The organism is Streptomyces viridochromogenes DSM 40736, from assembly GCF_000158955.1.
GTDB lineage: Bacteria > Actinomycetota > Actinomycetes > Streptomycetales > Streptomycetaceae > Streptomyces > Streptomyces venetus.
In genome coordinates this window covers 1,681,559-1,730,291 of sequence record NZ_GG657757.1, presented here as the reverse complement: position 1 = coordinate 1,730,291, position 48,733 = coordinate 1,681,559, and the positions used below count along the sequence as shown (strand labels likewise).

Sequence of the window (48,733 nt, the reverse complement as noted above, 5' to 3'; positions counted from 1 at the left end):
AGGGGCCCGCCCCCCAGCGCCCCGAGCCGCGTGGCGGACTGCTCATGGGGCGGCCCTTCGGCGTTCCCGTCTACGTCGCGCCCAGCTGGTTCCTCGTCGCCGCGCTGATCACCTGGGTGTTCGGCGGGCAGCTGGAGCGTGTGCTGCCCGAGCTCGGCGCCGCCCGCTACCTGGTCTCCCTGTTCTTCGCGGTCGCCTTCTACGCCTCCGTCCTCGTCCACGAGCTGGCCCACACGGTCGCCGCCCTCCGCTTCAAGCTCCCGGTCCGCCGCATCCAGCTCCAGTTCTTCGGCGGCGTCTCCGAGATCGAGAAGGAGGCCGAGACCCCCGGCCGGGAGTTCGTGCTCGCCTTCGTCGGCCCGCTGCTCTCCCTCGTCCTGGCCGGCGTCTTCTACGCCGCCCTGCAGATCGTGGAACCCGGCACCGTCCCCGGCGTCCTGCTCGCCGGCCTGATGATCTCCAACCTCATCGTGGCCGCGTTCAACCTCCTGCCCGGCCTGCCCCTGGACGGCGGCCGCATGCTCCGCGCCGTCGTCTGGAAGCTCACCGGCAAGCCGATGAGCGGCACCGTCGCCGCCGCCTGGGTCGGCCGCGCCCTCGCCGTCTCCGTCCTGATCGGCCTGCCCCTGCTGACCCAGTCCGGCGCGCTCGGCACCGACGCCGTGGACAACGTCGGCATGGACACCGTCCTGGACGCCCTGCTCGCCGCCATCCTCGCCGCGATCATCTGGACCGGCGCCGGCAACAGCCTGCGCATGGCCCGCCTGCGTGAGCACCTCCCCGAACTGCGCGCCCGCGCGCTCACCCGCCGCGCGGTCCCCGTCGAGAGCGACACCCCCCTCTCGGAGGCCCTGCGCCGCGCCAACGCCGCCGGAGCCCGCGCCCTGGTCGTCGTCGACGCCGACGGCCACCCCCTCTCCCTCGTCCGCGAGGCCGCCATCGTCGGCGTACCCGAGCACCGCCGCCCCTGGGTGGCCGTCAGCGGCCTCGCCCAGGAACTCACCGACGGCATGCGCGTCTCCGCGGAGCTGTCGGGCGAGGAACTCCTCGACGCCCTGCGTGCCACTCCCGCCACCGAGTACCTGGTGGTGGAGGAGACCGGTGAGATCTACGGAGTACTGTCGGCGGCCGACGTCGAGCGGGCCTTCGTCAAGGCGATGGCGCGGCCCCAGTGAGCACGGGTCTGCCGGGAAGCCCTCACGCGCAGGAGTGGTCGGCGGCCGCCGTAAACGCCGGTAGGCTGGTCACATGTCCGAACCGACCGGTGCCGCCCGCAGGCGCGGGCCCTTCAAGGTCGGGGACCAGGTACAGCTGACCGACCCCAAGGGCCGCCACTACACGTTCACGCTCGAGGCCGGGAAGAACTTCCACACCCACAAGGGTTCCTTCCCGCACGACGAACTGATCGGTGCTCCCGAGGGCAGCGTTGTCCGCACCACGGGAAACGTCGCCTACCTCGCGCTGCGCCCCCTGCTCCCCGACTACGTCCTGTCCATGCCCCGCGGCGCCGCCGTGGTCTACCCCAAGGACGCGGGGCAGATCCTCGCCTTCGCCGACATCTTCCCCGGCGCCCGCGTCGTGGAGGCCGGCGTCGGCTCCGGCTCGCTCAGCAGCTTCCTGCTGCGGGCCATCGGCGACCAGGGCATGCTGCACAGTTACGAGCGCCGCGCCTTTCCGTTGCCGCCGCGGGTGAGCCACGGAGCTGTGCCGTTGACCCGCCGCAAACCCCCGAGGCCCGTGTCGCCCGGCAGCGGCGGCCCACGCAGGCACGGGCTTGCTGACACAGCGGCAGGAACCGTAACTCTCCTGACTTCCCCGGCACAGGACGTGCACACCCCGCCGTTCCCTCGCGGTGTGACGTGTGGCACCATGCTGGCCACCCCACCTCACCGGCACAGCCTCAGGAGACTCTCCTAGTGCAGCCTTCCGCCGTCCCGGAGCTCGCCCACACCCACACCCGACCGATCCACTGGCTCGCCACCGCGACGGCCGTCGCCGGCGTCGTCGCCTTCTCCTCGTTCCTGCAGCCGGACGCCGCGACGGCGGCCCAGGCGGCAAGCCCCCGGACCAAAAGCGCTCCGGCGCACTTCGCTCCGCCCGACCCGGCCGCGGCGACGTTCCCGATCGAGTGCGGCCCGGTGCAGGCCGTGGTGAAGAAGAAGGCATCCGGAGACCTCGACGGCGACGGCAGCCCGGAGACCGTGGCCGTGGTCCACTGCGACTCCCCGATGGGCACCCCGCCCGACGGCGTGTACGTCCTCACCCGGGACGGCGACACCGGCAAGCCGCGTGTGGTGGCCACCCTGCTCGACCCCCGCAAGCGCACCAACGTGAGTGACTTCGCCGTGCGGGACGGGGCCGTCAGGGCCACGCTCCTCGGCTACTCGTCGGCCGACGTGCCGCGTTGCTGCCCCGACGTGAAGAGCGACGTGAAATGGCGTTGGCAGGACGGCGCGTTCGTCCGCTCGACGCCGTCCGGGGCGCGCAGCGTGTGAAGGCCGTGCGGCTGCGGTGTGTGAGATATCAGACAGTAGTGACGCAACGTGGAGAACTGGTCACTCCGCGTCCGGTCCGTAGACCTCGGCCCTGTCCGAAACGCGACGCACGTGGATGCACTCGCCCGGACACTCCTTCGCGGAGTCGACCACGTCCGTGAGGAGCGGCAGCGGAACGGGCGTTGTCGCGCCCTTGTCCTGGAGCAACTCGTCGTCGGCGCTCTTCACATAGGCCAGACCGTCGATGTCCAGCTCGAACACCTCGGGCGCGTACTGGGCGCAGATGCCGTCACCGGTACAGAGGTCCTGGTCGATCCAGACCTCCAGCGCCTCGCCCTCGACTCCGGCCTCCTGCTGCACGCTCATGTCTCCTGCCGTTTCATGCGTCGAGCCATGTCGGGAATCCGGCCAGCTCTGACGGGTGTTGAACACTTCGACCCTACCTCCGGCTGGGTTCCAATCATGTTCGCTGGGTATTCCCCTGGCGTGAGGGAGAGCGCAAGGGTGAAGATCGGACACACCCCGACCGTCTTTGTGATCTAGGGGTTTCAATCGACACCCGCCCAGGTAGGGTCTGGAAGCGTCCAGCTCCCCTTGGAGGAGGTGAGGACCGTGGCAGCCCACGACGACGACATGAACCGCGGCATCCGCCCGGGACGCGGGTCCGACGACCCGGCCGGGCAGATCGCCTACCTTGAGCAGGAGATCGCCGTCCTGCGACGCAAGCTCGCCGACTCTCCGCGACACACGAGGATTCTCGAAGAGCGGATCGTCGAGCTGCAGACCAATCTGGCCGGCGTGTCCGCACAGAACGAGCGACTCGCCAACACGCTCCGTGAGGCCCGTGACCAGATCGTGGCCCTCAAGGAGGAGGTCGACCGGCTCGCGCAGCCGCCGGCCGGCTTCGGAGTGTTCCTGCAGGCGAACGAGGACGGCACCGCCGACATCTTCACCGGCGGCCGCAAGCTCAGAGTGAACGTCAGCCCCAGCGTCGAGCTCGAAGAGCTCCGGCGCGGCCAGGAAGTGATGCTCAACGAAGCTCTCAACGTGGTCGAGGCCATGGAGTACGAGAGCGTCGGAGACATCGTCACCCTCAAGGAGGTCCTCGAGGACGGCGAGCGGGCCCTGGTGCTCGGGCACACCGACGAGGAGCGGGTGGTGCGGCTCGCCGAGCCGCTGCTGGACGTCACCATCCGCCCCGGCGACGCCCTGCTCCTGGAGCCCCGCTCCGGATACGTCTACGAGGTCGTGCCGAAGAGCGAGGTCGAGGAGCTCGTCCTCGAAGAGGTCCCCGACATCGGCTACGAGCAGATCGGCGGCCTCGGCGGCCAGATCGAGGCCATCCGGGACGCCGTGGAGCTCCCGTATCTCTACCCGGACCTGTTCAAGGAGCACGAACTGCGGCCGCCGAAGGGTGTCCTGCTGTACGGGCCCCCCGGATGCGGTAAGACCCTCATCGCCAAGGCCGTGGCCAATTCGCTGGCCAAGAAGGTCGCCGAGGTGACCGGCCAGGCCGCCGGCAAGAGCTTCTTCCTCAACATCAAGGGCCCGGAGCTGCTGAACAAGTACGTCGGTGAGACGGAGCGGCAGATCCGCCTCGTCTTCCAGCGGGCCCGTGAGAAGGCCAGCGAGGGCACCCCCGTCATCGTCTTCTTCGACGAGATGGAGTCCCTCTTCCGCACCCGTGGCTCCGGTGTCAGCTCGGACGTGGAGAACACCATCGTCCCGCAGCTGCTCGCCGAGATCGACGGTGTGGAGGGCCTGCAGAACGTGGTCGTGATCGGTGCCTCCAACCGTGAGGACATGATCGACCCGGCCATCCTGCGGCCCGGCCGGCTGGACGTGAAGATCAAGATCGAGCGTCCGGACGCCGAGGCGGCCAAGGACATCTTCGGCAAGTACCTCACCGAGCGCCTCCCGCTCCACGGCGACGACCTCGCCGAGCACGGCGACTCCAAGGCCTCCACGGTCCAGAGCATGATCCAGACGGCCGTGGAACAGATGTACGCCGAGTCCGAGGAGAACCGCTTCCTGGAGGTCACCTACGCCAACGGTGACAAGGAAGTCCTCTACTTCAAGGACTTCAACTCCGGCGCCATGATCGAGAACATCGTGGGCCGGGCCAAGAAGATGGCGATCAAGGACTTCCTCGAGAAGAACCAGAAGGGTCTGCGCGTCTCCCACCTCCTCCAGGCCTGCGTGGACGAGTTCAAGGAGAACGAGGACCTGCCGAACACCACCAACCCGGACGACTGGGCCCGGATCTCCGGAAAGAAGGGCGAGCGGATCGTGTACATCCGTACGCTCATCACCGGAAAGCAGGGCGCGGACACCGGACGCTCCATCGACACGGTGGCGAACACCGGTCAGTACCTGTAAAAGGCAGGGTGGCTGCGGGTGCCCTCGGCGGGTACCCGCAGCCGACTGTTTTTCGGGCCACGGCTGGAGCAACGCAATGACGCAAATGATCTCCCCACCAGCGCAAAGGCGTTCTAGGCTCTTCCGTACCGCCGATTCGCGCAGTGCGGGGACGGGCACCGCACACGCAACCGAGCGCCAGCGGTATCTGAGCGGCGCCCACGACCGAGGGAGCCGCCGGGCAAGGAGGGCCGCATGACCGTACGGCGAGTAATGGGCATCGAGACGGAGTACGGGATCTCCGTCCCCGGCCACCCGAACGCCAATGCCATGCTCACCTCGTCCCAGATCGTGAACGCCTACGCGGCGGCGATGCACCGGGCCCGCCGGGCCCGCTGGGACTTCGAGGAGGAGAACCCGCTGCGGGACGCCCGAGGCTTCGACCTCGCCCGCGAGGCCGCCGACGCCAGCCAGCTCACCGACGAGGACATCGGCCTGGCCAACGTGATCCTCACCAACGGTGCACGGCTCTACGTCGACCACGCGCACCCCGAGTACAGCGCCCCCGAGGTCACCAATCCCCGGGACGCCGTCCTCTGGGACAAGGCGGGCGAGCGGATCATGGCGGAGGCCGCGGAACGGGCCGCCCAGCTGCCCGGTGCCCAGCCCATCCACCTGTACAAGAACAACACCGACAACAAGGGCGCGTCCTACGGCACGCACGAGAACTACCTGATGAAGCGGGAGACCCCCTTCTCGGACATCGTGCGCCACCTGACGCCGTTCTTCGTCTCCCGCCAGGTCTTCGCCGGAGCCGGCCGCGTCGGCATCGGCCAGGACGGGCACGAGCACGGCTTCCAGCTCAGTCAGCGGGCCGACTACTTCGAGGTGGAGGTCGGCCTCGAGACCACGCTGAAACGCCCGATCATCAACACCCGCGACGAGCCGCACGCCGACGCCGAGAAGTACCGCCGGCTGCACGTGATCATCGGCGACGCGAACCTGTCGGAGATCTCGACGTACCTGAAGCTGGGCACCACGGCTCTCGTCCTGTCCATGATCGAGGACGGCTTCATCGCGGTGGACCTCGCCGTCGACCAGCCCGTCCGCACGCTGCACCAGGTCTCCCACGACCCGTCGCTCAAGCGTCTCGTCACGCTCCGCAGCGGCCGGACACTCACCGCGGTCCAGCTGCAGATGGAGTACTACGAGCTGGCGCGCAAGTACGTGGAGGAGCGGTTCGGGGCGGACGCCGACGACCAGACCAAGGACGTGCTGTCCCGCTGGGAGGACACCCTCACCCGTCTGGAGCACGACCCGATGAGCCTGGCCGGCGAGCTGGACTGGGTCGCCAAGCGGGAGCTCATGGAGGGCTACCGGCGCCGGGACAACCTCGACTGGGACGCGGCGCGGCTGCATCTGGTCGACCTCCAGTACGCCGACGTACGGCCCGAGAAGGGCCTGTACAACCGTCTGGTGGCCCGCGGGCGCATGAAGCGCCTGCTGGGCGAGGCCGACATCGAGCGGGCCCGTACGGTGCCTCCTGAGGACACCCGCGCCTACTTCCGCGGCCGCTGCCTGGAGCAGTACGCGGACGACGTCGCGGCGGCCTCCTGGGACTCGGTGATCTTCGACCTCCCGGGCCGGGACTCGCTGCAGCGCGTCCCAACCCTGGAACCGCTTCGCGGAACGCGTAATCACGTCAAGGAGCTCCTGGACCGCTGCCGTACCGCGGAAGACCTGGTCAGGGTCCTGTCCGGGGGATGAGCACGCATCGCGGGTACTCGGGAGGGGCCCGCCGGACAGGGTGGAAAATCCCAGGTCCGGGAATCATCGAGGTGGCCCCCGTACGTTGGAGCAACTGCGGGGCCATTGTCAGACCCGGCGAGTAGGGTCTGATCTTGACCGAGCAACTGTGTCGGGCGAACCGAGCGGGGTGAGGGATATGGCGACCAAGGACACCGGCGGCGGACAGCAGAAGGCCACCCGGTCCACCGAGGAGGTCGAGGAGCAGGCGGCAGAGGCGCAGGCTTCGGAGGACCTCAAGGAGCGTCAGGAGAAGCTGAGCGACGACGTGGACTCGGTTCTGGACGAGATCGACGACGTACTCGAGGAGAATGCCGAGGATTTCGTGCGGTCCTTCGTCCAAAAGGGCGGCCAGTAAGGCTCCTGCGCCTTCGTTCCGAAGGTGAACGGGCGCATTGGTGACGGACGGGCGGAGCGCGGAGCGCTGTGCGCGGGGCGGTGAACGACGTTCTGCCCTCGTGTGCGGCGCTCCGGGCGTCGCGGCGTCCTGAGCCCGCCGGCCCGCCGGAATCCGGCGGTGGGCAAGTGCGGGGTCGCCGCGGCGGAGTTGGGGCCGCCGGGCATGTGGATCACCGCCGCAGGACGGGTAGGGTCCGTGGCATACCGTGCCCCCGGTGGCAACCGGACCGGGGTAGTTCCAAGGATCGGCCCGACGTCACAGGGCGGGCTGTCGCATACGTGGAAGGAATCGCGTGGAAGCCAACACTCGTAGCACCGGGCGTCTACCAGCTGCCTTCCTGACGCCAGGGTCTTCCTCCTTCATGGACTTCCTGTCCGAGCACCAGCCGGAGATGCTGCCCGGCAATCGGCAACTGCCGCCCACCCAGGGCGTGATCGAGGCGCCGCACGGCACCACGATCGTCGCCGTGACGTTCCCCGGCGGTGTCGTCCTCGCCGGTGACCGGCGGGCCACCATGGGCAATGTCATCGCGCAGCGGGACATCGAGAAGGTCTTTCCGGCCGACGAGTACTCGGCGGTGGGCATCGCCGGTACGGCCGGTCTGGCCGTGGAGATGGTGAAGCTGTTCCAGCTGGAGCTGGAGCACTTCGAGAAGGTCGAGGGCGCGCAGCTGTCGCTGGAGGGCAAGGCGAACCGGCTGTCGACCATGATCCGCTCCAACCTCGGCATGGCCATGCAGGGCCTGGCCGTGGTGCCGCTCTTCGCGGGGTACGACGTGGACCGTGAGAAGGGGCGGATCTTCTCGTACGACGTGACGGGCGGGCGCTCCGAGGAGCAGGGCTACGCGGCCACGGGTTCCGGCTCGATCTTCGCGCGCGGCGCGATGAAGAAGCTCTTCCGGAACGACCTGAGCGAAGCCGACGCCACGACGCTCGTCGTCCAGGCGCTCTACGACGCGGCAGACGACGACTCGGCGACCGGCGGTCCCGATGTCGCCCGCCGGATCTATCCCATCGTCACCGTGATCACCGAGGACGGCTTCCGCCGGCTCTCCGAGACCGAGGCGTCCGAGATCGCGCGCGCGGTCCTGGAGCGGCGGCTGGAGCAGCCGGACGGTCCGCGGGCCGCGCTGCTCTAGGCAGCGGGCTGTCTTGAATCAGGGTGGTCCAGTGAATCGACGGAATTCTGAAGAGAGGGACGGATAACCGGTGTCGACGCCGTTCTATGTCTCACCCCAGCAGGCGATGGCCGACCGGGCCGAGTACGCCCGCAAGGGCATCGCCCGTGGCCGCAGCCTGGTCGTGCTGCAGTATGCCGACGGCATCGTGTTCGTCGGCGAGAACCCGTCCCGTGCGCTGCACAAGTTCAGCGAGATCTACGACCGGATCGGCTTCGCGGCCGCCGGCAAGTACAACGAGTACGAGAACCTGCGGATCGGCGGTGTGCGCTACGCCGACCTGCGCGGTTACACCTACGACCGGGACGATGTGACGGCCCGGGGCCTGGCCAACGTGTACGCGCAGACGCTGGGCACGATCTTCTCCAGTGCGGCCGAGAAGCCGTACGAGGTGGAGCTGGTCGTCGCCGAGGTCGGGGAGACGCCCGAGGGCGACCAGATCTACCGGCTGCCGCACGACGGATCCATCGTGGACGAGCACGGCTCGGTCGCGGTGGGTGGCAACGCCGAGCAGATCAGCAGCTACCTGGACCAGCGTCACCAGGAGGGCATGACGCTCGCCGAGGCGCTGAAGCTCGCGGTGCAGGCGCTGTCCCGCGACACCAACGGCAGCGAGCGGGAGATTCCCGCGGAGCGGCTGGAGGTGGCGGTGCTGGACCGTACGCGTCCGCAGAAGCGCAAGTTCAAGCGGATCAGTGCGCGTCAGCTGTCCCGCCTGATGGAGGCGGACGGTTCGGGACCGGCGACGGCGGCGGAGGCCGAGGAGGCTGACTCCGAGTCCGGGGACGACGAGTAGTCGGATCGCCCGTAGTCGCGCGCCCCGGCAGTTTTCGGCCGGGGCGCGCGGGTGGTGAGTCGGGGCCGTGCCGGGGGTGTCCGTCCTCGGAACGGCGCGACCAGGTCACCTACCGGCTGACTGGCGTTACACGCGCCGCCCGCTGCGGGCGGACACCCCCCGACACGGCCCCTTGCGCACGTACCTAGCTGCGCCCACCCGTGCCGCCCCTAGCGGCACGGGTGGGCGCAGCGGCACCCCGCCACGCCGGGCTGCGCAACGCCCCGGCCCCAGCACCAACGCCGGGTACAGCTAGCGTGGGGGCGCCGTAGAGCCCCGTACGACCAGCCGCACGGGAATGTCCCCACCCTCGGGCTCACGCCCCTCCAGAACGGCCAGCAGAGCCCGCATCCCTCGTTCGCCGAACAACTCGGCATCGAGGCGGACCGTCGTCAGCTCCGGGTCGATCGCCGTGGCCAGCGCCAGATCGTCCAGGCCGGTGACGGAGACGTCGTCCGGGATGCGCAGCCCCAGCCGACGGACCGCCTTGTACGCCCCGGCGGCCAGCTTGTCGTCGTCACAGACGAGCGCGGTGGGACGAGGGCCGGTCTCCGACAGCGCCCTCACGGTCGCGGCCACCGCATCCTCGATGGAGATCGGTGAACGGGCCGTGACGACCGACGTGCCCGGCACCGCGGCCACACGCGTCGCCAGCTCCCGGGCCCGCACCTCGAAGGTCCAGGACGGAACGTCCGCCGCCAGATGGAGGAAGCGGCGGTGGCCCAGCCCCAGCAGATGCTCCGCGACCTGGCGGACACCGTCGGCGATGTCGAGGTTGACCGTCGCCGCCCCCAGGCTGCCCTCCGGGTCGCTGTCCAGCATCACCAGCGGCAGCGCCTCACCACGGATCGCCGAGAGCGCGTCCGCCGCCATGGAGGAGGCGATCACGCCGTCCAGCGCGGCCTGCGCGGAGGCGAAGGGGTCCCGGGCGGGCCCGATGCCCTCGGGGGAGGGGTAGAGGACCACGCCGAAGCCGTGCTCGGCGGCGACGCGGGCGGCGCCCGTGTAGACGCCGGCGAAGAACTCCGTGGTGAGGGCGGGGACGACCAGGAGAACCGTGCGCGTGCGGCCCAGGCGCAGGTTGCGGGCGGCCAGGTTCGGGCGGTAGCCCAGCTCGCGCGCGGCCTCGCGGACCCGCTCCGCCGTCGCCTCCGCGACCCGTCCGCGCCACTTGTCCCCGAGGACCAGGGAGACCGCCGCCTGGGAGACCCCGGCGGCCTGGGCGACGTCCCGGCTCGTGGGGCGGGTGGTGCTGCCTCGTGCCACCGTCGGCCTGCTCCTTCGTCTGGACTCCCGAACAGCCGACATGGTACGTATGAGCTCCGACGTTATACGTAAAACCTAGGGGCGGGGACATGGCCACGGGATACCTGGAGATCCTTCGGGCACGGCACGCGGCCCGGCTGCTCGTCGGCACGCTGGTCGGCCGGCTGCCCTGTGCCACGGCGCCCATCGCGATCGTGCTGTTCGTCCGGGCGGAGGGCGGCACGTACAGCCTGGCGGGGGCTCTGGCGGCCGTGTACGGCGTCGCCAACGCCGTGGGGCAGCCGGTCCTGGGCCGGCTCGTGGACCAGCGGGGACAGCCTCGCGTGCAGCTGCCGGCAGCCGTCCTCTCCGCGCTCTCCATGGCCGTATTCGCCTTCGGCGGCATCGGGTCGCTGCCGCTCGCGTACGGCGCCGTCGCCGCGGCGGGGATCTTTACGCCGCCCCTGGAGGGCGGGCTGCGGGCGCTGTGGCCCTCGGTCCTCCGGAAGGAGGACCAGGTCCACACGGCGTACGCCATGGACGCCGTGGCCCAGGAGGTGATGTTCACCGTCGGGCCGCTGCTGGTGACGCTGTGCGTGTCCCTGTGGTCGGCCCAGGCCGCGCTGCTCGTGCTGAACGTGGTGGGGGTGCTGGGGGCGCTGTCCGTGGTGGTGTCGCCGCCCTCGCGTGCGTGGCGGTCGGCGCCGCGGGAGGCGCACTGGCTGGGCGCGCTGCGCTCGACGGGGCTCCTGGCGGTGCTGGCGGCGTTCCTGTTCGTCGGGATGGCGCTCGGGTCCATCACGGTCGCCTCGGTGCCCTACGCGGACGAGCACGGCGGTGACGCGGTGTACGGCTGGCTGATGGCCGCCCTGGGGTTCGGGGCGCTGGTCGGTGGCACCGTCTACGGGGCCCGGCAGTGGGCCGGTGAGCCCGCGCGGCGACTCCAGGTGCTGGTGGCCCTTCTGGTGGTGTGTTACCTGCCGCTGATGCTGATGCCGGACGCGGTGCCCATGGTGGCGCTGACCGCGCTCGCCGGGGTCTTCCTCGCGCCCGCCATCGCCTGCGCGTTCGTCCTGGTCGACCGGCACGCCCCGCGCGGCACCGTCACCGAGGCGTTCTCCTGGCTCGTGACGACGTTCACCGTGGGCCACTCGGTGGGAACGGGCGTCGCGGGCCCCGTCGTCGAGGCCGGAGGGGCCCTGTGGGGCTTCGCCGTGCCGGGTGTCGTGGGCGGCGTGTCCCTGCTGGTTTTGACCGCCACAGGACGGGTACTCGCAGCTCCCGGCGGGGGAGCGGTTGTTGCGGCCGGTTCGGAAAATGATCCAAACCGTGCCCCCGAACCCCGTTTCAGTTCAGGGGATCGGGCGTAATGTTCCCTCATGGACCGCCGCATTTTCGGGCTGGAGAACGAGTACGGCGTCACGTGCACGTTCAGGGGACAGCGCCGCCTGTCTCCTGACGAGGTGGCGCGGTACCTCTTCCGCCGTGTCGTGTCATGGGGCCGCAGCAGCAATGTCTTTCTGCGAAACGGCGCCCGCCTCTATCTCGACGTGGGCTCACATCCGGAATACGCCACACCCGAATGTGACAACGTGATCGAACTGGTCACCCACGACAAAGCGGGCGAGCGCATTCTCGAGGGACTCCTGGTGGACGCCGAACGACGCCTGCACGAGGAGGGAATCGCGGGCGACGTCTACCTCTTCAAGAACAACACCGATTCGGCGGGCAACTCCTACGGCTGCCACGAGAACTATCTGGTCGCCCGGCACGGGGAGTTCTCCCGGCTCGCGGACATTCTCATTCCGTTCCTGGTGACGAGGCAGCTGCTGTGCGGCGCCGGCAAGGTGCTGCAGACGCCGCGCGGGGCCGTGTACTGCGTCAGCCAGCGGGCCGAGCACATCTGGGAGGGCGTCTCCTCGGCGACGACCCGCTCCCGGCCGATCATCAACACGCGCGACGAGCCGCACGCGGACGCCGAGCGCTACCGGCGACTGCACGTCATCGTGGGCGACTCCAACATGTCCGAGACGACCATGCTGCTCAAGGTCGGCGCGACCGACCTGGTGCTGCGCATGATCGAGGCGGGCACGGTGATGCGGGACCTCACGCTGGAGAACCCGATCCGGGCGATCCGCGAGGTCAGCCACGACATCACCGGGCGCCGCAAGGTGCGCCTGGCCAGCGGCCGGGAGGCCTCCGCGCTGGAGGTGCAGCGCGAGTACTACGAGAAGGCGCTGGACTTCTGCGAGCGCCGCGGCATCCGCACCGGCACCGTCGAGCGCGTGCTGGAGCTGTGGGGCCGGACGCTGGACGCGATCGAGACCGAGGACCTCGACCGCATCGGCACCGAGATCGACTGGGTCATGAAGTACAAGCTCATCGAGCGGTACCGCAGCAAGAACAACATGACCATGTCGCATCCGCGGGTCGCGCAGATAGACCTCGCCTACCACGACATCCACCGCCGTCGTGGCCTGTACTACCTGCTCGAGAAGAAGGGCCAGGCGGCCCGGGTCTGCAACGACTTGAAGATCTTCGAGGGCAAGTCCGTGCCGCCGCAGACCACTAGGGCCCGGCTGCGCGGCGACTTCATCCGGCGGGCCCAGGAGCAGCGCCGTGACTTCACGGTGGACTGGGTCCACCTCAAGCTCAATGACCAGGCTCAGCGCACCGTGTTGTGCAAGGACCCGTTCCGTTCCGTGGACGACAGGGTGGAGAAGCTGATCGCCGGAATGTGAGGAAACGCCCCGGCGGGGAAATCGCCGGAACGCCACACGGGCGCCGTACGTTACCAGTGCGGCGCCCTGCTCACGCCGTAGAGTTGCGCGCACGCCATCAGAAGATCGATTGATTACGAGGCCCCCACAGTGCGCCGACGCTCACTTCTCATCGCTGTTCCCGCAGGACTGACCACGCTCGCCGCATGCGGTGACGACAAGTCCGACTCGAGCAAGGCAAGCGACAGTCCGTCGCCCTCGGCGTCGGCCCCGTCCGCGGCCCCGCCGCCGAAGATCGTGGACGGTCCGCTGCCGGCGGTCACCGCGGGCACCAAGTTCGACGAGAAGCCGACGATCGCCAAGGGCAGCGGCGAGCCGTCGAAGCAGCTGGCGGTGAAGACCCTGATCGCGGGCAGCGGCAAGACCGTCGCGGAGAACGACTTCGTCGTGGCGAACTACCTGGGCCAGGTCTGGAGCACGGGCAAGGTCTTCGACAACTCCTACGACCGCAAGACCCGCCTGGCCATCCAGCTCTCCCAGGGCCGGATCATCGACGGCTGGCGGTACGCGCTGGCCGGCAAGAAGGCGGGCAGCCGTGTCGAGATGGCCGTCCCGCCCACCTGGGGATACGGCTCGCAGGGCAACCCGCAGGCGGGCATCAAGGGCACCGACACCCTGGTCTTCGTGGTCGACGTGCAGGACACGTTCAACGCCACGAGCTCCGCCAAGGGCGAGAAGGTCCCGCAGGACGACGCGGACCTGCCCAAGGTCGGCACCAACACCGACGGCAAGGCCCCCAGCATCGAGGTGCCCAAGGCGGCCGCCCCGACCAAGCTCGTCGCGGAGTACGTCCTGGAGGGCGACGGCGACGAGGTCGCCGCCGGCGACAGCGTGCTCGTGCAGTACAAGGGCGTGCTGTGGGACGGCGGCAAGGAGTTCGACTCCTCGTACGCCAACAAGCAGCTGGTGTCGTTCTCCCTCCAGCAGGTCGTCAAGGGCTGGGCGCAGGGCCTGACCGGCAAGAAGGTCGGCAGCCGCGTCCTCATCGTCATCCCGCCGAAGCTGGGTTACGGGGACAACCCGCCGCAGGGCAGCGGCATCAAGAAGGACTCCACGCTGGTCTTTTCGGTGGACATCCTCGCGAAGCTCTGAGGCGCGTGGGATGTAAGACTGTGCGTGTTCGCCTTTTCGCAGACAAGCAGGAGCTAGAGACGTGAGCATCGACAAGCCCGAGATCGACTTCCCGGGCGGCGAGCCCCCGGCGGACCTCGAGATCAAGGACATCTGGGAAGGCGACGGCCCGGTCGCGCAGGCGGGCCAGACCGTCACCGTGCACTACGTCGGTGTCGCCTTCAGCACGGGCGAGGAGTTCGACGCCAGCTGGAACCGCGGCACCCCCTTCCGCTTCCCGCTGGGCGGCGGCCGGGTCATCCAGGGCTGGGACCAGGGCGTGCAGGGCATGAAGGTCGGCGGCCGTCGCCAGCTGACCATCCCCGCCCACCTCGCCTACGGCAACCAGAGCCCGTCTCCTCTGATCAAGCCGGGCGAGACCCTGATCTTCGTGGTCGACCTGCTCGGGGTCTGAGCAAGGTTCGCACAGAATCGATCATGTGGGGCCCATGCCTGTCCGGGCATGGGCCCTCGGCTTTGCGGTCCCCCCGCGGGGCGGTACGGTCATCGGTCTAAGCACCATAGGGAGGCGAAAGGCGTCGATGGCCATTGCCAAGGCGGAGCGGCTGATGAACCTGGCGCTGTGTCTGCTCGGGACGCGGCGGCCGCTCAGCAAGCGTGAGCTGCGCGACTCCATCGAGGCCTACGTCGAGGCCTTCGGGCCGGGCAACGGCCCCGGCGGCAACGACGACTCCTTCAACCGCATGTTCGAGCGCGACAAGGACGACCTGCGCGAACTCGGACTGGTCATCGAGACCGTAGAGAGCCTCGACGGCGAGATCGGCTACCTGGCCCGCCGTGACAGCAACCGTCTCCCGCCCATCACCCTGGACGCCGAGGAGGCCGCCGCCCTCGGGCTCGCCGCCAAGGTGTGGCAGCAGGCCCGGCTGGCCGGCGCTGCCAGCGGCGCCCTGCAGAAACTGCGCGCGGCGGGCCTCCCCGAGGACGTCGACCCGTACGGGCCGCACGGCGCGCTGGAGCCGCGCATCCCCGTACACGAGGCGGCGTTCGAGCCGCTGATGCTCGCCTGCCGGGACCGCCGGCCGGTCGTGTTCGACTACCGCAAGGCGACCGCCGCCCGCCCCGAGCAGCGGCATGTCGAGCCGTGGGCGCTGGAGTGCTGGCGCGGCCACTGGTACCTGGCCGGCTGGGACCGCGACCGGGGTGCCGAGCGCGTCTTCCGGCTGTCCCGGATCACCGGCAAGGTCCGCTCGCGCGGCGGCCGGTACACCGCCGACGTGCCGGACGTCGTCACCGTCCGCGAGACCGTCGCGAGCTGGGCCGGGGAGATCGCGGACCGCTCGGCGCGGATCCGGCTGCGCTCGGACGCGGGGTACCCCCTTCGGGCGAAGGCGACCTCCGTGCGGGAACTCGGGGACGGCTGGGACGAGTTGGAGATTCCGTACGGCCACGGGCTGGACGCCTGGCTGGTGGAGTTCGGGCCGGACGTGGTCGTCCTGGAGCCCGCCGAGCTGCGGGCCGACGTGGTGGACCGGCTGCGGGCCGTGGCCAAGGGCTGAGGGGGAGCGGGAAGAGACAGTGGCAGGCAAACCGGTCAGGCCCGTGAACGCCATCGACCAGACCCGGCGGATGCTCTCCCTGGTGACGTATCTGAGAGAGCGTCCCGGAGCGCGGGTCGAGGACGTCGCGCGTGCCTTCGGCATCACCGAGGACGAGCTGGTCTCCGACCTCGACGTGCTGCCCATGTGCGGCACCAGCTTCCGTGGCGGCGACCTGCTCGACATCGACACCGACGGCGAGCGCATCTGGTGGCACAACCCGGCCGCCCTCGCGGCGGAGGCGGCCGAGCCGCTCCGGCTCGCCGCCGACGAGGCCACCGCGCTGCTCGTCGCCGCCCGGGCCGTGGCCACGCTGCCAGGCCTGCGCGAGAGCGACCGCCAGGCGCTGCTGCGGGCGACGGCCAAGGTGGAGACCGCGGCCGGCGAGGCGGCGGGCGCCAGCTCGCGCCTGTCGGTGACCTTCGAGTCCGAGGGCGGAGTCTTCGCGGACGTCGACCGGGCGATCGCCGAGCGCCGCCGGCTGTGGATCCGCTACTACTCGCCCGCGCGCGACGAGGTCACCGAGCGTGAGATCGACCCGATCCGCCTCGTCAGCGTCGGGCACACCTATGTCGAGGCCTGGTGCCGCCGCTCCGAGGCGCGCCGCACCTTCCGGCTCGACCGGGTCGCGGAGATCAGGATCCTGGACGAGCCGTCGGCGCCGCCGGAGGTCGAGCTGCGGGACCTGTCGGAGGGGCTGGTGCAGCCCGCCGCGGAGGACCCGGAGGTCGTCGTCGAGGTCGGCCCGGGCGGACGCTGGGTCGCCGAGTACTACCCGCACGACAGTGCGGATGAGCTCCCGGACGGCGGGCTGCGTATCACTCTGCGGACCCCCGACCCGGCGTCGCTGCGGCGCCTGGCCCTGCGGCTCGGACGTGACGGCCGCATCGTGTCGCCGCCCGAGCTCGCGGACAGCGCCCGGCTGGCGGCCCGCGAGGCGCTGGCGGGGTACGACGGGATCGAGTCGGTCCGGGCCGCCGACGTGACGGAGGCGGCCGGGGTGCCCGGGCCGCACCCGGTGAGCGCGACGCCCGCCGTCCCGGACGGGACGGACTGCGGGCGCGAGTGAGCCGACACGGCGCGCGGTGCCCCCGAGGCGAACGACCGAGGACGAGGAGCGAGGACTGTGAGCGAGTCGGTGACGTCGTCCGGTGCGCGGGGCATGACGGTGGAGTCCGCGTTCGCCGGGATGAGAGGCGTGTCCCCGGTGATGTTCCGGGCAGGCTGCCCCGACTGCCGGGAGCGTTTCGAGCTCACCGCGGGTGCGCTGCGCCTCGCCATCGGCGCCTCGAGCCGCACCACGTTCTACTCGTTCACCTGCCCGGAGTGCGGCGCGTCCGTCCGCAAGCCCGCGGGGGAGCGGATCGTGGAGCTGCTCACCGGCGGTGGCGTGCGGACCCTGCGGCTGCACTCGACCCTCTAGAGGGGCGGGCCGTCCGGCCGTCCGGGACGGTCTAGGCTCGACGTCATGTTCTGGCCGATGTTCGCGGTTGCTCTGGGGTTCGTGGGTCTCGCCGTGCTGGGGGTGCTCGCCGTACGGGTCTTCGTCGAGGCACAGCGCCTGGGCAGGCAAGTCACGGACTCGGCGCGGCGCATCAACCGGGCCGCCGAGGACCTGGACCGGGCGGCGGAGAGCGCGGCCCGGTCCGTGGACGCCCTGTGAGTCACGCAACGGGCGGCTGTGAGTTGCGTTTCGGGACAGTTCGCCCTGTCACCTCGGCGGTTCGTCCAGGTACTCTGCTGGTCGCGGCCCGGTTAACGAGGCACTGGTCGCGGACGGGAGTACGCACGGGGGATGCAGAGGGATTGCCTCACGTTTACCCCTGAGCGTTACGATCGCTGTCAACACGACCGTTCGGACACATGTCCGACCGGTCGGACAGCACCCCACCACAGCCGCCTCGGTGAGAAGGTAAAGACTTATGTTCGGAAGGCTCGGAGCCCCCGAGATCATTCTCATCCTCGTCGTCATCATCCTGCTGTTCGGCGCGAAGAAGCTTCCGGACATGGCGCGGTCGCTCGGCAAGTCCGCCCGCATCCTCAAGAGCGAGGCCAAGGCGATGAAGGACGACGGCAAGTCGTCCACGACCCCGGCCGGTCCGCCCAACCCCGACGAGCAGCCCGCGCAGCGCACCATCCAGTCCGCGCCCGGCGACGTGACCAGCTCCCGCCCGGTCAACGAACCGACGGACACGACCAAGCGCTGACGCAGGGCCGGTGACCTCCGGCCCGCCGCACGAGATGGGAACGTGGGTTGCTGAAGTCTGCCCGCAAGGAGAAGGAGAAGGACCCCGAGGGGCGGATGCCCCTCGCGGAGCACCTTCGCGAGCTCCGCAACCGGCTCGCCAAAGCGATGCTGGCGATCGTCGTCGTCACGGTCGTCGCCGCCTTCTTCTACAACGACATCATCAACTTGATCACCAAGCCGATCCTCGACTCGGTCGGCTGTGACAAGACGTTCGCGGAACTGGCGAACTCGCGGCCCGACGCGAAGCCGTGCGCGCAGATCACCATCAACGGTCTGCTCGCCCCCTTCACCCTGGCGCTGAAGGTCTCGCTGATGGCCGGTGTGGTGCTGGCCTCGCCGGTCTGGCTCTACCAGCTGTGGGCCTTCGTCGCCCCCGGTCTGCACCGGCACGAGAAGAAGTACGCGTACGCGTTCGTCGCCACGGGTGCCCCGCTGTTCATCACGGGCGCCTACTTCGCCTACACGGTGCTGCCCACCTCGGCGAAGGTGCTGCTCGACTTCACACCGGGCGGCACGTCCAACCTCCTCCCGCTGGACGACCTGCTCGACCTGGTCATGCGGATGGTGCTCGTCTTCGGCCTCTCCTTCGAGCTGCCGCTGCTGCTGGTCATGCTCAACCTCACCGGGGCGCTCAGCGGCACGCGGATGCTCGGCTGGTGGCGCGGCATGATCATGGCCATCACGGTCTTCGCGGCCATCGCCACGCCCAGCACCGACCCGCTGACCATGCTGATGCTCGCCGGGCCGATCTGGATCCTGTACTTCGGGGCAGTCGCCTTCTCCCTGCTCAACGACCGTCGCCGCAGCCGCCGCGAGGCCCTGGGCCCGGACGACGACGAGGCCTCGGAGCTGGATCTCACGCCCGAGGACATCGGCGAGATCGAGCCCGTGACCACCGGCCGCGCCGCCCTGCCCGAGCAGGCGAGCTCGGAGCGCTCGGACCGGGTCAACGGTTATGACGACGTGACCTGAAGACCGCCGGGCAGCTCATAGGGTCGGTCCCGTGACCAGCGAGATCACCCTCTTCGTCAACCCCACCGCGGGCCGCGGCCGGGGCGCCCGCGCGGCGCAGCCGGCCGCTTCCGCTTTGCGGGCGGCCGGTTTCTCGGTGCGCACGGTGCTCGGGGAGGACGCGGCCGACGCCCTCACCCGTGCGCGGGACGCCGTCGCGGGCGGGACCGGGGCGCTGATAGCCGTCGGCGGCGACGGCATGGCGGGCCTCGCCCTGCGGGCCGTCGCGGGCACGCGCACCCCGCTCGGCCTGGTCGCCGTCGGCACCGGCAACGACTTCGCCCGCGCCCTCGGCCTGCCCGTGCGCGAACCGGCCGCCGCCGGGCGCATGATCGCCGACGCCCTCAAGTGCGGTCGGCTCCGCGACATCGACCTCGGTCAGGTGGGGGGACCGCTGGTTCGGCACCGTTCTCGCCTCCGGCTTCGACTCCCGCGTCAACGACCGGGGCAACCGCATGCGGTGGCCGGTCGGCCGTTTCAGGTACGACCTCGCGATGATCGCCGAACTGGCCGAGTTCCGGCCCGTCCCGTACCGGATCCGGCTCGACGACGGCGAGGTCCGCGAGGTCGAGGCGACGCTGGTGGCCGTCGGCAACGGCTCCTCGTACGGAGGCGGCATGCGGATCTGCCCCGGGGCCGACCTGACCGACGGGCTGTTCGACGTCACGATCGTCGGGGACTGCGGCCGTTCGACGCTGCTGCGGGTGTTTCCGCAGGTGTACCGGGGCACGCACACAGAGCATCCGAAGGTGACCGTGCTGCGGGCGGCGCGGGTCGAGATCGCCGCCGACGGAATCACCGGATACGCGGACGGGGAGCCGCTCGGCCCGCTGCCGCTGAGCGCGCGCTGCGTGCGCGGGGGCGTACGGGTCGTCGGCCCCTGAGCTGCGCCGATCCCAGGTTTCACAGGATCGGATCCGGTTAATGATCGTCCTGTTGTCAGTGGGGCCCGGTACGCTCGAAAGCACGATGACAGAGGATCTCTCACCGGCCGAGCGGTACGCGGCAGCGCGCGAGCGCGCTGTCGAGCAGGCCACCGCGCTCGCCTCCTTCCGCGAGATGTACGACTTCGGCCTCGACCCCTTCCAGATCGAGGCCTGCCAGGCGCTCGAGGAGGGGAAGGGCGTGCTGGTCGCCGCGCCCACCGGCTCCGGCAAGACGATCGTCGGCGAGTTCGCCGTCCACCTCGCCCTCCTCCAGGGCAAGAAGTGCTTCTACACGACGCCCATCAAGGCGCTGTCGAACCAGAAGTACGCCGACCTGTGCCGCCGGTACGGCACCGAGAAGGTGGGCCTGCTCACCGGCGACAACAGCGTCAACTCCGACGCCCCGGTGGTCGTGATGACCACCGAGGTGCTGCGGAACATGCTGTACGCCGGTTCGCAGACCCTCCTGGGCCTCGGCTACGTGGTCATGGACGAGGTGCACTACCTCTCCGACCGGTTCCGTGGAGCCGTCTGGGAAGAGGTGATCATTCACCTGCCCGAATCGGTCACCCTGGTCTCCCTCTCGGCGACGGTGTCGAACGCCGAGGAATTCGGCGACTGGCTCGACACGGTCCGCGGCGACACCGAGGTGATCGTCTCCGAGCACCGGCCCGTGCCGCTGTTCCAGCACGTGCTGGCCGGACGGCGGATGTACGACCTGTTCGAGGAGGGCGAGGGCCGCAAGAAGGCCGTCAACCCCGACCTCACGCGCATGGCCCGCATGGAGGCGAGCCGGCCGTCGTACCAGGACCGCCGGCGTGGCCGGTCCATGCGCGAGGCCGACCGCGAGCGTGAGCGCAGACAGCGGTCCCGGATCTGGACGCCGAGCCGGCCCGAGGTCATCGAGCGGCTCGACGCCGAGGGGCTGCTGCCCGCCATCACCTTCATCTTCAGCCGCGCCGCCTGCGAGGCCGCGGTCCAGCAGTGCCTGTACGCGGGGCTCCGGCTGAACGACGAGGAGGCGCGCGAGCAGGTGCGCTCGCTGGTCGAGGAGCGCACGGCGTCCATCCCGGCCGAGGACCTGCACGTCCTCGGCTACTACGAGTGGCTGGAGGGCCTGGAGCGTGGCATCGCCGCCCATCACGCGGGCATGCTGCCGACGTTCAAGGAGGTCGTCGAGGAACTGTTCGTGCGCGGCCTGGTCAAGGCCGTGTTCGCGACCGAGACGCTCGCACTCGGCATCAACATGCCCGCCCGCTCGGTGGTGCTGGAGAAGCTCGTCAAGTGGAACGGCGAGCAGCACGCGGACATCACACCGGGCGAGTTCACGCAGCTGACGGGGCGTGCGGGGCGGCGCGGCATCGACGTCGAGGGCCACGCCGTCGTGCTGTGGCAGCGGGCCATGAACCCCGAGCACCTGGCGGGCCTCGCCGGCACGCGCACGTACCCGCTGCGGTCCAGCTTCAAGCCGTCGTACAACATGGCGGTCAACCTCGTGGAGCAGTTCGGCCGGCACCGCTCGCGGGAGCTGCTCGAGACGTCCTTCGCGCAGTTCCAGGCGGACAAGTCGGTCGTCGGGATCTCCCGGCAGGTGCAGCGCAACGAGGAGGGTCTGGAGGGCTACAAGGCCTCCATGACCTGCCACCTCGGCGACTTCGAGGAGTACGCGCGGCTGCGCCGCGAACTGAAGGACCGGGAGAACGAGATCGCCCGGCAGGGCGCGGCACACCGGCGCGCCGAGGCCGCCGTCGCGCTGGAGAAGCTGAAGCCCGGTGACGTCATCCACGTGCCCACCGGCAAGTACGCCGGCCTGGCGCTGGTACTGGACCCGGGCCTGCCGGCGGGCCGTTCGAACGGCCATCGCGGCTTCGAGCAGCACGACGGGCCGCGCCCGCTGGTGCTGACCGCCGAGCGGCAGGTGAAGCGGCTGGCGTCCATGGACTTCCCGGTGCCGGTCGAGCCGCTGGAGCGGATGCGGATCCCGAAGTCCTTCAACCCCCGTTCCCCGCAGTCCCGTCGGGACCTCGCGTCCGCGCTGCGCACCAAGGCCGGGCACATCCCGGCCGAGCGGCACCGCAAGCGGCGCTCCCAGGCGGCCGACGACCGGGAGATCGCCCGGCTGCGGACCGCGCTCCGCGCGCACCCGTGCCACGGGTGCGACGACCGTGAGGACCACGCTCGTTGGGCCGAGCGCTACCACCGGCTGCTGCGGGACACCTCGCAGCTGGAACGCCGGATCGAGGGCCGCACGAACACGATCGCCCGGACGTTCGACCGTATCGTCGCGCTGCTGACCGAGCTGGACTATCTGCGCGCGGACGAGGTCACCGAGCACGGCAAGCGGCTCGCGCGGCTGTACGGCGAGCTGGACCTGCTGGCCAGCGAGTGTCTGCGCGAGGGCGTCTGGGAGGGACTCGGCCCGGCCGAACTGGCCGCGTGCGTCTCGGCGTTGGTGTTCGAGTCCCGGGTCGCGGACGACGCGATGGCGCCGAAGCTGCCGTCCGGGAAGGCCAAGGCCGCGCTGGGCGAGATGGTGCGGATCTGGGGGCGGCTGGACGCGCTGGAGGAGGAGTTCCGGATCACCCAGACCGAGGGGGTCGGGCAGCGTGAGCCGGACCTCGGGTTCGCCTGGGCCGCGTACATGTGGGCCTCCGGGAAGGGGCTCGACGAGGTGCTGCGCGAGGCGGAGATGCCGGCGGGGGATTTCGTGCGGTGGTGCAAGCAGGTCATCGATGTGCTGGGGCAGATCGCTGCGGCGGCGCCGCAAGGGTCTTCGGTGGTGAAGAACGCGCGTAAGGGCGTGGATCTGTTGCTGCGGGGGGTCGTCGCCTACTCGTCGGTGGGGTGAGCTTGTTGCGCGGGTGACGGCTGTTGGTGGTTGTTCGCGCAGTTCCCCGCGCCCCTTAAGGGGCGTTGTTCTGAAGGTCCCTCACCCGTTGCGGTGAGGGACCTTCGTATGCCCGTTCGCCATTACCGTTCGTATTCGAACGGTGTCGCAGCGTGTAAACGACTGAGCGTACTATCCCTTCGCGTCCGGTTTCCGGTGGATGCTGAATATGACACGGCGATGATCCGGTCGGACTAAGCTCGCCCGCAGCGCACCGGCTTGAGGTGAATTCGTGCGCTTGTTCCCCCATGTGCGGAAGTGTCCGGCCGTTCCATGGCATACCCACTTTTTTCAGAAGGCCTTCATGGTGAGTGTCCAATCCCCTCCCGGTCGCGGTGGACTGCCCTACGCGCGCGTACTGTTGCTGCCGGCCATAGTGATGGCCGCGGCGACCGGAGCCGCCGTCGCCCTGGTGACGGCGCCGGCCCGGCTCGCCGTCGGCTGGTGCGGTGGTATCGCCACCGCGCTGGTGATCGCGACGGCGGCCGAGGCGGTGCGCCGCGGCCGCGCCCTGCAGAAGCAGCGGAGCGAGCACGCCCGTCACAGCGCGTCTCTGGAACAGCGGATCGCCGCCCACGAGCACGAGTTGGTCCGCTTCTCGAGGGAGATCATCCCCGCGGCGCTCGATCTGCTGCGCACCGGGGAGTCCCCGAGGGAGGTGATCCGCAAGCTCGGTCTGGCCAACCCCGCCTACCGGGACCTCCCCGCGCCGCAGCACGAGACGCTGCTGACACTGCTCAAGATCGTCGACTACGAAGTGACCATGCGCGACGCCGCGGCGCGCTCCTTCGTCAGTGTCGCCCGCCGCGTCCAGGCGATCATCCACCAGCAGGCCGAGGAACTCAGGGAGATGGAGGAGGACCCACGGCCGCAACCCCGAGGTCTTCGACGACCTGCTGCGCATCGACCACGGCAACGCGCTGATCGGACGTCTCGCCGACTCCGTCTCCGTCCTCGGCGGCGGCCGGCCCGGGCGGCAGTGGCCCGCGGCGGTCTCCCTGTACAGCACGCTGCGCGGCGCCATGTCCCGCATCCTGGAGTACCGGCGCATCCAGCTGTCCTCCATCGCCAAGGTCAGCGTCAAGGGCATCTACGTCGAGCCGGTCATCCACGCCGCCGCCGAACTCCTCGACAACGCCACCCGCTACTCGCCGCCGCAGACCAAGGTGCACGTCACCGCGACCGAGGTGCAGACCGGTGTCTGCATCGAGATCGAGGACGGCGGTGTCAACCTCAACGAGGAGGCGCGTGCCCGGATCGAGGGCATGCTGGAGGCCGCCAAGGCGGGCGTCGACCTGCAGGACATCGGTGAGCACCCGCGCCTGGGCCTGGCCGTCGTGGGCCGCCTCTGCGCGGCGTACAACATGCAGGTCTCGCTGCGCGCCTCCGCGTACGGCGGCGTCCGCGCCATCCTCATCGTGCCGAGCGAGATGATCACCCACGAGCCCGGCGTCGGACTCGCCCACGGCATCGGCGCGACCGGCATCCCCATGACGGTCGGCATCCCCGAGGGCCCGAAGCGCGCGCCCAAGAGGCGCCGCCCCACCAGCCCGAAGATCCCCGCCACGGTCTCCCTGGAGGACGACGACGTCCCCGAGGTCACCGAGTGGACGGCGAACGGCCTGCCGCAGCGCCGCAGCCGGGTGAAGACACCGCTCGCCGAGCGACTCGCCCAGCAGGCCGCCAACGAGAAGGCCGACCGGGAGGCGGCCGAACGGGGTGAGTACAACCCCTGGGCGACACCGGAGCCCGAGCCCAAGTCATGGCACGACATGTCCTCCCCCGACGCGCCCGGCAAGGGCCTCGAAGCCTTCTGGGAGGGACTCAAGCAGGGCATCGAACCCGGCACCCACCCGACCGACTTCATCCGGAACCCGACCAAGTACCTGCACCTGATCAACGACCCGGCCCCCACCGAGGCCGACGACGAGGGGGACCTCAAGTGATCCAGCAGCGAGGCAACTTCGACTGGATGCTCAAGCAGCTCGCCGACGGGGTACCGGGCATCGAGATGATCGTGGTGCTCTCGGCCGACGGCCTGCGCATCGCCCGCTACGGCGGCGAGCCGGACGCGGCCGACCGGGTCGCCGCGGCCTGTGCCGGCCTGCAGTCCCTCGCGGGCAGCATCTGCCAGGAACTCACCGTGGGCGACGGCGAGATGAAGCTCATCATGATCGAGATCGACCGCGGCTACTTCTACCTGATGGGCGCGGGCGCCAACGCCTTCCTCGCGGTGCTCTCGGACGTGCGGTGCGAACCCGGCCGGATGAGCGCGATGATGCGCGACCTGGTCGTCCGGATCGGCGGCCATCTCACCAGTCCGCCCCGGCGGAACGGGCAGATCGTATGACGCCTCCGCAACGCCAGAAGCGCGGCCCCGCACCGGAACCGCCCCCGCCGCCCGCCCAGCAGGCCGAGGGCGAGGTCAGGAACCCCGAGCGGATGTACGTGGTGGCCGGCCCGGACGGTGAACGGGCCGAGCTCGACCTGGTGACGTTAATCGTGGCGCGTGCCGCGGACCCGCCGCCCTCCGCCTCTCCCGAGCAGGCGGCGCTGCTCCGGCTCTGCGCCGCCCCCCTTTCCGTGGCCGAGCTCTCGGCCTACCTCCACCTGCCGTTCAGTGCGATGGGCGTGCTGCTCACCGAGTTGCTGACGGCGGAACTGGTGCAGGCGCGCGCCCCGATCGTCCGCCGCTCACGCACCGATCGTTCCCTCCTCGAAGCGGTGATGAATGGACTTCAACGGCTCTGACACCCTCCCGGGCCCCCGGGCCGAGGACCAGCTGCCCCACACGGCACAGTCCGCGGCCAAGATCGTGATCGTGGGTGGCTTCGGCGTCGGCAAGACCACCATGGTCGGCTCGGTCAGCGAGATCACCCCGCTGACCACCGAGGAGACCATGACGCAGGCCGGCATCGGTGTCGACGACAACTTCGGCTCCGCATCCAAGACGGCCACCACCGTGGCGATGGACTTCGGCCGGATCAGCATCACCGAACAGCTCGTGCTGTACCTCTTCGGCACGCCCGGTCAGCAGCGCTTCTGGTTCCTGTGGAACGGCCTCTTCGAGGGCGCGCTCGGCGCGGTGGTGCTGGTCGACACCCGCCGGCTGGAGGTCAGCTTCGACGTGATGGGGCGCCTGGAGGAGCGCGGTGTGCCGTTCGTGGTCGCCGTCAACTCCTTCCCCGACGCCCCCCGTTACGCCCTCGATGAGCTGCGCACGGCCCTCGACCTCACGCCGGACATCCCGATCATCGAGTGCGACGCGCGACGGCGGGCCTCCAGCCGTGACGTCCTGATGACCCTCATGCGCTTCCTGCACTCGCTCGCGATGACGGGCTCGCGCACCTGATCCCACGTTCGCGCCCGCCCCGCTTTTCCCCCATACGCATGGATCTACCTCAGTTTCGGAGCGACCACTGTGACGCCTGAATCCCACGCCCCGACCGGTACGGACGCTTCCCGGACCGGCCCGCCCCCCGGCTGCCCCGCGCACGGCCTCGGGCCCGGGGGACTGCACCGGCTGCACGAGTCGGAGGACCTGGGAGCCCTGTACGAGCAGCTGCGGGACGAGCACGGTCCCGTGGCGCCCGTGCTGCTCCACGACGACGTGCCCATGTGGATCGTGCTCGGCCACGCCGAGAACCTGCACATGGTGCGCTCGCCCTCGCAGTTCTGCCGGGACAGCCGTATCTGGAACCCGCTCAAGGAGGGCCTCGTCAAGCCCGACCACCCGCTGATGCCGCACATCGCCTGGCAGCCCATCGCCTCGCACGCCGAGGGCGACGAGCACAAGCGGCTGCGCGGCGCGGTCATGGGCGCCATCTCGACCATCGACTTCCGCAGCCTGCGCCGCTACATCAACCGCAGCACGCAGGCGATCGTCAACCGGTTCTGTGAGAAGGGCGAGGCCGACCTCGTCAGCCAGTTCACCGAGCACCTGCCGATGGCGGTGATGTGCGAGATCCTCGGCATGCCCGACGCGTACAACGACCGCCTGGTGGAGGCGGCCCGCGACGCGCTCAAGGGCACCGAGACCGCGATCGCCAGCCACTCCTACGTCATGGACGCCCTGAGCCGGCTCACCGCCCGGCGCCGGGCCCAGCCGGAGGAGGACCTGGCCAGCTATCTGATCACCCACCCGGCCCGGCTGAGCGACGACGAGGTCAGGGAACACCTGCGCCTGGTGCTCTTCGCCGCCTACGAGGCCACCACCAACCTGCTGTCCAACGTGCTGCTCACGGTGCTGATCGACCCGCGTTTCCGGGCCCAGCTCAACGGCGGCCAGATGACGGTGCCGGAGGCGGTGGAACAGTCGCTGTGGAACGAGCCGCCGTTCAGCACGGTCTTCGCCTACTTCGCCAAGCAGGAGACCGAGCTGGGCGGGCAGCGCATCCGCCGGGGTGACGGGCTCCTCTTCGCCCCGCTCCCGGCCAACGTCGACCCGCGGGTGCGGCCGGACCTGTCGGCCAGCATGCAGGGCAACCGCTCGCACCTCGCGTTCGGCGGCGGCCCGCACGAGTGCCCGGGCCAGGACATCGGCCGTTCCATCGCCGACGTCGGCGTCGACGCCCTGCTGATGCGACTGCCGGACGTCGAACTCGACTGCGGCGAGGAGGAACTGCGCTGGACGGCGTCCATCGCCTCCCGGCACCTCGTGTCGCTGCCGGTGCAGTTCCTGCCCAAGCCGCAGCAGGACGTGACGGAGACGCCGAACCACAACCACGTCCCCGCCCAGCGCTCCGACTGGCAGATCGGCAGCGTCCAGCCGCGGCTCCAGCCGGCCCCGGCCGCCCCACAGCCACAGCCACAACCCCAGCCGGCCCCGGCGCACCCGCACCCGCAGTCGCCGGTGGCGGAACCCGTACGCCGCAAGGGCGTGTGGCCGCGCTTCCTGCGCTGGTGGCGCGGCTACTGACCGTCCGTCGGGCCGTCGTCCGTCCCGGCGGCCCACCGGTCGTACGACGCCCACGCGGCGAGTTCGCGGCCGCTGCGGAACCGGTGCTCCTCGCCCGTGACCGGGTCGGTGAACTCCAGGGTCCGTGCCAGGAGTTGCAGCGGGCGCCGGAAGTCACCGGCCGGAACGGGCGCGGTCACCTCCGGGTAGAGCGGGTCGCCGAGGATCGGCACTCCCAGCGCGGTCATGTGCACGCGCAGCTGGTGGGTCTGGCCGGTGCCGGGCACCAGCCGGTACCGGGCGAGTCCGCCGGACCCGGCCGCACGGTGCTCGACGAGCTCGATGCGGCTGACGGCGTTGGGCTCGCCCGCCACCTCCCGGGCGGTGAGCACCCCGCGTTCCTTCACGATCCGGCTGCGTACGGTCCGGGGCAGCGCGAGGCCGGGATCGTGGGGCGCGACCGCCTCGTACTCCTTGCGCACCCGCCGGTCGCGGAACAGCGTCTGGTAGGCGCCGCGATCCTCGAGGCGCACGGTGAACAGCACGAGTCCGGCGGTGAGCCGGTCCAGACGGTGCGCGGCGGTGAGCGCCGGGATGCCCAGCTCCCGGCGCAGCCGGGCGAGCGCGGTCTCGGCGACATGGCTGCCGCGCGGGGTGGTGGCGAGGAAGTGGGGCTTGTCGGCGACGACGATGTGCTCGTCCCGGTGCACGACCTCCAGAGGGAAGGGCACCGGCACCTCGTCGGGCAGGTCCCGGTGGAACCACACGAACGCCCCCGGCGCGTAGGGCGCGTCGGCCGCCACGGCCCGCCCGTCCGCCCCGACGACCAGCCCCGCCTCGAACATCGAGTTGACGACCCCGTCACCCGCCCCGGTGAGCCGTTCCACCAGATGCTCGCGCACCGTGGCCCAGGCGCCCTCGGCGGGCAACCGCACGCGCACCGGGTCCACCCCGTGGCGCTGCGGCAGGGGAGCGGGCGGGATCCTGGTCCTGCGTCGTCTCATCGCGGCCCAGCGTACGAGGCCGCCGTGCCCGCGCGGAAAACCACTGGGACCGCTCGCCGCTCACTTGCCAGGATGCGGGCATGCCCTTCCTCATCGACCCGGTCCTGACCGCCGGGACTCTCGCGGGACGCCCGCAGCCCACCCTGCCCACCGGCGACGGACTGCTCATACGGCCCTGGCGGGCCTCAGACGCGTCCGCGGTGTACGAGGTCTTCCAGGACCCCGTGATACATCAGTGGCATGCCCGGAGTGCCGACTCCGAGGCCGAGGCCGGTGGCTGGATCAACGACTGGCACCGGGCGTGGGAGGAGGAGCGGGAGGCGCAGTGGGCCGTCGTCGACACCCGCTCGGACTCGCTGCTGGGGCGGGTGGCGCTGCGCGAGATACGGCTCGACGACGGCGGGGCGGAGGTGGCGTACTGGACCGCCCCGGCGGCACGGGGCCGGGGCGTGGCCGCCCGGGCCGCGACCGCGCTCACCCGCTGGGCCCTGGACGAGGTCGGGTTCCACCGCCTGGAGCTGCTGCACGCCGTGCGCAACGAGGCGTCCTGCCGGGTCGCCACGCGCACGGGCTTCGCCCTCGAAGGCACGAAGCGCAGCGCCGTCCTGCACGCCGACGGCTGGCACGACATGCATCTGCACGCGCGCGTGCGGGGCGACTGAGCGGCCCGGCCCTCAGGTGGCCGGCGTGCTTTCCTGCTCCGCCTCGATGCGGGCGTTCCACTCGCGCTTCGAGGCCTGCCAGCCGTCCTCGTTGTGGCCGCGTCGCCAGTAGCCGGAAATGGACAGGTCCTCGCGCGCGATCCCGCGCTCGACCCGCAGCAGACTGCGCAGCTCCTTCACGAAGTGCGCCTCGCCGTGGACGAAGGCGTGCACCCGGCCCTCGGGGAACTCCAGGTTCCGCACGGCCTCGACCAGCGCCTCACCGAGGGGCCGGTCACCGCGGTGCAGCCAGACGACCTCCACATCGGAGTCGATCTTCTGCTCCTCCTCGGGCCCGGAGATCTCCACGAAGGCGTACGCCCTGGCGCCGCGCGGCAACGCCTCCAGGGCGCAGGCGATCGCGGGCAGCGCGCTCTCGTCACCGACGAACAGATGCCAGTCCGCCTCGGGGTCCGGTGCGTAGGCCCCGCCGGGCCCCATGAACAGCACGGTCTCGCCCGGCTGGACTCGGGTCGCCCACGGGCCGGCCAGGCCCTCGTCGCCGTGGATGACGAAGTCGAGCGTCAGCTCGCGGTGTCCGGCGTCCCACTGCCGCACGGTGTACGTCCGGGTCACCGGCCACTGTTCGCGGGGCAGCTCGTCCCGGACGCGCTGCGGGTCGAAGGGCTCCGGATAGCTCACGCCCGCGGGCGGGAACAGCAGCTTCACGTAGTGGTCGGTGCAGGTGTCCGCCGTGAAGTCGGCGAGGCCCTCGCCGCCGAGCACCACGCGCTGCATGTGCGGGGTCAGCCGCTCGGTGCGCACGACCTGAGCGGAGTGCGGCTTGCGCGGCTGGCGTCCCGGTCGCTCTGCCATGAGGACCTCCCTGTCTCACATAGTTAGGGTTACCTAAGTTAGCACCTCGTCCCCGCTCCACACCTCTCGTAGGGAAGGTCATGGCCCGAGAAGGTCACGACCCGAGCGTCACCAGCAGGCGCTCCAGTGACCCGCCCAGGCCCCAGCGGGCCGCCAGCGCCTCCAGGCCCGCCGGGTCGCGCGGTGCCCGCGGCAGCGCCGTCCTGACGTCAGGCAGCGGCACGTCGTCCGCGACCCGGACCACCTTCGGCGCGACCGCGAGATACGGGCGGGCCTCGTCCAGCCGCCTCCGCTGCGTCGGCGTCAGCTTCGACCGCCGGTCCTCGACGGCGGCCATGATCCCGGCCAGGTCGCCGAACTCCGCCAGCAGCTTGGCGGCCGTCTTCTCGCCGATGCCCGGCACTCCCGGCAGGCCGTCGCTGGGGTCGCCGCGCAGCAGAGCCAGGTCCGCGTACCCGCTGCCGTCGACCCCATACTTCCCGCGCAGCACCGCCTCATCGGTGAGCTGCAGGGTGCCCACGCCTTTCAGCGGGTACAGCACGCGGACCCCGCGGGCGTCGTCCACCAGCTGGTAGAGGTCGCGGTCGCCCGTGACGATGTCGACCGGGCCCTTCGCCCCCGCGGTGAACGTGCCGATCACGTCGTCCGCCTCGTACTCCGCCACGCCCACGCGCGCGATGCCGACCGCGTCCAGCACCGCCTCGATGACCGGCACCTGCGGCGAGAGCGTGTCGGGCACCTCCTCCTCGTCCGGGCCGGCCGCGCGCTCCTCGGCGACGCGGTGGGCCTTGTAGGAGGGGATCAGCTCGACCCGCCAGTGCGGCCGCCAGTCGGCGTCCATGCAGGCCACCAGGTGGTCCGGCCGGTGGTCCTTGACCAGCCGGTCGATGAAGTCGAGCAGCCCGCGCACGGCGTTCACCGGCGTGCCGTCCGGTGCCTTGACCGATTCCGGGACGCCGAAGTAGGCGCGGAAGTACAGGGAGGCGGTGTCGAGGAGCATCAGTCGTCCGGTCACGCCACGCATCATGCCGTACGGCACCGACAGTGACCCGCCGCCCCTGTGACGCGCCTCACTTGTGCGTTTGGGATTCGGGATCCAGGGGAGGCGCCGCCCCGGAGCGAGGCTGGTTGCGCATTTCAACTGTTTGCGCCCCTGTCCTCTCGCTGTTCTGTTGCCGTCGAATTTGAGGTGCACGTGTCAGCAACGCTTGAGGCAGAGAGCCTGTACAAAGTGTTCGGCAGGAGACCGGACCGGGCGGTCGAGCGGCTCAAGGGCGGGGCCGACCGCGAGGAACTGCGCGCCGAGGGCACGACCGCCGCCGTGATCGACGCGTCCTTCACCGTGGAGCCCGGCGAGATCTTCGTCGTCATGGGCCTGTCCGGCTCCGGCAAGTCCACCCTGCTGCGCATGCTGAACGGCCTGCTCGAGCCGACCGCGGGCCACGTGCGCTTCGACGGCCAGGACCTGACCACGCTCGGCGACCGCGAGCTGCGCCAGGTCCGCTCCAAGAAGATCAGCATGGTGTTCCAGCACTTCGCGCTCTTCCCGCACCGCAGCGTGCGCGAGAACGCCGCCTACGGTCTGGAAGTGCAGGGCGTGCCCCGCGCCGAGCGCGTACGCCGCGCCGACGAGGCGCTCGCCCTGTGCGGCCTGGCCGGCTGGGAGAAGTCCTGGCCCGACGAGCTGTCCGGCGGCATGCAGCAGCGCGTCGGTCTGGCCCGCGCGCTCGCCACCGACGCCGACCTGCTGCTGATGGACGAGTCCTTCAGCGCCCTGGACCCGCTGATCCGCCGCGACATGCAGGACCAGCTGCTGGAGCTCCAGCAGAAGCTGAAGAAGACGATCGTCTTCATCACCCACGACCTGAACGAGGCCATGCGCCTGGGCGACCGCATCGCCGTCATGCGCGACGGCCGCATCGTGCAGATCGGCACCGCGCAGGACATCCTGCTGCGCCCGGAGAACGACTACGTCGCCTCCTTCACCCAGGACGTGGACCGCTCCCGAGTCCTCACCGCCGGTGAGCTCATGGACACCTCGGTCACCGCCGACGGCCCCGGCTGCCAGTGCGAGACCGCCACGCCCGACACCCCCTTCACGCAGCTGTGCGCCATCAGCGCCCGGCTCTCCCACCCCGTCTCGGTCGTGGACAAGGACAACAAGCAGATCGGCGTCGTCCCCCGGCAGCGCCTGGTCGGCTTCCTCGGCGACGAGCCGGACACCACCCCGCAGCCCTGCGACTCCCCGCGGGACAAGGGCGGAGAGAAGGTGACCGCCCGTGCCTAGGGTTCAGCTCGGCAGCTGGGTCAACGACGGGGTCGACTGGCTCACCACCCACATGGCGTGGCTGTTCGACTTCTGCAAGACCGTCTTCCTCGGCCTCTACGACGGCATCAACGCCGTCCTCCAGGCCCCCGAACCGCTGCTCCTCGCGGGCATCTTCGCCGTGATCGCCTTCTGGCTGCGCGGCACCCTCGCCGGTGTCCTCACCTTCGTGGGATTCGCGTTCATCGACTCCCTCGAACTGTGGGAGAACGCGATGATCACCCTGTCGCTCGTCCTCGTGGCGACCGTCATCGCGCTGGTGATCTCGATCCCCGTGGGCATCTGGGCGGCCCGCTCGGACCGTGTCAGCGGTCTGGTCCGGCCGGTCCTGGACTTCATGCAGACGCTGCCCGCGATGATCTACCTCATCCCGGCGATCCTGTTCTTCGGCACCGGCGCCCCCGCCGGCATCGTCGCCACGCTGATCTTCGCGCTCGCCCCGGGCGTACGCATGACCGAGCTGGGCATCCGGCAGGTCGACAAGGAGCTGGTCGAGGCCGCCGACGCGTTCGGCACCACGCCCCGCAACACCCTGCTGCGCGTCCAGCTCCCGCTCGCCCTGCCCACCGTCATGGCCGGCGTCAACCAGGTCATCATGCTCGGCCTGTCGATGGCCGCGATCGCCGGCATGGTCGGCACCGGGGGCCTTGGCGGCGACGTCAACGAGGCCATCGGCCAGCTCAACGTGGGCCTCGGCTCCGAGGCCGGTGTGGCCATCGTGATCCTCGCGATCTACCTGGACCGCATGACCAGCGCCCTCGGCACCCAGGTCTCCCCGCTCGGCCGCCGCGCCGCCGCCAAGCTGCGCGCCGCCCAGGGGCTGAAGATCTGGTCGTACCGGCCCCGACCGGCCGTCGCCGTGATCGGTGTCGTCGTCCTCGCCCTCGCCGCGGGCGGCATGGGTGTCCTCGGTGGCGGCAAGGCCGGCACCGAGGCCGTTGCGGACGGCAAGAACGTCGGCCAGGGCAAGAAGATCAGCATCGGCTACATCCCGTGGGACGAGGGCGTCGCCTCCACCTTCCTGTGGAAGGAGGCCCTGGAGCAGCGCGGCTACGAGGTCGAGGTCAAGCAGTTCGACGCGGGCCCGCTGTACACCTCGCTCGCCCAGGGCGACGTCGACTTCCAGACGGACGCGTGGCTGCCCACGACCCACGCCCAGTACTGGAAGAAGTACGGCAAGCAGCTCGACGACCTCGGCGCCTGGTACGACAAGACGTCTCTGGAGCTCTCCGTGCCCGCCTACATGAAGGGCATCGACTCCCTGGAGGACCTCAAGGGCAAGGCCTCCGAGTTCGACGGCAAGATCACCGGCATCGAGTCCAGCGCGGGTGAGATGGCCCTGCTCAAGAGCAAGGTCCTCAAGGCGTACGGCCTGGACAAGGAGTACAAGGTCGTCGACAGCTCCACGCCCGCGATGCTGGCCGAGCTGAAGCGCGCCTACGCCCAGAAGAAGCCGATCGTCACGACGCTCTGGTCGCCGCACTGGGCGTACAACGACTACGACCTCAAGAAGCTCAAGGACCCGAAGGGCGCCTGGGGCGAGGGCGACGGTGTGCACACCCTGTCCCGCAAGGGCTTCAAGGGCGACGACCCGACGGTCGCCGGCTGGCTGAAGAACTTCAAGATGAGCGAGAAGGAGCTCACCAGCCTCGAAGCCGAGATCAACAAGGCCGGCAAGGGCAACCAGCAGGAGGCCGTCCGTGCCTGGCTGAAGCAGAACCCCGGCTTCGTCGACAAGATGGCCCCGGTCAAGAACGCCGGGGGCGGCACGCCCGCGGAGGCCAAGCAGCCCCTGGACGTGGCGTGGTTCCCCTGGGACGAGGACATCGCCGTCACCTACCTGTGGAAGAACGTCCTCGAACGGCGCGGCTACAAGCTGAACCTGAAGCAGATGGACGTCGGCCCCGTCTACACGGGTCTGGCCTCGGGCGATCTCGACCTCAACTTCGACGCCTGGCTGCCCTACGCCCAGAAGAACTACTGGGACAAGAACAAGGACCGGCTCAAGGACCTCGGCACCTGGTACGAGCCAACCTCCCTGGAGATCGCCGTACCGTCCTACGTGAAGGGCGTCGACTCCCTGGAGGACCTCAAGGGCAAGTCCGGCACCTTCAAGGGGAAGATCATCGGCATCGAGCCGGGCACCGGTGAGATGGACCTGGCGAAGAACAAGGTCCTGCCCGCCTATGGTCTCGACAAGGAATACGAGGTCGTCGACGGTTCCACCCCGGCCATGCTGGCGGAGCTGAAGCGCGCCTACGCCAAGAAGGAGCCGATCGCCGTCACCCTGTGGTCGCCGCACTGGGCGTACAGCGACTACGAGCTGACCAAGCTGAAGGACCCCAAGAAGGGCTTCGGCGAGGGCAACACGATCCGCACCATCTCCAACGAGAAGTTCCCCGAGGAGTACCCGCAGCTCACGAAGTGGATCAAGAACTTCAAGATGAGCGAGGACGAGCTCGGCACGCTGGAGAGCGAGATCAAGGGCCGCGGCCAGGGCCATGAGGAAGAGGCCGTCGCCGCGTGGCTCAAGGAGCACCCCGACATGGTGGAGCGCATGACGCCGCAGTAACTCCGCAGTAGGGTTTCCGGGGTGGGACGCGCCATACGGCGCGTGCCACCCCGGACTCGTTTCCACGAGCGGGATCCGGACAACCACAGAGCGCTACGCCACCCCCCGAACCCCCTCTCCCGCCCTGTTCCTCCCGTAGGAGGAATCCGTGGCCCGCCTGAGGGCGGCGGATCCCCTGGCGCGAACTGTGAGGTCGCGCGCCGCCCTGGATGACGTCGATGTGACGGGCGCATGAAACGGTTTGCCGAACATGCGTAGGGTGCAGACAACTCAGCATGGGACGTGCGCCGGGACACCGGCGCACCGGGAGCGGATCGACGGGTGAAGGAGGGAGCCGGAGCGATGGGCGACCACAAAGAGCAGCCCCTTCGGGTGGGCGCGGCCGTGCGTCGGCGGCGCCGCGCGCTGGACCTCACCCTCGCCGTGGTGTCCGAGCGCAGCGGCCTGTCGGTCCCGTTCCTGAGCCAGGTGGAGAACGACCGGGCGCGGCCCAGCAGGAGCTCCCTGGAGAAGGTCGCCGACGCCCTGCGCACCACCGCCGTGGAGCTCCTCGCCGCGGCCGACCCGGCCTGCAGCGTGGACGTCGTCCGCGCCGACGCCGTCGAGCCGCTGCCGCTGCCGCTGCCGCAACCCCGGACTCGGTCCCTGGTGCGCGGCCACCACCAGATGCACGCCTCCGAGTTCACCGGCGAGCACGACGCGGGCCGTGAATTCCAGTACCGCAACGACCAGTTGATGTACGTCGCCGACGGCGCGGTGGAGATCGAGGCGGAGGGCCGCGCCTACCGTCTGGGCCGCGGCGACACGCTGTACCTCACCGGCGGCGTACGGCACCGGTGGCGGGCGGCGGAGTCGGACACCCGCGTGATCGTCGTCGCCGTGGCGGAGCACATCGAGGCGGTCCGGGACCGGCCACGCCGGTGAGGGTCGTCTCGCTGGTGCCCTCGCTGACCGAGGCCGTGGCCCGGTCCGCGCCCGGCACCCTGGTCGGCGCCACCGACTGGTGCACGCATCCGCCCGGCCTCGACGTGGCCCGTGTCGGCGGCACCAAGAACCCGAAGACCGACCGGATCCTCTCCCTCGCGCCCGACCTGGTGATCGCCAACGAGGAGGAGAACCGCGCACCCGACCTGGCGGCCCTGCGCGCGGCGGGCGTCGCGGTCCTGGTGACGGAGATCCGCGACGTGCCGCAGGCCTTCCGGGAGCTGGCCCGGGTCCTGGGCGACTGCGGGGTGACGTCCCGGCCGCGCTGGCTGGACGAGGCGGAGGCCACCTGGTCGTCCCTGCCTCGGCCGGACACCCGCCGGACGGCGGTCGTACCGATCTGGCGCCGCCCGTGGATGGTCCTGGGCCGCGACACCTTCGCGGGTGACGTCCTCGCCCGCCTCGGCGTCGACCACCTCCAGGCGGCGCATCCCGACCGCTACCCCCGCATCCCGCTCGACGACCTCCGCGCCGGCGAGCCGGACGTCGTGATCCTCCCCGACGAGCCGTACCGCTTCACCGCGGACGACGGCCCCGAGGCCTTCCGCGGCCTGCCCTGCGCACTCGTCAGCGGACGGCACCTGACGTGGTACGGGCCGTCGCTGGCCGAGGCACCACGGGTGCTGGAGCGGGCGCTGCGAGCAGCTCGCCCCTGAGCAGCCCGCGTACGGTGCCGAGCGCCGCCGTGGCCCATGCGCCGACCAGCACGCCGTACAGCACGACCGCCGGCGCCGAGTAGGCCACGAGCCCGGTGTGCCGGGCCAGCGCCTCGGCGCCCGTGACACAGGTGCCGACCGGGAAGGTGAACGACCACCAGGTCATCGAGAACCGCATCCCGTGCCGCCGGGCGCGCAGCACATGGGCGGTGGCGAGGCAGAACCACAGCAGCGCGAACCCCATCACGGGCACGCCGTACAGCACGGCGAGGACACCGAAGCCCTCGGCGTACGGTTCCGGTACGACCCCGGGGGCGACGTCCGCGAACGCGCCGACGGCGGTGGTGGACTGGCCGAGCGGCCCCAGTACCAGGAACAGCGTCGGGGTGAGGGCGAGCGGCAGCGGCCCGCAGGTGAGCAGCCGGCCGACGACCAGCGGCAGCATGACCAGGGTCGCGAGCAGGCTGAGCCCGAACAGCCGCGAAACAGAGGAGGAGCAGCGTCGCCCGGGGCTGTCCCGGAGGCAGCCGGGGCACCAGCAGCGGTCCGACGGCGGCCGACACCATGGGCGCGACCAGCGGCAGCAGCCACACGGGCGTGGCCTGCCCCGGCTCGACCCGGTGCCGTACGGCCATCAGGTACGGCACGGCGACGGCCGCCGCCAGTCCGAGGGCCGTCCCGGCGCCGAACAGCACGCCGCCGAGCGTCACCGCGGCTCCCGTGCCGATCCAGTCCCGGCCCACGGTGAGGGCACCGCCGCCCACGGCCGGCAGGGCCATCGCGAGACAGCCGTAGAACGGGGCCGTCGCCGGGTCGAGGAGGTGTGCGCGGGCCTGGTCCCGGTGGTGCAGCCAGTGCGCGGTCCGGGCGCCGAGCAGGACCAGGAGCAGGACGAGCGAGACGGCCCAGACACCGGCGAGCACGCCGCGCAGCCCGGGAACGTGTGCCGGGAGGGCGGCTCCGGCGCCGGCGACGACGGCCGTGCCCATGACGGTGGCGTACCAGTTGGGCCCCAGGTGACGGACGGAGACGGCGCGCGGGAGGGGCCGGGTTGCGGTGACCATGATCCAACGGTCGGGCCTCGGGAGCCCGGCCACCAGCGAGTACGGTTCTATGGCGACATAAGCTGGGTTTATGAGCAACACGGATGAGCAGGCCGGTCCGTCTCCCACCGGATCGCTGGCGCACCGGGTGCCCGATCTGGGCGCTCTGGAACTGCTGCTGGCGGTGGCGCGGCTCGGCAGCCTGGGCGGGGCGGCGCGGGAACTCGGCATCACCCAGCCCGCGGCCAGCAGCCGGGTCCGGTCGATGGAGCGACAGCTCGGCGTGGCACTGGTGGACCGCTCGCCGCGCGGATCCCGGCTCACGGACGCCGGGGCGCTGGTGACCGACTGGGCGCGGCGGATCGTCGAGGCGGCGGAGGCGTTCGACGTGGGCGCGCAGGCGCTGCGTGACCGGCGTGACTCCCGGTTGCGGGTGGCGGCGAGCATGACGATCGCCGAGTACCTGCTGCCGGGCTGGCTGCTCGCGCTGCGGGCGCAGCGGCCCGACACGGCCGTGTCGCTGCACGCCGGCAACTCGACGGTGGTCGCGGAACGGCTGCTGTCGGACGAGGCGGATCTGGGGTTCGTGGAGGGGCTCACGGTGCCGACCGGGCTGGACTCGGTGGTCATCGCCCACGACCGGCTGATAGTCGTCACCGCGCCGGGCCACGCCTGGTCCCGCCGGCGGCGCGCGCTGGAGGCGTCGGAGCTGGCGGCGACGCCGCTGATCCTCCGTGAGAAGGGCTCGGGTACGCGGCAGGTCCTCGATGCGGCGCTGGGCGGGCTGGCTCGGCCGTTGATCGAGTTGTCGTCTACGACGGCCGTCAAGGCGGCGGCGGTGAGTGGGGCGGGGCCTGCGGTGCTGAGTGAACTGGCGGTGGGGGAGGAACTCGCCATGCGGCGGCTTGTGCGGGTGCCGGTGGAGGGGGTTGCCCTCGCGCGTGACCTGAGGGCGGTCTGGCCCACGGGGCACCGTCCGACTGGCCCCGCCAGGGACCTGCTGTCGCTGACGCGGGGGTAGTTTTTTCGCCCCCGCCGCCCCTACCCGTCCCATCCTCAGGGGGCTCCGCCCCCTGGACCCCCGATCGGCCTGGACGGCCTCGTCCTCAAACGCCGGACGGGCTGGGAGCGGGCGGAGCCCCCTGCCGCTCAGTCCGCTGCTGCCGCTTCCACCAACGCCCGCATCACTCGCACGTCCTGCCCCATCTCCGGATGCCACTGCACCCCCAGCACCCACCCCGCGCCGGACGGCAGTTCCACCGCCTCCACCGTCCCGTCCACCGCGTACGCCGACGCGACGAGTCCCTCGCCCAGGCGGTCCACGGCCTGGTGGTGGTACGACGGCACGGACGTCTCCTCCGGCACGACCCCGGCGTACAGACTCCCCGGCACCGGCTTGACGGCATGCTCGCCGAAGACGCCCACCACCTCCGCATGCCCGTCGAGGTGCTGCACCAGCGTCCCGCCGAGGGCGACGTTCAGCAGCTGCATGCCCCGGCAGATGCCCAGCAACGGCACACCCGCCGCAAGCGCCGCGTCGATCAGCGCCAGCTCCCAGGCGTCCCGCTCCCGCGCCGGCGGCCCGGTCCGAGGCTCGGGCTCCGCGCCGTAGCGGGCCGGCTCCACGTCCGGACCGCCCGCGATGACCAGCCCGTCCAGCCGGGCCACGGCCGCCGCGGCCAGTTTCGGGTCGTCCGGCGGAAGCATCGCGGCGAGGCCGCCCGCCCGTTGCACCAGCCGCGGATAGCCGGCCGGCAGCAGTGCGGCCTCCAGCTCCCACACGCCCCAGCGCGCACCGGACTCCAGATAGGTGCTGACACCGATCAACGGCCTGGTCACGGAAACTCCCTCACGGTCGACGCCTCGGTACACCTCATTCCCGTGCCAACTCTGCCTCGGCCGCCGCCAGTGCCGCGAACTCCTCCTCCGGCGCCTTCGCGACCAGCCGCTTACGGCTGTACAGGCCGAAGTACGCGACGGCCACGGCGTACACCACGAGGGCGATGACCGCCGCCGTCACTTCCACCAGGAACGTCGCCACCAGCGCCGCGCAGGCCAGCACCAGGGCGACCGAGGAGGTCAGGACCCCGCCCGGCGTACGGTACGGCCGCGGCAGCTCCGGCTCGCGGCGGCGCAGCACGATGTGCGACAGGGACATCAGCGCGTAGGAGATGGTCGCGCCGAAGACCGCGATGTTGAGCATCCGGGCGCCGTCGCCCGACAGCGCGGCCAGAACGAAGCCGATCGTGCCGGGCACCAGCAGGCCCAGGTACGGCGCCTTGCGGCGGCTGGTGAGGGACAGGAAGCGGGGCAGGTAGCCCGCGCGGGAGAGGGCGAACAGCTGGCGCGAGCCGGCGTAGATCAGCGAGAAGAACGAGGCCACCAGGCCGGCCAGGCCCGCGTAGTTCACGATCCGGCTCAGGGTCGTCGCCTTGCCGCCCGGCTGGAGCGCCTCGACCAGCGGGTTGCCCGCCTCCTGGATCGCCGCGGAGCCGCGTGCGCCGGCGGCGGCGAAGAACGTGACCACCGCCAGCACCACCAGGATGCCCATCGACCAGCGGATGGCCTTCGGCAGCGTACGGGCCGGCTCCTTGGTCTCCTCGGCGGCCAGCGGCACCCCCTCGACGCCCAGGAAGAACCACATGCCGAACGGGAACGCCGCCCAGATGCCGAGCAGGCCGAACGGCAGCCAGGAGCTCGACCCCGCGGCGCCGGAGTCGACCGGGATGTCGTCCAGCGACCCGACCGAGAAGTCGGGCAGTGCCGCCAGCGCGAACACGATCAGGGCCGCCACCGCGATGCCGGTGACGACGAAACTGAACCGCAGCGCCTCGCCCACGCCCCACAGGTGGATGCCGAGGAAGATCGCGAAGCAGACCAGGTACATCGGCCAGCCGGACTCCAGGCCGAACAGGCCCAGCGACTCGACGTAGTCGCCGATGAAGATGACGATCGCCGCGGGCGCGAGGACGTACTCGATGAGGATCGCCGTGCCCGTCAGGAAGCCGCCCCAGGGGCCGAGCGCCCGGCGGGCGAAGCCGTAGCCACCGCCCGCCGTCGGCAGGATCGAGGACAGCTCGGCGAGGGCGAAGACCATGCACGCGTACATCGCGCCCATCAGCACCATCGCGATCGCGAGGCCCCCGAAGCCGCCCTCGGCGAGGCCGAAGTTCCAGCCCGAGTAGTCGCCGGAGACGACGTAGGCGACGCCGAGACCGGTCAGCAGCACCCAGCCGGCGCTGCCCCGGCGCAGCGCTCTGCGTTCCAGATAGTCGTCGCCCTCCGGGGCGGGGGGTGTGAGGGTGGGCTCCTGGGGCATGGGCAGACTCCCGACAGGGCGGCGGCGGACACGGTCGAGCGGGCCGTGGCTCAATGGAATGGAGCCATACCTTTGCGGTGCCGACCGAGGGATGGCAAGACCCGTGCGTTAATCGCCCGTAAATCCTCACCAGGCGGGGACGCCGCCCGGATCAGCCGAGGAAGCCCCGCAGCAGCGCCGCCGTGCCCCCGCAGTGCTCGCGCATGATCTCCCGCGCCTGGTCGGCGTCGCCCTCGATCACGGCCTCGACCACGGCGGTGTGCTGCCGCTGGGAATGCTCCAGGTTGCGCACCAGCAGCGGGATGCAGTCGAGCAGGTCGTTGACCGTCGCGCGGACGGCCGCGTACTGGGCGGTGAGCGTGGGGGAGCCGGACAGCTCGGCGATGGTGAGGTGCAGCAGCGTGTCCAGGCGGCGGTACTCGGCGAGTGGCGCGTCGTGCGTGCGCGCCAGGGCCTCGCGGAGCCGGTCCGCCTGCCCCTCGTCCAGCCCGTGCGCCGCGCACAGCCCGGCCGCGCCCACCTCCAGCACCTCCCGGAACCGCAGCACGTCCTCTATGTCGACCTCGGCGATCCGGCGCCGCAGCTCGTCCTCACCGCCGGCGTCCGCGCGCGGCAGCACGAACGTGCCGCCGTACCGGCCGCGCCGCGACTCGACCAGCCCCTGGTCCTGGAGGACCTTCAGCACCTCGCGCAGCGTCACCCGGCTGATCCCCAGCCGCTCCGCCAGCTCCCGCTCGGCCGGCAGCCGCTCGCCCCCCGGCACCAGACCCAGCCGGACGATCTGGAGGATCTGCTCCAGCGCCTCCTCGAAGCCGTTGCCCGCCCGCACCGGCCGCAGCACCGGTGTCAGTCCGTCCCGCACCGCGCCGCCCGCTTCTTCCGACATGTGGCCGTACCCCCTTCCCAAGCAATGGTTCTCCGCAATACCTTATGGCTCCCGGCGGATCCAAGGCAGCGGATCCAAGGAGCCTAGGAGGCCTTCCCGTGGCAGACCGCACACCCCCGCTGAGCGTCGAGGAGCTGCACGCCCTCGTCGCCGGCGGCGAGATCGACACTGTCGTCCTGGCCTTCCCCGACATGCAAGGGCGGCTCCAGGGCAAGCGGTTCGCCGCACGCTTCTTCCTCGACGAGGTCCTCCAGCACGGCACCGAGGGCTGCAACTACCTGCTGGCCGTCGACACCGAGATGAACACCGTCGACGGCTACGAGATGTCCTCCTGGGACCGCGGCTACGGCGACTTCGCCATGCACCCCGACCTGGCCACCCTGCGCCGCGTCCCCTGGAACGAGGGCACGGCCATGCTCCACGCCGACCTCGCCTGGAGCGACGGCTCCCCGGTCGCCGCGGCGCCCCGGCAGATACTGCGCCGCCAGCTGGAGCGCCTCGCCGAACTCGGCTACACCGCGCAGGTCGGCACCGAGCTGGAGTTCATCGTCTTCAAGGACACCTACGAACAGGCCTGGGACGCGAACTACAGAGGCCTGACCCCGGCCAACCAGTACAACATCGACTACTCGGTCCTCGGCACCGGCCGCATCGAGCCCCTGCTGCGGCGCATCCGCAACGAGATGGCCGGCGCCGGCCTCATCGTCGAGTCCGCCAAGGGCGAGTGCAACCCCGGCCAGCACGAGATCGCCTTCCGCTATGACGAGGCCCTGGTCACCTGCGACCAGCACGCCGTGTACAAGACCGGCGCCAAGGAGATCGCCGCCCAGGAGGGCATGTCCATCACCTTCATGGCCAAGTACAACGAGCGCGAGGGCAACTCCTGCCACATCCACCTCTCGCTCGCCGACGCCGACGGCCACAACGCCATGGCGGGGGGCGGCGAAGGCGGCATGTCGGACGTCATGCGGCACTTCCTCGCCGGACAGCTGGCCGCCCTGCGCGACTTCTCCCTGCTCTACGCCCCCCACATCAACTCCTACAAGCGGTTCCAGCCCGGCTCCTTCGCCCCGACCGCCGTCGCCTGGGGCCACGACAACCGCACCTGCGCGCTGCGCGTCGTCGGCCACGGCCGCTCCCTGCGCTTCGAGAACCGGCTGCCCGGCGGCGACGTCAACCCCTACCTCGCCGTGGCCGGGTTGGTCGCGGCAGGCCTCCACGGCATCGAGCAGCGGCTGGAGCTGCCCGAGCCCTGTCCGGGCAACGCCTACACCGCCGACTTCGCCCACGTCCCCACCACCCTGCGCGAGGCCGCCGAGCTCTGGGAGAACAGCCCTGTCGCCAAAGCCGCCTTCGGCGACGAGGTCGTCGCGCACTACCGCAACATGGCGCGCGTCGAACTGGACGCCTTCGACGCCGCGGTGACCGACTGGGAGCTGCGCCGCTCCTTCGAACGCATGTGAGGCCCTTCGTGTCTTCCGAGAACCTTCTGGAAGTACTGAACCCCGCGACCGAGGAGGTCGTCGCCGCCATCGCGGCGGCCGGCCCGGCCGACGTCGACGCGGCGGTCACCCTGGCTACCCGGGCCCAGACCGTCTGGGCCGCCCTGGCGCCAGGCGACCGCGCCCGGCTGCTGCGCCGCTTCGCTGCCACCGTCGACGAGCACCTGGAGGAACTGGCCCGCCTGGAGGTCCGCGAGGCCGGCCACCTCATCGGCAACGCCCGCTGGGAGGCCGGCAACGTTCGTGACCTGCTGGACTACGCGGCCGGGGGAGTGGAGCGGCTCACCGGCCGGCAGATCCCGGTGCCCGGCGGCCTGAACGTCACGATCCTCGAACCGCTCGGCGTCGTCGGCGTGATCGCGCCCTGGAACTTCCCCATGCCGATCGCCGCCTGGGGGACGGCACCGGCCCTCGCGGCCGGCAACGCGGTGATCCTCAAGCCCGCCGAGACCACCCCGCTCACCGCGCTGCGCCTCGCCGAACTCGCCCTGGAGGCAGGGCTCCCGGAGCACCTCTTCCAGGTCCTGCCGGGGCACGGCGCCGTCGCGGGCGAAGCGCTGGTACGGCACCCCGGCGTCGCCAAGGTCGTCTTCACCGGCTCCACCCGCACCGGGACGCGCGTCGCCGCGCTCGGCGCCGAGCAGGTCAAGCCGGTCACCCTCGAACTCGGCGGCAAGAGCCCCAACATCGTCTTCGCCGACGCCGACCTCAAGACCGCCGTCGACCCCTTCTCGTTCCTGGACAACTCCGGCCAGGACTGCTGCGCGCGCACCCGCATCCTGGTCCAGGAACCGGTCTACGACGAGGTCCGCGAGCTGCTGGCCAAGGCGCTGGCCGACGTGGTGGTGGGCGACCCGGCCGACGAGAAGACACAGATGGGCCCGCTGATCTCCCGGCAGCAGCTCGACCGCGTCCGGGGCTTCGTGCCCGAGGACGCCCCGGCCCTGCGCGGCAGCGCGCCCGAGGGGCCCGGCTTCTGGTTCCCGCCGACGGTCCTCACCGGGGAGGCGCCCGACTCGCCGTGCGCCCGCGAGGAGATCTTCGGCCCGGTCGCCGTACTGCTGCCGTTCACCGACGAGGCGGACGCGATCCGCCTGGCCAACGACACCCCGTACGGCCTCTCCGGCTCCATCTGGACCCGCGACGTCGGCCGTGCCCTGCGCGTCTCCCAGGCCGTCCGCGCCGGCAACCTGTCCGTCAACTCCCATGCCAGCGTCCGCTACTGGACCCCGTTCGGCGGCTTCAAGCAGTCGGGCGTCGGCCGCGAACTCGGCCCCGACGCCCTGGCCGCCTTCACCGAGACCAAGAACGTCTTCATCAGCACGGAGGGCCCCGCACAGTGACCGAAGCAATTGTGTGCCGTCGCCTCGTCGGCCGTACGGCCGTCATCACCGGAGCCGGCAGCGGCATCGGCCTCGCCACCGCCCGCCGCCTCGCCTCCGAGGGCGCCCACGTCGTCTGCGGCGACGTCGACGAGGCCCGCGGCAAGGCCGTCGCCGACGAGGTCGGCGGTATCTTCGTGAAGGTCGACGTCACCGACGCCGAGCAGGTCGAGGCGCTCTTCAGGGCTGCCCACGACACCTACGGCAGTGTCGACATCGCCTTCAACAACGCCGGCATCTCCCCGCCCGACGACGACTCCATCCTGGAGACCGGCCTGGAGGCCTGGAAGCGCGTCCAGGAGGTCAACCTCACCTCCGTGTACCTGTGCTGCAAGGCCGCCATCCCGTACATGCGGCAGCAGGGCAGGGGCTCCATCATCAACACGGCCTCCTTCGTGGCCCGCATGGGCGCAGCCACCTCCCAGATCTCGTACACCGCCTCCAAGGGCGGCGTCCTCGCCATGTCCCGCGAACTGGGCGTGCAGTTCGCCCGCGACGGCATCCGGGTCAACGCCCTGTGCCCCGGCCCGGTCAACACCCCCCCTCCTCCAGGAGCTGTTCGCCAAGGACCCGGAGCGCGCCGCCCGCCGCCTGGTGCACATCCGGTGGGCCGGGTTCGCCGAGGCCGAGGAGATCGCCGCCGCGGTCGCCTTCCTCGCGAGCGACGACTCCTCCTTTCGTGAACGCCACCGACTTCCTGGTCGACGGCGGGATCGCGGGGGCGTACGTCACACCGCTGTAAGGCGGGTCCTGGCGGCCGGGACCCCTCACCGGCCCCCTGGGCCTAAAGTGCCGGGATGAGCATGACGCCTCCACCCGGCTGGTATCCCGATCCGCACGGCCCGCACCTGGAACGCTGGTGGGACGGCACCGCCTGGACCGAGCACCGCCGTGCCCCCGGGTCCCCGGCCGGGCCGGTGCCCACGTCCCCGGGCGGCGGCACCGGGCGGGCGAAGGCCGTCGCCCTCACCGCGGCCGGCGCCGTCCTCGTCGCGGCGGTCGCCACCGGCGCCGTCGTCCTCGGCGGCGGGGACGACGGCGGCGCGCAGACCCGGACCGGCCCCACGTCCGCGCCCCCGGCCACCGTCGCGCCGACCGGGACGACTCCCGAGGCCTCCGCCTCCGGGCCGTCCGCCGACGACCCGGCCGTGGTCGAGGACCAGCTCAACGGCGTCACCTTCCCGCTGCTCGACGGCTGGGTCCGGCCGCAGTACGTCGCCCAGAAGGACGCCGTCATGACGACGGACGGCACCTACGACTGCCCTGGCGACGGCACCGTCTGCCGCCACGGCCTCGTCCTCTCCCGCACGGTCACGTCGAACGACGAGAAGTCCACCGAGGCCCTCGCCAAGGAGGACATCTCCGATGCGGCCGAGCAGGCCTTCGACCGCGACACGATCGGCCGCAAGCCCTACGGGGGCATGGAGTCGCACGAGGTCGTCGGATCCGGGCCGGTGGCGGTGGCCGGCCGCGCCGGGTACTTCGTGCGCTGGCGCGTGCGGACCGCGAAGGGGCCGGGCGGCTACGTCCAGTCGCTGGTCTTCCCCTCCAGCGTCGGCACCGAGTCGCCGGTCCTCGTCCGCTACGTCTTCGACGCGGGCGAGGACGGGCCGCCGCTCGCCGACATGGACCGCATCACCAAGGGCATCCGGCCGGTCGGCGACGCGGCCACCGGCGGCGGCGTGGGCAGCAGCATCGGCCCGTCGGACTGACGGGTGCCGCCGTTCGGCTACAGGAACGTGTGACCCTCACCGCGGTACGTCGGCACGGTGGCCGTCACGGTGTCGCCCTCGATCAGGTGCAGTCGGTCGAACCGCTCGCACAGCTCACCGGCCTTCGCGTGCCGGAACCACACCTTGTCGCCGACCAGCAGGTCGTCGGCGGGCGAGCCGAGCAGCGGCGTCTGCACCTCACCGGCCCCCTCCTGAGGGTCGTAGCGCAGCCCCTCCGGCAGGTACGGCACGGGCGACCGGTCGGCCCCGGCGGCCCCGGACGCGGGGTACCCGCCACCGAGCACGGTCACCACCCCCACCCCCGGCCGCCGTACGACGGGCTGGGCGAAGAGGGCCGCCGGACGGCCGCTGAACGAGGTGTAGTTGTCGAACAGCCGCGGCACGTACAGCCCCGACCCGGCGGCGATCTCGGTCACCGCCTCCTCGGCCGCCGTGTGCTGCACCGAGCCCGTGCCACCGCCGTTGACGAACTCCAGCCCCGGCACGACGGCCCGGACGGCACGCACCACCTCGGCACGCCGTTCGGCGAGTTCACGCCTGGCCGCGGCCTGCATCAGCCGTACGGCACGGGACCGCAGCGGCCGTCCCGCCACCGCGTCCCCGACACCCGCGACATGGCCCTCGTACGCCATGATCCCCACGACCTCGAAGCCCGGCCGCCGGGCCACCGCCCGGGCCACGTCGGCCACCTGGGCGGGGGAGTGCAGCGGCGAACGCCGGGCACCGACCCGCACCCGCCCGCCGAGGAGCTTGAGGGACGTGTCCAACTCCAGGCACACGCGCACGACTTCACGCCCGCCGCCCCGGGACGCGTCGATCAGATCCAGCTGGGCCACGTCGTCGACCATCACGGTGACGGCGGCGGCGAGCTTGGGGTCACCGGCCAGTTCCGCGAACGCGGCTCGGTCGGCGGACGGGTAGGCGAGCAGCACGTCCTCGAACCCCGACCGGGCCAGCCACAGCGACTCGGCGAGGGTGAACGACATGATCCCCGCGAACCCGTCGCGGGCCAGGACGCGTTCGAGTAGCGCCCGGCACCGCACGGACTTGCTGGCGACCCGGACGGGCTTGCCGTCGGCGCGGCGGACCAGATCGGCGGCGTTGGCGTCGAAGGCGTCCAGGTCCACGATCGCGAGAGGGGCGTCGAGATGGGCTGTGGCCCGGTCGTAACGGGCCCGGTCGGCGGCGCGCGCAGTCATGGACGCAGCCTGCCAGACAGGATTACCGCAGGGTAGGGGGACGTTCCGGGCAGATGCCCCGGCGTCGTGGACTGGTTCCCGTTCACGCAGGAACACGCCGTAGAGTGACGCGCACGTACGGCGGAACGACACCGGCCGGAGGTCCGCTCCGGGATGACGATCCGTCCGTACGGGTATGTGTGCCCGGGACGACTCCGTGCCGGGCCTCGGGCAGCACGACACCGGCCCGCGCAGCACGAGCGGCCCGGGCACGAGGAAACGGGGGGTGCATGAGCACGGAAGCACAGCGTGCCTCTTTCCTTCCTCGCCCCAGCGCCCCACCACGCCCCTCACACCCACCGACCGCACCGGAAGCCACCAGGACGGACCGGCCGGACACCCCGCCCGAACCTTCCCGACCGCCCGCGGACAAGGCGACGCCGGCCAAGGACGGCCGCGGGCGTCCCGGCACCGGCGACACGTCCCCGGGCGAGGCCCCCTCGACCCCGGCCGCCGGCATCGACGGGCACCCACGTACACCCGGTTCGGTCTCCTCCGGCTCGAACGGGCAGACCCGCACGGACGGTCCCGCGTTCTCCGGTTCGGCCGGTGTGTCGAGCAGGCGCCCTCGCACGGGCGGTCCGGGCACCTCCGGTTCGGTCGGTGGCGCGGACCGGAACACCCGCACCTCGGGCCGGGCGTCCTCCGGCTCGGCCGGGGCCGCCCGTTTCCCGAGCGTCGGTCCCACCGCCGAGCCCACCATCCCGGAGCGCACCGAGCCCGGCACTCCCACCGTGCCCCGGCGCACCGAGCCCAGGACACCGCCCCCGCCCCGCGCCTCCGCGCGTTTCCCGGACGCGCCGCCCGGCGTCGGCGGCGAGACCCGGCCCGGTGCGG

Annotated in this window: 40 protein-coding genes and 6 pseudogenes; 36 read left to right on the top strand and 10 right to left on the bottom strand. The window is 71.1% G+C overall.

All coding sequences use genetic code 11. The features are described from left to right. The 3 genes and pseudogenes from SSQG_RS07505 to SSQG_RS07495 form a co-directional block, all read left to right on the top strand. Window positions 1–1,175: site-2 protease family protein (locus SSQG_RS07505; protein WP_003989127.1), on the top strand; the 1,175-nt coding region annotated here is incomplete at its 5' end. Between the two features lie 73 nt (window positions 1,176–1,248). Then, window positions 1,249–1,668 (top strand): annotated as a pseudogene (locus SSQG_RS07500) (tRNA (adenine-N1)-methyltransferase); the annotation flags it as partial. A gap of 248 nt (window positions 1,669–1,916) precedes the next feature. Continuing rightward, complete coding sequence (locus tag SSQG_RS07495; protein WP_003989125.1) at window positions 1,917–2,495, top strand: hypothetical protein; 579 nt, start codon at window positions 1,917–1,919, stop codon at window positions 2,493–2,495. 60 nt (window positions 2,496–2,555) lie between these two features. On the opposite strand, the gene SSQG_RS07490 is transcribed toward SSQG_RS07495, so the two are convergent. After that, window positions 2,556–2,861: a ferredoxin gene (locus SSQG_RS07490; protein WP_003989124.1), complete on the bottom strand. Its 306-nt coding sequence runs from the start codon at window positions 2,859–2,861 to the stop codon at window positions 2,556–2,558. A gap of 246 nt (window positions 2,862–3,107) precedes the next feature. Here SSQG_RS07490 and arc point away from each other — a divergent pair, with 246 nt between their 5' ends. From arc to prcA, 5 genes are all read left to right on the top strand, one after another. Then, window positions 3,108–4,874, top strand: coding sequence for a proteasome ATPase (gene arc / locus SSQG_RS07485; RefSeq protein ID WP_003989123.1), 1,767 nt, complete (start codon window positions 3,108–3,110; stop codon window positions 4,872–4,874). A gap of 234 nt (window positions 4,875–5,108) precedes the next feature. After that, complete coding sequence (dop, locus tag SSQG_RS07480; protein ID WP_338117246.1) at window positions 5,109–6,620, top strand: depupylase/deamidase Dop; 1,512 nt, start codon at window positions 5,109–5,111, stop codon at window positions 6,618–6,620. A 178-nt stretch (window positions 6,621–6,798) separates the two neighbouring features. Further along, a complete protein-coding gene (locus SSQG_RS07475; protein ID WP_030244016.1) occupies window positions 6,799–7,017 on the top strand; it encodes a ubiquitin-like protein Pup in 219 nt (72 codons plus the stop codon). Between the two features lie 334 nt (window positions 7,018–7,351). Beyond that, entirely contained in the window at window positions 7,352–8,197 is an 846-nt protein-coding gene (gene prcB, locus SSQG_RS07470) for a proteasome subunit beta (protein ID WP_003989119.1), read from the top strand. 70 nt (window positions 8,198–8,267) lie between these two features. After that, the gene (prcA, locus tag SSQG_RS07465; protein ID WP_003989118.1) at window positions 8,268–9,032 is read left to right on the top strand and encodes a proteasome subunit alpha; all 765 of its coding nucleotides are present in this window, start codon (window positions 8,268–8,270) and stop codon (window positions 9,030–9,032) included. Window positions 9,033–9,323: 291 nt separating this feature from the next. Here the strand turns inward: prcA and SSQG_RS07460 are convergent, their stop codons facing one another. Further along, a complete protein-coding gene (locus SSQG_RS07460) occupies window positions 9,324–10,379 on the bottom strand; it encodes a LacI family DNA-binding transcriptional regulator (protein ID WP_003989117.1) in 1,056 nt (351 codons plus the stop codon). A gap of 47 nt (window positions 10,380–10,426) precedes the next feature. Between SSQG_RS07460 and SSQG_RS07455 the strand changes: the two genes are divergently transcribed. The 17 genes and pseudogenes from SSQG_RS07455 to SSQG_RS07375 all read left to right on the top strand — a co-directional run bounded on the left by SSQG_RS07455 (window position 10,427) and on the right by SSQG_RS07375 (window position 27,755). Next, the gene (locus SSQG_RS07455) at window positions 10,427–11,686 is read left to right on the top strand and encodes an MFS transporter (RefSeq protein ID WP_003989116.1); all 1,260 of its coding nucleotides are present in this window, start codon (window positions 10,427–10,429) and stop codon (window positions 11,684–11,686) included. Window positions 11,687–11,695: 9 nt separating this feature from the next. Next, window positions 11,696–13,057, top strand: a complete 1,362-nt coding sequence (pafA, locus tag SSQG_RS07450; RefSeq protein WP_003989115.1) for a Pup--protein ligase — start codon at window positions 11,696–11,698, stop codon at window positions 13,055–13,057. 129 nt (window positions 13,058–13,186) lie between these two features. Continuing rightward, window positions 13,187–14,188, top strand: coding sequence for an FKBP-type peptidyl-prolyl cis-trans isomerase (locus SSQG_RS07445; RefSeq protein ID WP_003989114.1), 1,002 nt, complete (start codon window positions 13,187–13,189; stop codon window positions 14,186–14,188). Window positions 14,189–14,249: 61 nt separating this feature from the next. Continuing rightward, a complete protein-coding gene (locus SSQG_RS07440) occupies window positions 14,250–14,621 on the top strand; it encodes an FKBP-type peptidyl-prolyl cis-trans isomerase (RefSeq protein ID WP_003989113.1) in 372 nt (123 codons plus the stop codon). Window positions 14,622–14,748: 127 nt separating this feature from the next. After that, entirely contained in the window at window positions 14,749–15,726 is a 978-nt protein-coding gene (locus SSQG_RS07435; protein ID WP_003989112.1) for a helix-turn-helix transcriptional regulator, read from the top strand. 19 nt (window positions 15,727–15,745) lie between these two features. Beyond that, entirely contained in the window at window positions 15,746–16,834 is a 1,089-nt protein-coding gene (locus SSQG_RS07430; RefSeq protein WP_244299070.1) for a helix-turn-helix transcriptional regulator, read from the top strand. A gap of 93 nt (window positions 16,835–16,927) precedes the next feature. Continuing rightward, window positions 16,928–17,188: a hypothetical protein gene (locus SSQG_RS07425; RefSeq protein ID WP_039934856.1), complete on the top strand. Its 261-nt coding sequence runs from the start codon at window positions 16,928–16,930 to the stop codon at window positions 17,186–17,188. Between the two features lie 45 nt (window positions 17,189–17,233). Further along, window positions 17,234–17,428: a hypothetical protein gene (locus SSQG_RS07420; RefSeq protein ID WP_003989109.1), complete on the top strand. Its 195-nt coding sequence runs from the start codon at window positions 17,234–17,236 to the stop codon at window positions 17,426–17,428. Window positions 17,429–17,687: 259 nt separating this feature from the next. Further along, a complete protein-coding gene (tatA, locus tag SSQG_RS07415) occupies window positions 17,688–17,972 on the top strand; it encodes a Sec-independent protein translocase subunit TatA (RefSeq protein ID WP_003989108.1) in 285 nt (94 codons plus the stop codon). A gap of 47 nt (window positions 17,973–18,019) precedes the next feature. Next, complete coding sequence (gene tatC / locus SSQG_RS07410; RefSeq protein ID WP_003989107.1) at window positions 18,020–18,985, top strand: twin-arginine translocase subunit TatC; 966 nt, start codon at window positions 18,020–18,022, stop codon at window positions 18,983–18,985. A 31-nt stretch (window positions 18,986–19,016) separates the two neighbouring features. Further along, window positions 19,017–19,908 (top strand): annotated as a pseudogene (locus SSQG_RS07405) (diacylglycerol kinase). Between the two features lie 40 nt (window positions 19,909–19,948). Next, entirely contained in the window at window positions 19,949–22,798 is a 2,850-nt protein-coding gene (locus SSQG_RS07400) for a DEAD/DEAH box helicase (protein ID WP_039932108.1), read from the top strand. A gap of 343 nt (window positions 22,799–23,141) precedes the next feature. Continuing rightward, a pseudogene (locus tag SSQG_RS07395) lies at window positions 23,142–24,783 on the top strand (ATP-binding protein). Continuing rightward, window positions 24,780–25,187 carry a roadblock/LC7 domain-containing protein gene (locus SSQG_RS07390; RefSeq protein WP_003989103.1) on the top strand — a complete coding sequence of 136 codons (408 nt, stop codon included), beginning with the start codon at window positions 24,780–24,782 and terminating at the stop codon, window positions 25,185–25,187. Before SSQG_RS07395 ends, SSQG_RS07390 begins: the two are co-directional and overlap by 4 nt. Further along, a complete protein-coding gene (locus SSQG_RS07385) occupies window positions 25,184–25,588 on the top strand; it encodes a DUF742 domain-containing protein (protein WP_003989102.1) in 405 nt (134 codons plus the stop codon). Before SSQG_RS07390 ends, SSQG_RS07385 begins: the two co-directional genes overlap by 4 nt. Then, complete coding sequence (locus SSQG_RS07380) at window positions 25,569–26,189, top strand: GTP-binding protein (protein ID WP_003989101.1); 621 nt, start codon at window positions 25,569–25,571, stop codon at window positions 26,187–26,189. Before SSQG_RS07385 ends, SSQG_RS07380 begins: the two co-directional genes overlap by 20 nt. Before the next feature lie 69 nt (window positions 26,190–26,258). Next, the gene (locus SSQG_RS07375; RefSeq protein WP_003989100.1) at window positions 26,259–27,755 is read left to right on the top strand and encodes a cytochrome P450; all 1,497 of its coding nucleotides are present in this window, start codon (window positions 26,259–26,261) and stop codon (window positions 27,753–27,755) included. Here SSQG_RS07375 and SSQG_RS07370 read toward each other — a convergent pair. Continuing rightward, window positions 27,749–28,738, bottom strand: a complete 990-nt coding sequence (locus SSQG_RS07370; RefSeq protein ID WP_039932107.1) for an RluA family pseudouridine synthase — start codon at window positions 28,736–28,738, stop codon at window positions 27,749–27,751. The genes SSQG_RS07375 and SSQG_RS07370 overlap by 7 nt on opposite strands. Window positions 28,739–28,818: 80 nt before the next feature. Here SSQG_RS07370 and SSQG_RS07365 point away from each other — a divergent pair, with 80 nt between their 5' ends. After that, complete coding sequence (locus tag SSQG_RS07365) at window positions 28,819–29,400, top strand: GNAT family N-acetyltransferase (protein ID WP_003989098.1); 582 nt, start codon at window positions 28,819–28,821, stop codon at window positions 29,398–29,400. A 12-nt stretch (window positions 29,401–29,412) separates the two neighbouring features. Here the strand turns inward: SSQG_RS07365 and SSQG_RS07360 are convergent, their stop codons facing one another. After that, complete coding sequence (locus SSQG_RS07360) at window positions 29,413–30,255, bottom strand: siderophore-interacting protein (protein ID WP_003989097.1); 843 nt, start codon at window positions 30,253–30,255, stop codon at window positions 29,413–29,415. 94 nt (window positions 30,256–30,349) lie between these two features. Continuing rightward, the gene (locus SSQG_RS07355; protein ID WP_244299469.1) at window positions 30,350–31,279 is read right to left on the bottom strand and encodes a 5'-3' exonuclease; all 930 of its coding nucleotides are present in this window, start codon (window positions 31,277–31,279) and stop codon (window positions 30,350–30,352) included. Window positions 31,280–31,450: 171 nt separating this feature from the next. On the opposite strand from SSQG_RS07355, the gene SSQG_RS07350 reads away from it, so the two are divergent. The 4 genes from SSQG_RS07350 (at window position 31,451) to SSQG_RS07335 (ending at window position 36,793) form a co-directional block, all read left to right on the top strand. Continuing rightward, window positions 31,451–32,542, top strand: coding sequence for a quaternary amine ABC transporter ATP-binding protein (locus tag SSQG_RS07350; protein ID WP_003989095.1), 1,092 nt, complete (start codon window positions 31,451–31,453; stop codon window positions 32,540–32,542). Beyond that, window positions 32,535–35,153: an ABC transporter permease/substrate binding protein gene (locus SSQG_RS07345; protein WP_003989094.1), complete on the top strand. Its 2,619-nt coding sequence runs from the start codon at window positions 32,535–32,537 to the stop codon at window positions 35,151–35,153. Before SSQG_RS07350 ends, SSQG_RS07345 begins: the two co-directional genes overlap by 8 nt. 342 nt (window positions 35,154–35,495) lie before the next feature. Next, a complete protein-coding gene (locus tag SSQG_RS07340; RefSeq protein WP_003989093.1) occupies window positions 35,496–36,077 on the top strand; it encodes a helix-turn-helix domain-containing protein in 582 nt (193 codons plus the stop codon). Next, entirely contained in the window at window positions 36,074–36,793 is a 720-nt protein-coding gene (locus SSQG_RS07335; RefSeq protein ID WP_003989092.1) for a helical backbone metal receptor, read from the top strand. Before SSQG_RS07340 ends, SSQG_RS07335 begins: the two co-directional genes overlap by 4 nt. Here SSQG_RS07335 and SSQG_RS07330 read toward each other — a convergent pair. Then, window positions 36,705–37,857 (bottom strand): annotated as a pseudogene (locus SSQG_RS07330) (TDT family transporter). The gene SSQG_RS07335 and the pseudogene SSQG_RS07330 sit on opposite strands and share 89 nt — an antisense overlap. Window positions 37,858–37,927: 70 nt before the next feature. On the opposite strand from SSQG_RS07330, the gene SSQG_RS07325 reads away from it, so the two are divergent. Then, window positions 37,928–38,857: a LysR family transcriptional regulator gene (locus tag SSQG_RS07325; protein WP_003989090.1), complete on the top strand. Its 930-nt coding sequence runs from the start codon at window positions 37,928–37,930 to the stop codon at window positions 38,855–38,857. 128 nt (window positions 38,858–38,985) lie between these two features. On the opposite strand, the gene SSQG_RS07320 is transcribed toward SSQG_RS07325, so the two are convergent. From SSQG_RS07320 to SSQG_RS07310, 3 genes are all read right to left on the bottom strand, one after another. After that, window positions 38,986–39,663 (bottom strand): gamma-glutamyl-gamma-aminobutyrate hydrolase family protein, encoded by a 678-nt coding sequence (locus SSQG_RS07320; RefSeq protein WP_208865708.1) that lies wholly within the window; start codon window positions 39,661–39,663, stop codon window positions 38,986–38,988. 46 nt (window positions 39,664–39,709) lie between these two features. Further along, window positions 39,710–41,155: an ethanolamine permease gene (eat, locus tag SSQG_RS07315; RefSeq protein WP_039932105.1), complete on the bottom strand. Its 1,446-nt coding sequence runs from the start codon at window positions 41,153–41,155 to the stop codon at window positions 39,710–39,712. A gap of 151 nt (window positions 41,156–41,306) precedes the next feature. Continuing rightward, a complete protein-coding gene (locus tag SSQG_RS07310) occupies window positions 41,307–42,041 on the bottom strand; it encodes a FadR/GntR family transcriptional regulator (RefSeq protein ID WP_003989087.1) in 735 nt (244 codons plus the stop codon). A 98-nt stretch (window positions 42,042–42,139) separates the two neighbouring features. Between SSQG_RS07310 and SSQG_RS07305 the strand changes: the two genes are divergently transcribed. The 4 genes and pseudogenes from SSQG_RS07305 (at window position 42,140) to SSQG_RS07290 (ending at window position 46,637) form a co-directional block, all read left to right on the top strand. Beyond that, window positions 42,140–43,504, top strand: a complete 1,365-nt coding sequence (locus SSQG_RS07305; RefSeq protein ID WP_003989086.1) for a glutamine synthetase family protein — start codon at window positions 42,140–42,142, stop codon at window positions 43,502–43,504. 8 nt (window positions 43,505–43,512) lie between these two features. Continuing rightward, a complete protein-coding gene (locus tag SSQG_RS07300) occupies window positions 43,513–44,886 on the top strand; it encodes an aldehyde dehydrogenase family protein (RefSeq protein WP_039932104.1) in 1,374 nt (457 codons plus the stop codon). After that, window positions 44,883–45,667 (top strand): annotated as a pseudogene (locus tag SSQG_RS07295) (3-oxoacyl-ACP reductase). Before SSQG_RS07300 ends, SSQG_RS07295 begins: the two are co-directional and overlap by 4 nt. Window positions 45,668–45,728: 61 nt before the next feature. Beyond that, window positions 45,729–46,637 carry a DUF2510 domain-containing protein gene (locus tag SSQG_RS07290; protein WP_039932103.1) on the top strand — a complete coding sequence of 303 codons (909 nt, stop codon included), beginning with the start codon at window positions 45,729–45,731 and terminating at the stop codon, window positions 46,635–46,637. Window positions 46,638–46,654: 17 nt separating this feature from the next. Here the strand turns inward: SSQG_RS07290 and SSQG_RS07285 are convergent, their stop codons facing one another. Next, window positions 46,655–47,857, bottom strand: a complete 1,203-nt coding sequence (locus SSQG_RS07285) for an amino acid deaminase/aldolase (protein WP_003989082.1) — start codon at window positions 47,855–47,857, stop codon at window positions 46,655–46,657. Window positions 47,858–48,126: 269 nt separating this feature from the next. Between SSQG_RS07285 and SSQG_RS07280 the strand changes: the two are divergent. Beyond that, a pseudogene (locus SSQG_RS07280) lies at window positions 48,127–48,733 on the top strand (hypothetical protein); the annotation flags it as partial.

Excerpts from the sequence above, each read along its gene's own strand:
- SSQG_RS07490 (WP_003989124.1), bottom strand. The coding sequence starts at position 2,861 with ATGAGCGTGCAGCAGGAGGCCGGAGTCGAGGGCGAGGCGCTGGAGGTC.
- dop (WP_338117246.1), top strand. The coding sequence starts at position 5,109 with ATGACCGTACGGCGAGTAATGGGCATCGAGACGGAGTACGGGATCTCC.
- SSQG_RS07475 (WP_030244016.1), top strand. The coding sequence starts at position 6,799 with ATGGCGACCAAGGACACCGGCGGCGGACAGCAGAAGGCCACCCGGTCC.
- SSQG_RS07460 (WP_003989117.1), bottom strand. The coding sequence starts at position 10,379 with ATGTCGGCTGTTCGGGAGTCCAGACGAAGGAGCAGGCCGACGGTGGCA.
- SSQG_RS07455 (WP_003989116.1), top strand. The coding sequence starts at position 10,427 with ATGGCCACGGGATACCTGGAGATCCTTCGGGCACGGCACGCGGCCCGG.
- pafA (WP_003989115.1), top strand. The coding sequence starts at position 11,696 with ATGGACCGCCGCATTTTCGGGCTGGAGAACGAGTACGGCGTCACGTGC.
- SSQG_RS07435 (WP_003989112.1), top strand. The coding sequence starts at position 14,749 with ATGGCCATTGCCAAGGCGGAGCGGCTGATGAACCTGGCGCTGTGTCTG.
- SSQG_RS07425 (WP_039934856.1), top strand. The coding sequence starts at position 16,928 with ATGACGGTGGAGTCCGCGTTCGCCGGGATGAGAGGCGTGTCCCCGGTG.
- SSQG_RS07420 (WP_003989109.1), top strand. The coding sequence starts at position 17,234 with ATGTTCTGGCCGATGTTCGCGGTTGCTCTGGGGTTCGTGGGTCTCGCC.
- tatA (WP_003989108.1), top strand. The coding sequence starts at position 17,688 with ATGTTCGGAAGGCTCGGAGCCCCCGAGATCATTCTCATCCTCGTCGTC.
- SSQG_RS07400 (WP_039932108.1), top strand. The coding sequence starts at position 19,949 with ATGATCGTCCTGTTGTCAGTGGGGCCCGGTACGCTCGAAAGCACGATG.
- SSQG_RS07385 (WP_003989102.1), top strand. The coding sequence starts at position 25,184 with ATGACGCCTCCGCAACGCCAGAAGCGCGGCCCCGCACCGGAACCGCCC.
- SSQG_RS07380 (WP_003989101.1), top strand. The coding sequence starts at position 25,569 with ATGGACTTCAACGGCTCTGACACCCTCCCGGGCCCCCGGGCCGAGGAC.
- SSQG_RS07370 (WP_039932107.1), bottom strand. The coding sequence starts at position 28,738 with ATGAGACGACGCAGGACCAGGATCCCGCCCGCTCCCCTGCCGCAGCGC.
- SSQG_RS07365 (WP_003989098.1), top strand. The coding sequence starts at position 28,819 with ATGCCCTTCCTCATCGACCCGGTCCTGACCGCCGGGACTCTCGCGGGA.
- SSQG_RS07360 (WP_003989097.1), bottom strand. The coding sequence starts at position 30,255 with ATGGCAGAGCGACCGGGACGCCAGCCGCGCAAGCCGCACTCCGCTCAG.
- SSQG_RS07355 (WP_244299469.1), bottom strand. The coding sequence starts at position 31,279 with ATGCGTGGCGTGACCGGACGACTGATGCTCCTCGACACCGCCTCCCTG.
- SSQG_RS07340 (WP_003989093.1), top strand. The coding sequence starts at position 35,496 with ATGGGCGACCACAAAGAGCAGCCCCTTCGGGTGGGCGCGGCCGTGCGT.
- SSQG_RS07325 (WP_003989090.1), top strand. The coding sequence starts at position 37,928 with ATGAGCAACACGGATGAGCAGGCCGGTCCGTCTCCCACCGGATCGCTG.
- eat (WP_039932105.1), bottom strand. The coding sequence starts at position 41,155 with ATGCCCCAGGAGCCCACCCTCACACCCCCCGCCCCGGAGGGCGACGAC.
- SSQG_RS07310 (WP_003989087.1), bottom strand. The coding sequence starts at position 42,041 with ATGTCGGAAGAAGCGGGCGGCGCGGTGCGGGACGGACTGACACCGGTG.
- SSQG_RS07290 (WP_039932103.1), top strand. The coding sequence starts at position 45,729 with ATGACGCCTCCACCCGGCTGGTATCCCGATCCGCACGGCCCGCACCTG.
- SSQG_RS07285 (WP_003989082.1), bottom strand. The coding sequence starts at position 47,857 with ATGACTGCGCGCGCCGCCGACCGGGCCCGTTACGACCGGGCCACAGCC.